The following is a 57,671-nucleotide window of genomic DNA, read 5'->3' as shown; positions in this document are numbered from 1 at the left end:
TCTGCCACGACAACGGGCTGCTGAGCATTATCGAGCCGGTGGTGCGTCCGCCGCGTCGCGGAGCCGAATTTAACCGCGAACAGGCGATTATCGATGCGGCCAAAGAGCTGGGCGACAGCGGTGCCGACCTTTACAAGGTGGAGATGCCGCTGTTCGGCAAGGGCACGCAGCAGGCGCTGCTGGCGGCCTCGCAAAAGCTGAACGAGAACATTGCCATGCCGTGGGTGATCCTCTCCTCCGGCGTGGACGATAAGCTCTTCCCGCGCGCCGTAAGCGTCGCCATGCAGGCGGGGGCATCGGGCTTTTTAGCCGGTCGCGCCGTCTGGTCCTCTGTGATTGGCCTGCCGGACACCGAGCTGATGCTGCGTGATATCTCCGTCCCCAAACTTCAGCGTCTGGGTGAGATCGTCGACGAAATGATGGCTCGCCGTTAAGAAAGGATCCGAACATGAAATGGTTTAACACCCTGAGCCATAACCGCTGGCTCGAACAAGAGACCGACCGCATTCTCGATTTCGGCAAAAACGCCGCCGTACCGACCGGCTTTGGCTGGCTGGGCAATAACGGCCAAGTGCGCAGCGATATGGGCACCCATCTGTGGATCACCGCCCGCATGCTGCACGTGTACGCGGTGGCGGCAAACATGGGCCGTCCCGGCGCGTATGCCCTGGTTGAGCACGGCATTAACGCCCTCAACGGTCCGCTGCGCGACAAGCAGCACGGCGGCTGGTACGCCTGCGTAAACGATGAAGGCGTGATTGATGCGTCCAAGCAGGGCTATCAGCACTTCTTCGTCCTGCTGGGCGCGGCGAGCGCCGTGACCACGGGTCACCCGCAGGCACGCAAGTTGCTGGACGACGCCATCGAGGTGATTGAGCGCTATTTCTGGAGCGAACAGGAGCAGATGTGCCTGGAGTCCTGGGACGAAGCCTTCAGCAAAACGGAAGACTATCGCGGCGGTAATGCCAACATGCACGCCGTGGAAGCTTTCCTCATCGTTTATGACGTGACCCACGACCGCAAATGGCTCGACCGCGCCCTGCGCATCGCCTCGGTGATTATTCACGACGTGGCGCGCAAAGGGGAGTACCGCGTTAACGAGCATTTTGACACCAACTGGAACCCGATCCGCGACTATAACATCGATAACCCCGCCCACCGCTTCCGCGCCTATGGCGGCACGCCTGGGCACTGGATTGAGTGGGGCCGCCTGATGCTGCACCTGCGCGCCGCCCTGGAAGCGCGCTTTGAAACCCCGCCGGAGTGGCTGCTGGAAGATGCGAAAGGACTGTTCCACGCCACCATCCGCGACGCCTGGGCACCCGACGGGGCGGACGGCTTTGTCTACTCCGTGGGCTGGGACGGCAAGCCAATCGTGCGCGAACGCGTGCGCTGGCCAATCGTCGAGGCGATGGGCACGGCCTATGCCCTCTATACCGTGACCGGCGAGGCGCAGTACGAAGCCTGGTATCAGAAATGGTGGGATTACTGCATCAAGTATCTGATGGATTACGAAAACGGATCCTGGTGGCAGGAGCTGGACACCAATAACGAAGTGACCACCAAAGTCTGGGACGGCAAGCAGGATATTTACCATCTGCTGCACTGCCTGGTGATCCCCCGCCTGCCGCTGGCGCCGGGCTTAGCGCCTGCCGTCGCCGCCGGATTACTGGATAGCCAGGCCAAATAATTAAGACGGAGTTTTTATGCGTACCCTACACAATATTGACCTGAAAAATAACGAAAGTGGCTTCACCCTGCGCTGGCAGGACCGTCTGATTTTATCCCACACCGCGGATGCCCCTTGCCTGTGGATTGGCGCAGGTGAGGCGGATATCGAGATGTTTCGCGGCAACTTCAGCATCAAAGACAAGCTCAACGAAAAGATTGCCCTGACGAACGCGACCGTTACGCAGCAAAGCGCGGGCTGGGCAATCCGCTTTACCCGCGGCGATGCGGTAAGCGCCACGCTGCTGGTGGGCGTGGATGCGGAAGGCCGTCTGGAGCTGAAGCTGAAAAATGATGCTCCCGGCCATAACCGCATCTGGCTGCGGCTGGCGGCGCAGCCAGAAGATCATATTTACGGCTGCGGCGAGCAGTTCTCGTACTTCGATCTGCGCGGCAAGCCGTTCCCGCTGTGGACCAGCGAGCAGGGCGTGGGCCGCAACAAGCAGACCTATGTCACCTGGCAGGCCGACTGCAAAGAGAACGCGGGCGGTGACTACTACTGGACCTTCTTCCCGCAGCCCACCTTCGTGAGCACCCAGAAGTACTACTGCCACGTGGATAACAGCTGCTACATGAACTTTGACTTCAGCGCCCCTGACTTCCACGAGCTGGCGTTCTGGGAAGATAACGCCACGCTGCGCTTCGAATGTGCGGAAACGTACGTCGATCTGCTGGAAAAACTGACCGGCCTGCTGGGACGCCAGCCGGAGCTGCCGGACTGGGTGTACGACGGCGTGACGCTGGGCATCCAGGGCGGCACCGAGGTGTGCCAGCAGAAGCTCGACACCATGCGTAACGGCGGCGTAAAGGTGAACGGCATCTGGGCGCAGGACTGGTCCGGCATCCGCATGACCTCCTTTGGCAAACGCGTAATGTGGAACTGGAAGTGGAACAGCGCGCTCTATCCGCAGCTTGATGCGCGTATTGCGCAGTGGAAAGAGGAAGGCGTGCAGTTCCTCTCCTATATCAACCCGTACGTCGCCAGCGATAAAGATCTCTGCGAAGAGGCCGCGAAACGCGGCTATCTGACCAAAAACGCCGACGGCAAGGACTACCACGTCGAGTTCGGCGAGTTCTACGCGGGCGTTATCGACCTGACCAACCCGGCAGCCTACGACTGGTACAAAGAGGTCATTAAAAAGAACCTGATCGAACTGGGCTGCGGCGGCTGGATGGCCGATTTCGGGGAGTACCTGCCGACCGATACCTTCCTGCACAACGGCGTGAGCGCGGAGATCATGCATAACGCCTGGCCTGCCCTGTGGGCGAAATGTAACTACGAAGCGCTGGAGGAGACCGGCAAGCTCGGGGAGATCCTGTTCTTCATGCGCGCAGGCTACACCGGTAGCCAGAAGCACTCGGTGATGATGTGGGCGGGGGATCAGAACGTCGACTGGAGCCTGGACGACGGTCTGGCTTCCGTCGTACCGGCGGCGCTGTCGCTGGCGATGACCGGGCACGGCCTGCACCACAGCGACATTGGCGGCTATACGACGCTCTTCGAGATGAAGCGCAGCAAAGAGCTGCTGCTGCGCTGGTGTGATTTCAGCGCCTTTACGCCGATGATGCGTACCCACGAGGGCAACCGCCCTGGCGATAACTGGCAGTTCGACGGCGACGCGGAAACCATTGCGCACTTCGCGCGCATGACCACCGTCTTCACCACCCTGAAGCCGTATATCAAAGCTGCGGTTGCGCAGAACGCGAAAAGCGGCCTGCCGGTGATGCGTCCGCTTTTCCTGCACTACGAGGACGACGCGCGCGCCTACACGCTGAAATACCAGTATCTGTTTGGCCGCGATCTGCTGGTGGCGCCGGTCCATGAAGAGGGACGCCGCGACTGGTCGCTCTATCTGCCGCAGGACACCTGGGTCAATGCGTGGACCGGAGAAACCTGCCAGGGCGGTGACATCACCGTTGATGCCCCGCTCGGCAAACCGCCGGTCTTCTATCGCCAGCAAAGCGAATGGGCTGATCTGTTTAGCACCTTACGTCATATCTGATAAGGCTCGCCCGCGGGAAAACCTGCGGGCAGACGGAGAACAATAATGAGTCAACATACTTCTGATCCGGCAACCCTGCGCCTGCCGTTTAAAGAAAAACTCGCCTACGGGATGGGCGATCTCGGCTCTAACATCCTGCTTGATATCGGCACGCTGTATCTGCTGAAGTTCTACACCGACGTGCTGGGGCTGCCGGGCACCTACGGCGGGATTATCTTCCTGATTGCGAAGTTTTTTACCGCCTTCACCGATATGGGCACCGGGATCATGCTCGATTCCCGGCGCAAGATCGGCCCGAAAGGGAAATTCCGCCCGTTTGTGCTGTATGCAGCCTTCCCGGTAACGTTGCTGGCGATTGCCAACTTCGTCGGCACACCGTTTGAAATCACCGGTAAAACGGTGATGGCGACGGTGCTGTTCATGCTGTACGGCCTGTTCTTCAGCATGATGAACTGCTCTTACGGCGCGATGGTGCCCGCCATCACCAAAAACCCGGACGAGCGCGCCTCGCTGGCCGCCTGGCGTCAGGGCGGCGCCACACTCGGCCTGCTGCTCTGTACGGTGGGCTTTGTCCCGGTGATGAACCTGATTGAGGGCAACGACCAGCTTGGCTACATCTTTGCCGCCACCCTCTTCTCGCTGTTCGGGCTGTTCTTTATGTGGTGGTGCTATAAGGGCGTAACCGAGCGTTACGTCGAGACGCAGCCTGCTAACCCGGCGCAGAAACCGGGGCTGTTGCAGTCGTTTCGCGCCATCGCCGGGAACCGTCCGCTGTTTATCCTGTGCATCGCTAACCTGTGCACGCTGGGCGCCTTTAACGTTAAGCTCGCCATTCAGGTCTACTACACGCAGTACGTGCTGAACGACCCGATCCTGCTGTCGTATATGGGCTTCTTCAGCATGGGCTGTATTTTTATCGGCGTCTTTATGATGCCCGGCGCGGTGCGGCGCTTCGGCAAGAAAAAGGTCTACATCAGCGGGCTGGTGATTTGGGTGGCGGGCGATCTGCTTAACTACTTCTTCGGCGGCGGCTCGGTGAGCTTTGTGGCGTTCTCCTGCCTGGCGTTCTTCGGCTCCGCGTTTGTGAACAGCCTGAACTGGGCGCTGGTATCCGATACCGTGGAGTACGGCGAGTGGCGCACCGGCGTGCGCTCCGAAGGGACGGTCTACACCGGCTTTACTTTCTTCCGTAAGGTCTCGCAGGCGCTGGCGGGCTTCTTCCCGGGGATCATGCTCACCCAGATCGGCTATGTGCCCAACGTGGTGCAGTCCGCCGGGACGGTTGAAGGGCTGCGGCAGCTGATATTTATCTACCCGAGCCTGCTGGCGGTCATCACCATCGTGGCGATGGGCTGCTTCTACAACCTCAACGAGAAGATGTATGTGCGCATCGTCGAAGAGATCGAACTGCGCAAACGTACGGCATAAATGACGTGATTGAGCGCCCTGCGGGGCGCTTTGAGGATCGACCATGACACATAATACTGATCCGTTAACCCTGAAATTGAGCCTGCGAGAGAAGTGCGCCTACGGGATGGGTGATTTTGGCTCGAACCTGATGCTGTGTATTGGCACGCTGTATCTGCTGAAGTTTTACACGGACGAGCTGGGCATGCCCGCGTTCTACGGCGGCATCATTTTTTTGGTCGCCAAGTTCTTTACCGCGTTCACCGACATGCTGACCGGGGTGCTGCTGGATTCCCGGCGTAACATTGGCCCGAGGGGGAAGTTCAGGCCATTCATACTTTACGCCTCCGTTCCGGTGGCGCTGGTCGCGACGGCGCAGTTTATGGCCAACGACTTTAGCCTGACGGTGAAAACGGCCCTCGCCACCGTGCTCTTCATGATGTTTGGCCTCTGCTACAGCCTGATGAACTGCGCCTACGGTGCGATGGTCCCAGCCATCACCAAAAACCCGAACGAGCGCGCGCAGCTTGCCGCGTGGCGTCAGGGCGGCGCAACGGTAGGACTGTTGCTCTGCACCGTCGGCTTTATGCCGATTCAGGCGCTGTTCATCAGCCAGCCCTCACTCGGCTATCTGGTGGCCGCGCTGGTGTTCGTCACCGGGGGGCTGTTCTGCATGTGGTGGTGCTACAGCGGGGTGAAAGAACGCTACGTCGAGCTTACGCCCGATCACCATAAGCCCGGCATTCTGAAATCATTCTGCGCGATTTTCCGCAATCCGCCGCTGCTGGTGCTGTGCATCGCCAACCTCTGTACCCTCGCCGCGTTTAACATCAAGCTGGCGATTCAGGTCTATTACACCCAGTACGTGCTGAACGATCTGCATCTCCTGTCGTGGATGGGCTTTTTCAGCATGGGCTGCATTCTGATTGGCGTGTTTCTGGTGCCCGGCGCGGTGAAGCGCTTTGGCAAGAAGCCGGTCTATCTGGGCGGGCTGGCGCTGTGGGCGGTGGGCGACGTGCTGAATTTCTTCTGGGGGACCAGCTCCCTGCTGTTCGTGCTGTTTTCCTGCATGGCCTTCTTCGGCACGGCGTTTGTTAATAGCCTGAACTGGGCGCTGGTGCCGGATACCGTTGATTACGGCGAGTGGAAAACCGGCATTCGCGCCGAAGGGTCGGTGTATACCGGCTATACCTTCTCGCGCAAAATCTCCGCCGCGCTCGCCGGTTTCCTGCCCGGCATTATGCTGACCCAGATTGGCTACGTACCCCATGCCGTGCAGAGCGCGGGCACGCTGCTGGGTTTTCGTCAGCTTATTTTCCTCTGGCCGTGCGGCCTGGCGATTGTTGCCGCCGTGACCATGGGGCTATTTTATAAACTCAACGAAGCGCGCTTCGCCTTTATTATCGAGGAGATTGGAAAACGGAAGAAACAGACAGCAAATACCCCTGAGATAACCACCAACAATAAAGCGTCAGCAGTCACTTTATAACTATAAATCCGGCCACTATGTCCTTCCTGTTTATCAGGAGGGAGGCCTTTCTGTACCTGATACATGGACAAATTATGAAAAGAATCATTACTGTACTGATCGTATCGTCTGTGTCCTGCCCGGTATTTGCCGGGGCCTATGTCGAAACGCGTGAAGCCTACAATACGGCCTCTGAGCTGCACGAAGTGATCCTGCGTGCGGGCTATAACTTCGATATGGGCGCGGGGCTGATGTTCACCAACGCTTATAACGTGGGGAAATGGGACGAACTGAAACACAGCTATAACGAAATCGAGGGGTGGTATCCGCTCTTCAAACCGACCGACAAACTGACCTTCCAGCCCGGCGGCTTAATTAATGACAGCAGCGCAGGATCAGGTGGCGCGGTTTATTTAGATACCAATTACAAATTTACGGACTGGTTTAATCTGACGTTCCGCTATCGCTATAACCATAACAATTACGATACGCCGGACTATAACGGGCAGATGGATAAGAACGACACGCATGAATTCGCCAACTACTGGAATTTCAAAGTGACGGATGCGTTTTTCTACACCTTTGAGCCGCACTTTTTCCAGCGGGTGAATGATTACCACAGCAAAAATGGCAAAGATCATCACTGGGAAATTACCAATAAATTCAGCTATAAGATCGACAGAAACTGGCTGCCGTATCTTGAGCTACAGTGGCTGGACCGATGGAATGATTACAACCGCGAGCAGTACCGGATCCGTTTAGGGTTGCGGTATTCGTTCTAATAAAAAAAGCCGCTGATCGCTCAGCGGCTTTTTCGTTGCCGGGTGGCGCATGCGCTTACCCGGCCTACGGCATAACCGAATTACTCTTCTTTCGCACCGCGCATTGCACGTTTACGATCGTTCTCAGTCAGGTGACGTTTACGGATACGAATTGACTGAGGCGTCACTTCGACCAGTTCGTCATCATCGATGAATTCCAGAGCCTGCTCCAGCGTCATCTTGATCGGTGGAACCAGAACCGTTGCTTCGTCAGTACCGGACGCACGCATGTTGGTCAGTTTCTTACCGGTCAGGCAGTTTACCGTCAGGTCGTTAGAACGGCTGTGAATACCGATGATCTGGCCTTCGTAAACTTCAGCACCGTGACCCAGGAACAGCTTACCGCGATCCTGCAAACCGAACAGCGCAAACGCAACCGCTTTACCCTGACCGTTGGAGATCAGCACGCCGTTGTTACGCTGGCCCACTTCGCCCGGACGAACGTCGTCGTAGTGGCTGAAGGTGGAGTACAGCAGACCGGTACCGGAAGTCATGGTCATGAACTCAGAACGGAAGCCGATCAGGCCACGGCTTGGGATCACGTAGTCGAGACGTACGCGGCCTTTGCCATCTGGATTCATGTTTTTCAGGTCGCCTTTACGCTCACCCAGTGCCTGCATCACAGAACCCTGGTGCTGCTCTTCAACGTCCAGCGTTACGTTTTCGAACGGCTCTTGTTTACGGCCATCGATTTCGCGGAAGATAACTTTCGGACGGGAAACCGCCATCTCGAAACCTTCACGACGCATGTTCTCAATCAGAACAGACAGGTGCAGCTCACCACGACCCGAAACGCGGAATGCATCAGCGTCTTCGGTTTCTTCAACGCGCAGCGCAACGTTGTGCACCAGCTCTTTGTTCAGGCGGTCAAGGATCTGACGAGAGGTAACGAACTTACCTTCTTTACCACAGAACGGAGAGGTGTTGACGTTGAAGAACATGGATACGGTTGGTTCATCAACGGACAGGGCTGGCAGCGCTTCGACGTTCTGCGGATCGCAGATGGTGTCGGAGATGTTCAGTTCACCCAGACCGGTGATGGCGATGATGTCGCCTGCTTCAGCGATGTCGCTCTCGATACGCTCAAGACCCAGGTGAGTCAGCACTTTACCGACTTTACCGTTACGGGTTTTGCCTTCGCTATCGATGATAGTGACCTGCTGGTTAGGCTTCACTTTACCGCGCTTGATACGACCAATGCCGATTACGCCAACATAGTTGTTGTAGTCGAGCTGAGAGATCTGCATTTGCAGGGTGCCTTCCAGGTCAACGTTTGGCGCAGGAACGCGGTCAACAATCGTCTGGTACAGCGGAGTCATGTCTTCCGCCATGTCTTCGTGATCCAGACCGGCGATACCGTTCAGCGCAGACGCATAAACGATAGGGAAGTCCAGCTGTTCGTCGGTCGCGTCGAGGTTAACGAACAGGTCGAAGACCTGGTCAACAACCCAGTCAGGACGCGCGCCAGGACGGTCAACCTTGTTGATCACAACGATAGGTTTCAGGCCGTGGGCAAATGCTTTTTTGGTCACGAAGCGCGTTTGCGGCATAGGGCCATCAAATGCGTCAACCACCAGCAGCACGGAATCCACCATGGACATCACGCGCTCAACTTCACCACCGAAGTCGGCGTGCCCTGGGGTATCAACGATGTTGATACGGTAGTCATTCCATTTGATAGCGGTGTTTTTGGCGAGGATGGTAATCCCACGCTCTTTCTCCAAATCGTTGGAGTCCATCACACGCTCTTGAGTTTCGGCACGAGCATCAAACGTACCGGACTGCTGTAGCAGCTTATCAACCAGGGTAGTTTTACCATGGTCGACGTGCGCGATGATGGCGATATTACGCAATTTTTCGATCACAACTTTGCCTCAGGCATTTAGAAATAGCGCGTTATTGTACACGGATTAATCGCACTACAAAACAGGATCACAAACATCCCCCGCAAACAAGTATTGCAGAGATGCTTTGTGATCGCTTTCACGGAGCGGTAAAAGGGCACTTTAACGTAAATTGCACCAATATGGTGCTCGATGTTCACACAGAAGCACTATAATGGTGCAACAAATCCAATGTGGTGCAGCCCTTCTGCACTATGGTGCGCATGATAACGCCTTTTTGGGGTGTTTTAAAAGTTGGCACAGATTTCGCTTTACAGAAATACAGTAAAAATATGGCAGCCCAGCCGATTTGAAGACCTCGTTACCACGACGACAATGACCAATCTGGAGAGTTAAGTATGTCCGCTGAACACGTTTTGACGATGCTGAACGAACATGAAGTGAAGTTTGTTGATCTGCGCTTCACCGATACCAAAGGTAAAGAACAGCACGTCACGATCCCTGCTCATCAGGTGAACGCCGAATTCTTTGAAGAAGGCAAAATGTTTGACGGCTCCTCCATTGGCGGCTGGAAAGGCATTAACGAATCCGACATGGTTCTGATGCCAGATGCAACCACTGCGCTCATTGACCCGTTCTACGAAGAACCTACGCTGATCATCCGCTGCGATATTCTGGAACCTGGCACGCTGCAAGGCTATGACCGTGACCCACGCTCCATCGCAAAACGCGCTGAAGAGTACCTGCGCTCTACCGGCATCGCAGACACCGTTCTGTTCGGGCCAGAGCCAGAGTTCTTCCTGTTCGACGACATCCGTTTTGGCGCTTCCATTTCTGGCTCCCACGTCGCTATCGATGACATCGAAGGCGCATGGAACTCTTCCACCAAGTACGAAGGTGGTAACAAAGGTCACCGTCCGGGCGTGAAAGGCGGTTACTTCCCGGTTCCTCCGGTCGATTCTTCACAGGACATCCGTTCTACCATGTGTCTGATCATGGAAGAGATGGGCCTGGTTGTTGAAGCGCACCACCACGAAGTGGCAACGGCTGGCCAGAACGAGATCGCTACCCGCTTCAACACCATGACCAAAAAAGCGGATGAGATTCAGATCTACAAATACGTTGTACACAACGTTGCGCACCGTTTCGGTAAAACCGCGACCTTCATGCCAAAACCAATGTTTGGCGACAACGGTTCCGGCATGCACTGCCACATGTCCCTGTCCAAGAACGGCACCAACCTGTTCTCTGGTGACAAGTATGCGGGTCTGTCTGAGCAGGCGCTGCACTACATCGGCGGTGTTATCAAACACGCTAAAGCGATCAACGCCCTGGCGAACCCGACCACGAACTCCTACAAGCGTCTGGTTCCAGGCTACGAAGCACCCGTGATGCTGGCGTACTCTGCCCGTAACCGTTCTGCTTCTATCCGTATCCCGGTGGTTGCGTCTCCGAAAGCGCGTCGTATCGAAGTGCGCTTCCCGGACCCGGCGGCTAACCCATACCTGTGCTTCGCAGCACTGCTGATGGCCGGTCTGGACGGTATCAAGAACAAGATCCACCCGGGCGAAGCCATGGACAAAAACCTGTACGACCTGCCGCCAGAAGAAGCGAAAGAGATCCCACAGGTTGCCGGCTCTCTGGAAGAAGCCCTGCAAGCGCTGGACGCAGACCGCGAGTTCCTGACCGCTGGCGGCGTGTTCACCGATGAAGCTATCGACGCTTACATCGCGCTGCGTACCGAAGAAAACGACCGCGTTCGCATGACGCCGCACCCGGTTGAGTTTGAACTGTACTACAGCGTTTAATTGTTTTGTTTTACCCGGCGCATACGCGTCGGGAGTAGTTGCCGTGGAAACTTTAGCCCATCTTCGGATGGGCTTTTTTCTCCACCAACAACCTGATCTCACGCGCTTTTTACCTCTAAAACGCTATACTGCACTAAAATAGTGCAACGACTCCAGGAGACTGCTGAATGGCAACTGGCACGCTGCCCGATGCTGGGCAGATCCTCAATTCTTTGATTAACAGTATTTTGCTGGTCGACGACGAGCTGGCGGTGCATTACGCCAACCCGGCGGCGCAACAGCTGCTCGCCCAAAGCGCCAGAAAACTGTTTGGCACGCCGCTGCCGGAACTGCTGAGCTATTTCTCGCTGAATATTGGTCTGATGCAGGAGAGTTTGCAGGCGGGTCAGGGCTTCACCGATAACGAAGTGACGCTGGTGATTGACGGACGCTCGCATATTTTGTCCCTCACCGCACAGCGCCTGCCAGATGGCATGATTCTGCTGGAAATGGCGCCGATGGATAACCAACGTCGTCTCAGCCAGGAGCAGCTTCAGCATGCGCAGCAGATTGCGGCGCGCGACCTGGTGCGCGGGCTGGCCCATGAGATCAAAAACCCGCTGGGCGGCTTACGCGGTGCGGCACAGCTTTTGACCAAAGCGCTGCCTGACCCTGCCCTGGCGGAGTATACCAACGTCATTATTGAGCAGGCGGACCGTCTGCGTAATCTGGTCGATCGCCTGCTCGGGCCACAGCAGCCGGGGATGCATGTTTCAGAAAGCATTCACAAGGTCGCGGAGCGGGTGGTGAAACTCGTCTCTATGGAGCTGCCGGATAACGTCACGCTGGTGCGTGATTACGACCCAAGCCTGCCGGAGCTGGCGCACGATCCGGACCAGATTGAACAGGTGCTGTTGAACATTGTGCGTAACGCGTTGCAGGCGCTGGGCCCGGAGGGTGGCGAAATTATTCTGCGTACCCGCACCGCGTTCCAGCTGACGCTGCACGGCGTGCGTTATCGTCTGGCGGCACGTATTGATGTGGAAGATAACGGGCCGGGGATCCCGCCGCATCTCCAGGACACTCTGTTCTACCCGATGGTCAGCGGTCGCGAAGGCGGCACCGGGCTGGGGTTATCCATAGCCCGAAATTTGATTGACCAACACTCCGGCAAAATTGAATTTACCAGTTGGCCGGGACATACCGAGTTTTCGGTTTTCCTGCCGATTAAAAAATAAAGGTGACGTTTATGCAACGAGGGATAGTCTGGGTAGTCGATGACGATAGCTCCATCCGTTGGGTGCTTGAACGCGCACTCACGGGAGCGGGATTAAGCTGCACGACGTTTGAGAGCGGCAGCGAGGTGCTCGACGCACTCACCACCAAAACGCCGGACGTTCTGCTCTCGGATATTCGCATGCCGGGCATGGACGGACTGGCGCTCTTAAAGCAGATCAAACAGCGCCACCCCATGCTTCCGGTCATCATAATGACCGCCCACTCCGACCTGGATGCCGCCGTTAGCGCCTACCAGCAGGGGGCGTTTGATTATCTGCCAAAACCGTTTGATATCGACGAAGCCGTTGCCCTGGTCGAACGCGCCATCAGCCACTATCAGGAGCAACAGCAGCCCCGCCACGCGCCGGATTTCGGGCCTACGACGGACATCATCGGTGAAGCGCCGGCCATGCAGGACGTGTTTCGCATCATCGGGCGTCTGTCGCGCTCGTCTATCAGCGTCTTGATTAACGGTGAATCAGGGACCGGTAAAGAGCTGGTTGCGCACGCCCTGCATCGCCACAGCCCGCGGGCGAAAGCGCCTTTCATCGCCCTGAACATGGCGGCGATCCCCAAAGATTTGATTGAATCTGAGCTATTCGGCCACGAAAAAGGGGCGTTTACCGGGGCAAATACCATTCGTCAGGGACGCTTTGAACAGGCTGACGGCGGAACGCTATTCCTGGATGAAATCGGCGATATGCCGCTGGATGTTCAGACCCGATTGCTGCGCGTGCTGGCAGATGGCCAGTTTTACCGCGTGGGCGGGTATGCGCCGGTGAAGGTGGACGTGCGTATTATTGCCGCGACGCACCAGAACCTGGAGCTGCGCGTGCAGGAGGGGAAATTCCGTGAAGATTTATTCCATCGTCTGAACGTGATCCGTGTCCACCTGCCGCCGCTGCGCGAGCGTCGGGAAGATATCCCGCGTCTGGCGCGCCATTTCCTGCAAGTGGCGGCCCGCGAGCTGGGCGTGGAAGCCAAGCAGCTTCATCCGGAAACGGATGCCGCCCTCACCCGTCTGGCGTGGCCTGGCAACGTGCGTCAGCTGGAAAACACCTGTCGCTGGCTGACCGTGATGGCCGCCGGACAGGAAGTGTTGATTCAGGATCTCCCCGCCGAGCTGTTTGAAGCCACCGTGCCCGAAAGCACCGCCGGACATGCGCTGCCGGACAGCTGGGCGACGCTGCTGGCGCAGTGGGCAGATCGCGCGCTGCGTTCCGGTCATCAAAATCTGCTCTCCGAAGCGCAGCCTGAGATGGAGCGCACGCTGTTAACTACCGCGCTTCGTCATACCCAGGGCCACAAACAGGAAGCGGCTCGCCTGTTGGGATGGGGTCGAAACACCCTGACGCGCAAGCTGAAAGAGCTGGGAATGGAGTGATCTTACTCCGCTGTGTAAAGGTTACTAATTGAGCGCAAAGTGCCGTTATTTTGCGCTTTACTGTTCCGATGAGTTTTGTATGATCGTGCCCGGAAACAGGGGGAGCATCATGCTGGAATCATTAGTGACTTTGCTTTCGAGCGGAGCAGCAGAAAGCCACACGCCACAAACTGCCGTTGCGGCGGTGCTGTGTGCGGCGCTGGTTGGGCTGTTTAGCTAACGAGCTGTTGATGAAAAGCCGGGTGGCGCTTCGCTTACCCGGCTTTTCAACTTAAATCACCCGCGAGAACTGCTGTAAACGCGCCTTCTGACGTAGATAGGCATCGAAGCACATGCAGATATTACGAATCAACAGACGTCCTTTCGGCGTGACGACCACCGCGCTTTCCGACACATCCACCAGCCCGTCCTTCGCCAGCGGCGCAAGGAGTTTCAGGTCTTCGGCAAAGTAATCGCTGAATTGCAGATCCCATTGCGACTCCACCTCGCGGAATTCGAGACGGAAGTTGCAGATAAGCGCCTTAATCACATCACGACGGATGCAATCGTCACGCGTTAACGCAATGCCGCGCCACAATGCGTTACCCGTTTCATCAACCTGCTGGTAGTACAGCTTCAGCTCTTTCTGGTTCTGAGCGTAGCAGTCGCCAATCATGCTGATGGCGGAGACGCCCATTCCGAGCAGATCGGTATCGCCCTGGGTGGTGTAACCCTGGAAGTTACGGTGGAGAACACCTTCGCGCTGGGCAATTGCCAGTTCGTCGTCAGGGCGGGCAAAGTGATCCATCCCGATAAACTGATAGCCGGTTTCGGTCAGCGAGGCGATGGTCTCCTGCAAAATATCCAGCTTCTGCTGGGCGGAAGGCAGATCCGCATCTTTGATTTTGCGCTGAGCGGCGAACAGCGTCGGCAGGTGCGCGTAATTAAAGACGCTCAGACGGTCCGGGTTAAGCTCAGCCACGCGTTTAAGCGTGTAGGCGAAGCTCTCCGGCGTCTGCTTCGGCAGGCCGTAAATCAGGTCTATATTCGTTGAGGTAAAGCCGATTTCACGCGCATGGTTGAGTAAGGCAAAGATAAACGCTTCGTCCTGCTCGCGGTTTACCAGGCGCTGTACTTCTTTATTGAAGTCCTGTACGCCCATACTCAGGCGGTTGAAGCCTTCAGCGCGTAAATGATCCAGCACATCCAGCTCGATTTCACGTGGATCGACCTCGATCGAAATTTCGGCGTCGTCGTTAAAACTGAAATTGTCGCGCAGCAGCGCCATCAGGCGGCTGATCTGCGCTTTATTCAGATAGGTTGGCGTACCACCGCCCCAGTGAAGCTGGCTAACGTGACGCCCTTTAAACAGCGGTGCGCGGTGCAGAATTTCCTGTTCGAGCGCATCGAGGTATTGATCGGCTTTGTGCTGCTGGCGGGTAACGATTTTATTGCAGCCGCAGAAGTAGCAGAGCTTATGGCAGAATGGAATATGGACGTAGAGCGACAGCGGGCGCTCGGGATAGCGCGCCACAGCATGCTGAAAATCCGCCTCGCCGAAAGCGTCAGAAAACTCCAGCGCGGTGGGGTATGAGGTATAACGCGGCCCGGAATAGTTATATTTCTGGATCAGGGCCAAATCCCAGTCGATAGATGGTACAGACATGCTCACTCCTTCCGTTGGTGTCGCGTTCTTATACGGCGGCCCGTTCTGGTCCCGTTGCGGGCCATCATTCGGGTGCGCAGCCACTTCTGTCGCCGCGACAACCGCCGTAGTTTAACGAATAACCACACCAGATAACATATAACCGGAAGGGTTATAAGCAGGACGAGTGTACCTGCCGGGTGCAAATGTTAGTTTCCACCCTTCAGAAGACGCATCATATCTTCCTGCTTTTCGTCTTCCTCTTCGTCGTCTTCGTCATCGTAAGACAGACCCAGCTTCTGCATCAGCTCGTCGATGCGATCCAGTTTGGCATCCACCCATGACTGCTCTTCGGCGGTCAAGGTTTCACCCTCTTCAAGACGTTCCAGCAGCGCGTCCAGGCGCTCATCGTTCTCCAGCAAATCCAGCTCAGCCTGCGGTGAAAGCATAGGTTTCTCGCTCTTTGGTTTGTGCTGCTTAGTGACCGGGGTGTCTGTCACGCCCAGTGGAATGGGAGTTTTACTGCCGATACGAGGATCTTTCTGCTGTTTGCCTTTTGCAGAAGCGCCTGCGGCACCGCCACCGTTAGCACGGCTACCCGCAGCATGGCCACGATGTTTTTTATCGCGTTTGCGATCGCGCGCTTCCTGATTCAGTTCTTCGCGCGTTTTGCGGCGTGCTTTTGCAGGGCGTTTCGCGCCCGCAGCGGAGGTCGGTTTTTTCATGATGTTTTATCTTTAAGTCGTTTTCTTCAGTATAGAATTGCGGCGAAATCTAGCAGAAAGCAAGCAAAGAAAAAAGGCGACAGAGCAATCTGTCGCCTTTTTTCCTGACTCACAACCCTTAACGGGTCAGACATTCCCTGTTTGCCTGCAACAAACCCTGTTTATCCCTTGGCTACTACCGTCCGTGATACGGTTCCGTTTCCTGTTAAAAACGCCTCCAGGCGCCGGTCGTCCTGACAATCCTGAGTCTTCGCCTCCTGGCGCTCCTGACCCTTATCCTTAAGTCGTTATCCTGTTGGCATCCTCGCCGTAGCACACACTTTACCTTGTTCCTTTAAACTAACAAGCAACGAAAAGGTACAAAACCGGATTTTCAGATAATTACTCATTAATAACTCTTTGAATTTTAATATCTTGAGTTTTTTAGCCCCTGCGATTTCTCTTAAATTTCTCATACGCTTAAGGGCAAATCTCTTACATTTCGCAGGGCTTTCACTTACATGTCAATGACGAAGGGAAAAGCCTTTTGCCCGCATTCAGGTATAATCCCCGCAGATTACGATTTTTGGAGACGACCACGTGACTACCTGGAACTACCAACAGACGCATTTTGTCACCAGTGCGCCCGATATTCGCCACCTGCCCTCAGACACAGGGATTGAAGTGGCATTTGCTGGCCGCTCCAATGCGGGAAAATCCAGTGCCCTGAATACGCTGACCAATCAGAAAAACCTGGCGCGTACCTCAAAAACACCTGGCCGTACACAACTGATTAACCTGTTTGAAGTGGCTGAAGGCAGACGCCTGGTCGATTTACCGGGCTACGGTTACGCGCAGGTACCGGAAGAGATGAAGATCAAATGGCAGCGTGCGCTGGGTGAATACCTGGAAAAACGCATGTGTCTGAAAGGCCTGGTGGTGCTGATGGATATTCGTCATCCGCTGAAAGATCTCGACCAGCAGATGATTGACTGGGCGGTGGCAAGCGATATTGCGGTGCTGGTACTGCTGACAAAAGCGGATAAGCTGGCGAGCGGCGCGCGCAAGGCACAGGTGAATAAGGTTCGTGAAGCGGTGCTGGCATTCAACGGTGATGTACAGGTTGAACCGTTCTCCTCGCTGAAAAAGCAGGGCGTGGATAAACTGCGTCAGAAGCTCGACAGCTGGTTTAACGATCTGGAACCGGCGACAGAAGCGGAAGCAGAGTAATAACAGGCGCGGCGATGACCGCGCTTTTTTTCGCCTGAAACTTTCTTTGCCGCAATAAAAAACGCCCCAGTCATTACTGACTGGGGCGGCTAAAATATTCAGCCAAATCCGATTACGTGAAGTAAAAGGTCTGAAAGATAGAACATCTTACCTCTGTACCCTACGTCGTTAACTCTACTCTTTTTTTATCGCTGGACAAAGCACTTTTTGTAGTTTTTTTTCATTCTTTACATAGGGAATTCTAATGATCGTCACAAAACGCGCGTACTTATGTTGCTTACTTACATAAAACGCGCGTTATTCCGTTAACCCTTAGTGAGCCTGATCCCAGTTTTCGCCGCTACCCACTTCCACCAGCAACGGAACGTCCAGCTTCATGCTGTTTTCCATCAGTTCATGGATCTTCTGAGAGACCGTCTCCAGATCGTCTTTATGAACTTCAAAGACCAGTTCATCGTGTACCTGCATGATCATTTTCACGCGCGGCTTCTCTTTTTCCAACCAGGCATCGACGGCGATCATTGCGCGTTTAATGATGTCCGCCGCAGTGCCCTGCATAGGGGCGTTAATCGCAGCACGTTCAGCACCCGCGCGGCGCGCGGCGTTGCTGGATTTGATGTCCGGAAGGTAGAGACGACGGCCATCCAGCGTTTCAACGTAGCCTTTCTCTTTCGCCTGCGCGCGGGTACGTTCCATATATTCCAGCACGCCCGGATACCGCTCGAAGTAGAGATCCATATACTTCTGCGACTCTTTACGCGGAATATTGAGCTGGCGTGAAAGACCAAAGGCACTCATGCCGTAAATCAGACCGAAGTTGATCGCTTTTGCGCTACGACGCTGCTCATTTGTCACGCTCTCCAGCGGCATCCCAAACACTTCGGCAGCGGTTGCCCGGTGGATATCCTTCCCTTCGGCAAAGGCCGTCAGCAGGCCTTTGTCGCGTGACAGGTGCGCCATAATACGCAGTTCGATTTGCGAGTAGTCCGCGGAGACAATCAGATAATCCTCTGGCGCAATGAAAGCCTGGCGAATACGGCGGCCCTCTTCATTACGCACCGGAATGTTCTGAAGGTTAGGATCGGTTGACGAAAGTCGCCCGGTCGCCGCCACAGCCTGGTGATAGGAGGTGTGCACGCGGCCCGTTTTCGGGTTGATCATCAACGGCAGTTTGTCGGTATAGGTCGATTTCAGCTTAGCCAGACCGCGGTATTGCAGAATAACTTTTGGCAGCGGATAGTCCAGAGCCAGCTCTTCCAGCACCTCTTCAGACGTTGAAGGAGCGCCGCCCGGGGTTTTCTTCAGCGGCTTGATACCCTGTTTTTCAAACAGGATGGTTTGCAGCTGTTTCGGTGACGACAGGTTAAATGCCTCGCCAGCAAGCTCATGCGCCTTCTGTTCAAGCTCGGTCAGGCGCTGCGCCAGCTCACCAGAGTGGTTATGCAGCACCGTTGGGTCGATTTTAACGCCATTGCGCTCAATGCGGGACAGCACAGGCACCAGCGGCATCTCAATGTTCCGGAACACATTCAGCGGCCCTTCGTGCTTCTGCAATTTCGGCCACATTTTGAGATGCAGCTGTAGCGTGACGTCAGCGTCTTCCGCGGCGTAGCGGCCTGCCTCTTCCAGCGAGATCTGGTTAAAGGTCAGCTGATTTTTACCCTTACCGGCAATTTCTTCAAAGGTGATGGTTTTGTGTTTCAGCCAACGATCGGATAAGGAATCCATATCATGGCGGCCCGCCACGCTGTCCAGAATGTAAGATTCAAGCATGGTGTCAAAAGCGATACCACGCAGATCAATGCCGTAGTTTTGCAGAATACCGCGGTCATACTTCAGGTTTTGCCCGACCTTCAGCGCTTTCTCGTCTTCCAGAATCGGCTTCAGTAGTTCTAAGGCGCGCTCGCGGGAGATTTGCTCCGGCGCATCCAGATAGTCGTGAGCAACCGGAACATAGGCGGCAACACCCGGCTCCGTCGCGAATGACAGACCCACCATATTAGCCGTAATGTTATCAAGGCTGTCCGTTTCGGTATCGAAAGCAAATACTGGCGCTTTTTTCAGCTTTTCAATCCAGGCGACGAGCCGTGACTCTTCCAGGATGGTTTCATAGTTGTCGAAGGAGAGCGCTACCGCCTCTTCTTCTGACTGCTCTTCGGCATCGACAACGATGGTCTCTTTCGGCTTCGCCGCAGGTTTAGCCCCTTTCGCCTGAAGCCATTTCCCGGCTTCAACATCCGCGGTCCAGCGTTTAAATTCGTATTTTCTGAACAGGCCAAGCAGTTCGTCGGCGGCGGGTTCCTGCACTTCCAGCTGCTCGCAGGTAAGCTCCAGCTCCACGTCAGTTTTGATGGTGGCCAACTGATAGGAGAGATAAGCCACCTCTTTGTTATCGGCGAGCTTTCCGGCCATGGTTTTTGCGCCACGGAAGGTAAGACCGGCAATTTTGTCGGATTCTGCGTACAGCGTATCCAGCCCGCCCAGCCCTTGCAGCAGCGCCTGAGCGGTTTTTTCACCCACGCCCGGCACGCCAGGAATGTTATCCGAGGAATCGCCCATCAGGGCGAGGAAATCAATAATGAGCTCTGGCGGCACACCATATTTGGCGACCACTTCTTCCGGGCCAAGAATGGTGTTTGTCATGGTGTTGATCAGCGTAATCCCTGGCGTTACCAGCTGCGCCATGTCTTTATCACCGGTACTGATCAGAACCGGGCGGCCTGCTTTTTCCGCTTCGCGCGCCAGGGTACCAATTACGTCGTCAGCTTCAACACCAGAGACCGCCAGCAGTGGCAGCCCCATCGCTTTCACCATAGCGTGCAGCGGTTCAATCTGCGCACGCAGATCGTCAGGCATAGGGGGACGGTGTGATTTGTAATGCTCAAATAATTCATCGCGGAAGGTTTTACCCTTCGCATCAAACACCACGGCCGCATGGGTTGGGTGGTATTGCAGAATCAGGCTGCGCAGCATATTCAGCACGCCGTACATTGCGCCGGTAGGTTCCCCTGCGCTGTTGGTCAGAGGAGGAAACGCATGATACGCCCGATACAGGTAAGAAGAGCCATCGACGAGTATAAGTGGGTTTTCTGGGATCTGAACCATAATGTCCGTGCCTGTTATGAATTTATGGGTAAAGGATGCCACAGAAGGATGAAAACATCAGGTTTTAGCGCTTTATACAGAAAAAGATTTTGCGATCGGGAAGATCGCTCGCAAAACAAAACTGTGGATAAGTTTGTGCATATTTTTAATACAGGTGAATAACAGCTTGATAAAAGTGATATTGAAAACTTATTTATCTATTTAAATCAAACAATTAATACAAGATCAATTAAGATCACACCTCACTGATGGTTATTTAGTCTATGTGGATATAAGGCTTAAGCACCTTGTCTATAGGGAAAAATTCGAGGCCTGCCCGGAAAAGCCGCGGCCTCCTGGTGTGAAAGCACCCTGGTCTGAGCGAATTTCTGATAAGATCGGCGCCCAGCACCGGATAGCCGGCTGCTCAATTACAGCTAACTATCTGAAAAAATTCATCATGTCGAGAATACTCGCTGCGATAACATTATTGTTAAGCGTCATTTTAACTATTCTGGTTACTATCGCCTGTTCTGTGCCAATCATCGTTGCCGGAATAATTAAGCTCCTGTTGCCTGTCCCTCCGGTATGGCGCGCGGTGTCTGCTTTTTGTAATTTTATGATGTACTGCTGGTGTGAAGGCCTGGCGATCCTGCTGCATCTGAACCCCTGGCTGAAGTGGGACGTTCAGGGTCTGGAGAAGCTGAACAAAAAGAACTGGTATCTGCTGATCTGCAATCACCACAGCTGGGCCGACATTGTTGTATTGTGCGTACTGTTTCGCAAACACATTCCGATGAATAAATACTTTCTGAAACAGCAGCTGGCCTGGGTGCCTTTCATTGGTCTGGCCTGCTGGGCGCTGGATATGCCGTTTATGAAACGCTATTCACGCAGCTATTTGATTCGTCATCCGGAACGCCGCGGTAAGGACGTGGAAACCACGCGCCGTTCTTGCGAGAAGTTTCGCGCGCATCCCACCACCATTGTTAACTTCGTCGAAGGATCGCGCTTTACCGAAGAGAAGCGCCAGCAAACTCGCTCTCCTTATCAGAACCTGTTGCCGCCAAAGGCTGCGGGCATCGCAATGGCGCTCAACGTGCTGGGTGAGCAGTTCGATAAATTGTTGAACGTAACGCTCTGCTATCCGGAAAACGACAGGACGCCATTCTACGACATGCTCAGCGGCAGGCTGACGCGTATCGTTGTCCGCGTTGATCTGGTGCCCGTCAATACTGAACTGCACGGGGATTACGTCAACGATAAAAACTTCAAACGTCGTTTCCAGCTTTGGCTTAATACACTCTGGAAAGAGAAAGACGAGCAGATAGCGAAGATTAAATCTTCATACAAAAACGCCGGTCAGTGACCGGCGTTTTTCTTTATGGTTGTTACTTTTTCTCAACCAGGTATTTCACGGTATCAGCGTACTGTTGTACGAAGATATCCATGCTGGTCGTGTCCATACCACGCATATTCACCTGGTATTTGCCGTTAACATACATCGCCGGCACGCCCTGCAACTGGAAGTCAGCGGCAGCTTTTTCCTGCTGTGCCACGAGAGATTTCACCACAAAACTGTTCCAGGCAGCGTCGTAGTCTTCACCTTTCACACCGGCATCTACGAACACTTTACGGATATCTGCCGTAGTTTGTACGGTCTGGGTTTTCTGTACGGCTTCAAACATAGGCGCGGTGATCTTATCTTCCACACCCAGCGCAATCGCGACCGCCCATGCCTGAGTCAGATCTTTGCCCAGTGGGCCAAGGAACTCAACGTGGTATTTCGTCATTTTGGTGCCTTCCGGCAGCTTTTTCTTCACGTTGTCAGAAACATGAAGTACCTGCTCAAACTCGTAGCAGTGCGGGCAGTAGAAGGAGAAGAACTCCAGCACCTGAGGCTCGCCAGCAACAGGCTTGTCTAGCGTAATGTACTGCTTGCCGTCGGTAAACTGCGCAGCAGTTGCGCTAAATGCCAGAATCATACCAGCCAGCGCCAGCCAAATTTTTTTCATGATCAACTCTCTCCTGGGTGTGTCCAATTAATACATCGGCGTTAATTGCAAAGGGGGTTCCTGTAGAACCTTAACCTGCTCGGTAAATGTGGATATCTGGTTGCGCCAGTAATCCTCCCCGGTAAGCCAGGGGAAATTTCGGGGAAAAGCCGGGTCTTCCCAACGCCTGATTAACCACGCGAGATAATAAACAAATCGCATCGCACGTAAAGGCTCTATCAAGGCAATTTCGTCTGAATTAAAGGGGATAAATTCTTCATAAGCTTCAATTATGGTCTCAAGCTGCATGCGCTGCTCGGCTTTATCACCGTTGAGTAGCATCCATAGATCCTGCACCGCGGGTCCCATACGTGCGTCATCAAGATCGACAAATAGCGGCCCATCGCGCCAGAGAATATTCCCGGCGTGGCAGTCACCGTGCAGGCGCAGAGTAGTAATATCATCCCGCCAGCAGGCTTTTACAGCATCAATAAGCTTATCGGTCGCCGTGAGGAAATTATCCTTTAGTGCATTCGGGATCAGCGCCGATGTTTCGAATACCTGTCGCGGCTCAATAAGATATTCCTGAACACCAATCGTCGGACGGGCAACAAACGGTTTTTTACGTCCCGTCTGATGAATGCGCCCCAGATAGCGGGCAACCCATTCCATCTGATCGATATTATCTGCCTCAAACTGTCTTCCGCCCAGGCTCGGAAATACCGCGTAGTAAAAGCCCTGATGGGTCAGCAGCGTTTGGTTATTGAATTTAATCGGTGCCGCAACGGGAACATCATCATCCAGTAGATCGTGGGCAAACTGATGTTCTTCCTGAATTTGTTCTGCGGACCAGCGCTGTGGACGGTAAAACTTTACGACAAAGCGCTGGCGCTCTTCGTCCTGAAATTGGTAGACACGGTTTTCGTAGCTGTTTAAAGCGGTTAACCCGGAATCCACCCGAATACCCTGCTCGAACAGCGCATCCATAATGGTATCCGGGTGTAGTGTCTGGAAAGTAAAAGCCTGGTCGTTCATCCGATCATCCGGAAATTATACGAATGATTCAGGATATCATCTTGTGGCGATTTCGGTGGCTCCGCTTACAAGCTTTTACTCTTTAATTACGCCTCGGGCGCGCAGTAATGCGGTTTTAAAATCCTCTTCATAATCTTTCTGAATGCCAGGAATAACAGCATCTTTAGCCGAGTCACGCATTTTCAGGTGGTAGATCAGGATGTCGTCAGAAAGGTCCGCCAGTTCGCCATCAAAACCTGACTCTTTCGCCAGTTTCTGTAAAAATTGCATCAGATTCAGCTCTGGCTCTTTTTGCCAGGCCGGCTGGAGAAGCTCAATGACTTCATTAAGACGTTTACATTTCATGGTAGTGCTCCTTTCATTTAGAGAGACACGTTAGCAGGGTCAATCCCACAATAAAAGAGGCGATATTCGTGAATCAATGCCAGGAAATCATCGGGGTTGTTCTGGCCGGGGGCAGGGCAACGCGAATGGGTGGAAAGGATAAGGGACTTCAGCTCCTGAACAACACACCATTATGGCAGCATGTTGCTGATACGCTTGCAGATCAGGTGTCATCGCTGGCGATCAGCGCTAACCGACATGTTGATATTTATCAGCGCAGCGGGTATCCGGTTTATCAGGATAACCTGATGGACTACCCCGGTCCGCTGGCGGGAATGCTTTCTGTTATGCAGCAGTCGTACGGAGAGTGGTTTCTCTTTTGTTCATGTGATACGCCCTTCATCCCGTCCTGTCTGGTTGAACGTCTGGTGCAGCGGCGCGGTGGTGCTCCCGTCGTCTGGGTACACGACGGTGAACGCGACCATCCAACGATCGCATTGATTAATCGCTCGTTAATATCCGCGCTGGAAGATTACCTGGCCGCAGGAGAGCGACGCGTCATGGTATTTATGCGCCAGTCCGGAGGGCATTCCGTTGATTTCAGCGACATGAAATCGGCGTTTGTGAATGTAAACACGACGGAAGATTTGCAGATGATGCAGGAGAGAAAATGATACCCGTATTAGCGATCTCAGCCTGGAGTGGCACCGGGAAAACTTCGCTGCTAAAAAAACTGATACCTGCACTTTGCGCCAAAGGCATTCGTCCCGGATTGATTAAGCATACGCACCATAACATGGATGTCGATAAACCGGGGAAAGATAGCTATGAGCTGCGTAAGGCTGGCGCTGCACAAACGATGGTGGCGAGTAACCAGCGCTGGGCGTTAATGACAGAAACACCGGATGAAGCACCGCTGGATCTCGCTTATCTTGTCAGCCGGATGGATCACTCCACGCTGGATCTGGTGCTGGTTGAGGGGTTTAAGCATGAGGCTGTTGCGAAGATCCTGCTATTCAGAAGCGATGCCGGACATGACGTAAGTGAGTTAACGCTGGATGAACATGTGATTGCCGTGGCCAGTGACGTTGCGTTGACGCTGAAAGTACCGGTTCTGGATTTGAATAATGTGGAGGGGATTGCAGCGTTTATTTCGGCGTGGTGTGCAGTCTGAAATCTGCCGGGTGACGGCTTCTTAAGGCCTGCCGTTTTTCAGCAAACAAACGCAAAAAGGCCATCCTTGCGGATGGCCTCTTCACTTGTTTGATGCCTGGCAGTTCCCTACTCTCACATGGGGAGACCCCACACTACCATCGGCGCTACGGCGTTTCACTTCTGAGTTCGGCATGGGGTCAGGTGGGACCACCGCGCTAAAGCCGCCAGGCAAATTCTGTTAATCTGTATCAGGCTGAAAATCGTGTCTGTCTCTTCGCCAAAACACCTTCGGCGTTGTAAGGTTAAGCCTCACGGTTCATTAGTATCGGTTAGCTCAACGCATCGCTGCGCTTACACACCCGACCTATCAACGTCGTCGTCTTCAACGTTCCTTCAGGAGACTTAAAGTCTCAGGGAGAACTCATCTCGGGGCAAGTTTCGTGCTTAGATGCTTTCAGCACTTATCTCTTCCGCATTTAGCTACCGGGCAGTGCCATTGGCATGACAACCCGAACACCAGTGATGCGTCCACTCCGGTCCTCTCGTACTAGGAGCAGCCCCCCTCAATTCTCCAGCGCCCACGGCAGATAGGGACCGAACTGTCTCACGACGTTCTAAACCCAGCTCGCGTACCACTTTAAATGGCGAACAGCCATACCCTTGGGACCTACTTCAGCCCCAGGATGTGATGAGCCGACATCGAGGTGCCAAACACCGCCGTCGATATGAACTCTTGGGCGGTATCAGCCTGTTATCCCCGGAGTACCTTTTATCCGTTGAGCGATGGCCCTTCCATTCAGAACCACCGGATCACTATGACCTGCTTTCGCACCTGCTCGCGCCGTCACGCTCGCAGTCAAGCTGGCTTATGCCATTGCACTAACCTCCTGATGTCCGACCAGGATTAGCCAACCTTCGTGCTCCTCCGTTACTCTTTGGGAGGAGACCGCCCCAGTCAAACTACCCACCAGACACTGTCCGCAACCCGGATTACGGGTCTACGTTAGAACACCAGCCATTAAAGGGTGGTATTTCAAGGATGGCTCCACGCAGACTGGCGTCCACGCTTCAAAGCCTCCCACCTATCCTACACATCAAGGACCAGTGTTCAGTGTCAAGCTATAGTAAAGGTTCACGGGGTCTTTCCGTCTTGCCGCGGGTACACTGCATCTTCACAGCGAGTTCAATTTCACTGAGTCTCGGGTGGAGACAGCCTGGCCATCATTACGCCATTCGTGCAGGTCGGAACTTACCCGACAAGGAATTTCGCTACCTTAGGACCGTTATAGTTACGGCCGCCGTTTACCGGGGCTTCGATCAAGAGCTTCGCGTTGCCGCTAACCCCATCAATTAACCTTCCGGCACCGGGCAGGCGTCACACCGTATACGTCCACTTTCGTGTTTGCACAGTGCTGTGTTTTTAATAAACAGTTGCAGCCAGCTGGTATCTTCGACTGATTTCAGCTCCGTCCGCAGGGACTTCACCTACATATCAGCGTGCCTTCTCCCGAAGTTACGGCACCATTTTGCCTAGTTCCTTCACCCGAGTTCTCTCAAGCGCCTTGGTATTCTCTACCTGACCACCTGTGTCGGTTTGGGGTACGATTTCGTGTTACCTGATGCTTAGAGGCTTTTCCTGGAAGCAGGGCATTTATCACTTCAGCACCGTAGTGCCTCGTCATCACACCTCAGCGTTAATAAGGTACCGGATTTACCTGGAACCTCCGCCTACATGCTTAAACCGGGACAACCGTCGCCCGGCTGACATAGCCTTCTCCGTCCCCCCTTCGCAGTAACACCAAGTACAGGAATATTAACCTGTTTCCCATCGACTACGCCTTTCGGCCTCGCCTTAGGGGTCGACTCACCCTGCCCCGATTAACGTTGGACAGGAACCCTTGGTCTTCCGGCGAGCGGGCTTTTCACCCGCTTTATCGTTACTTATGTCAGCATTCGCACTTCTGATACCTCCAGCATGCCTCACAGCACACCTTCAACGGCTTACAGAACGCTCCCCTACCCAACAACACATAGTGTCGCTGCCGCAGCTTCGGTGCATGGTTTAGCCCCGTTACATCTTCCGCGCAGGCCGACTCGACCAGTGAGCTATTACGCTTTCTTTAAATGATGGCTGCTTCTAAGCCAACATCCTGGCTGTCTGTGCCTTCCCACATCGTTTCCCACTTAACCATGACTTTGGGACCTTAGCTGGCGGTCTGGGTTGTTTCCCTCTTCACGACGGACGTTAGCACCCGCCGTGTGTCTCCCGTGATAACATTCTTCGGTATTCGTAGTTTGCATCGGGTTGGTAAGCCGGGATGGCCCCCTAGCCGAAACAGTGCTCTACCCCCGAAGATGAGTTCACGAGGCGCTACCTAAATAGCTTTCGGGGAGAACCAGCTATCTCCCGGTTTGATTGGCCTTTCACCCCCAGCCACAGGTCATCCGCTAATTTTTCAACATTAGTCGGTTCGGTCCTCCAGTTAGTGTTACCCAACCTTCAACCTGCCCATGGCTAGATCACCGGGTTTCGGGTCTATACCCTGCAACTTAACGCCCAGTTAAGACTCGGTTTCCCTTCGGCTCCCCTATACGGTTAACCTTGCTACAGAATATAAGTCGCTGACCCATTATACAAAAGGTACGCAGTCACCCCATAAAGAGGCTCCCACTGCTTGTACGTACACGGTTTCAGGTTCTTTTTCACTCCCCTCGCCGGGGTTCTTTTCGCCTTTCCCTCACGGTACTGGTTCACTATCGGTCAGTCAGGAGTATTTAGCCTTGGAGGATGGTCCCCCCATATTCAGACAGGATACCACGTGTCCCGCCCTACTCTTCGAGTTCACAGCAAGTGCATTTTCGTGTACGGGACTATCACCCTGTACCGTCGGACTTTCCAGACCGTTCCACTAACACACAAGCTGATTCAGACTCCGGGCTGCTCCCCGTTCGCTCGCCGCTACTGGGGGAATCTCGGTTGATTTCTTTTCCTCGGGGTACTTAGATGTTTCAGTTCCCCCGGTTCGCCTCGTTAACCTATGTATTCAGTTAACGATAGTGTATCGAAACACACTGGGTTTCCCCATTCGGACATCGCCGGGTCAAAGGTTCATATCACCTCGCCGGCGCTTTTCGCAGATTAGCACGTCCTTCATCGCCTCTGACTGCCAGGGCATCCACCGTGTACGCTTAGTCGCTTAACCTCACAACCCGAAGATGTTTCACTTCTGATTGCGAAAATTTGAGAGACTCGAACACACATGAGCTGTGTGTCGTTTCAATTTTCAGCTTGATCCAGATTTTTAAAGAGCAAATATCTCAAACGTGACTCGCAAGTCAGTTTTGAGATATGACGGCAGGTGACTTTCACTCACGAACCAGCAAGTGGCGTCCCCTAGGGGATTCGAACCCCTGTTACCGCCGTGAAAGGGCGGTGTCCTGGGCCTCTAGACGAAGGGGACGTACAGTCTCAATCGCAAGACGCCTTGCTATTTACTTTTCATCAGACAATCTGTGTGAGCACTGCAAAGGCAGGTTCTTTAAGGTAAGGAGGTGATCCAACCGCAGGTTCCCCTACGGTTACCTTGTTACGACTTCACCCCAGTCATGAATCACAAAGTGGTAAGCGCCCTCCCGAAGGTTAAGCTACCTACTTCTTTTGCAACCCACTCCCATGGTGTGACGGGCGGTGTGTACAAGGCCCGGGAACGTATTCACCGTGGCATTCTGATCCACGATTACTAGCGATTCCGACTTCATGGAGTCGAGTTGCAGACTCCAATCCGGACTACGACGCACTTTATGAGGTCCGCTTGCTCTCGCGAGGTCGCTTCTCTTTGTATGCGCCATTGTAGCACGTGTGTAGCCCTACTCGTAAGGGCCATGATGACTTGACGTCATCCCCACCTTCCTCCAGTTTATCACTGGCAGTCTCCTTTGAGTTCCCGGCCTAACCGCTGGCAACAAAGGATAAGGGTTGCGCTCGTTGCGGGACTTAACCCAACATTTCACAACACGAGCTGACGACAGCCATGCAGCACCTGTCTCAGAGTTCCCGAAGGCACCAAAGCATCTCTGCTAAGTTCTCTGGATGTCAAGAGTAGGTAAGGTTCTTCGCGTTGCATCGAATTAAACCACATGCTCCACCGCTTGTGCGGGCCCCCGTCAATTCATTTGAGTTTTAACCTTGCGGCCGTACTCCCCAGGCGGTCGACTTAACGCGTTAGCTCCGGAAGCCACGCCTCAAGGGCACAACCTCCAAGTCGACATCGTTTACGGCGTGGACTACCAGGGTATCTAATCCTGTTTGCTCCCCACGCTTTCGCACCTGAGCGTCAGTCTTTGTCCAGGGGGCCGCCTTCGCCACCGGTATTCCTCCAGATCTCTACGCATTTCACCGCTACACCTGGAATTCTACCCCCCTCTACAAGACTCTAGCCTGCCAGTTTCGAATGCAGTTCCCAGGTTGAGCCCGGGGATTTCACATCCGACTTGACAGACCGCCTGCGTGCGCTTTACGCCCAGTAATTCCGATTAACGCTTGCACCCTCCGTATTACCGCGGCTGCTGGCACGGAGTTAGCCGGTGCTTCTTCTGCGGGTAACGTCAATTGCTGAGGTTATTAACCTCAACACCTTCCTCCCCGCTGAAAGTACTTTACAACCCGAAGGCCTTCTTCATACACGCGGCATGGCTGCATCAGGCTTGCGCCCATTGTGCAATATTCCCCACTGCTGCCTCCCGTAGGAGTCTGGACCGTGTCTCAGTTCCAGTGTGGCTGGTCATCCTCTCAGACCAGCTAGGGATCGTCGCCTAGGTGAGCCGTTACCCCACCTACTAGCTAATCCCATCTGGGCACATCCGATGGCAAGAGGCCCGAAGGTCCCCCTCTTTGGTCTTGCGACGTTATGCGGTATTAGCTACCGTTTCCAGTAGTTATCCCCCTCCATCAGGCAGTTTCCCAGACATTACTCACCCGTCCGCCACTCGTCAGCGAAGCAGCAAGCTGCTTCCTGTTACCGTTCGACTTGCATGTGTTAGGCCTGCCGCCAGCGTTCAATCTGAGCCATGATCAAACTCTTCAATTTAAAAGTTTGATGCTCAATGAATTAAACTTCGTAATGAATTACGTGTTCACTCGTTGAGACTTGGTATTTATTTATCGTCCGAGGACATTAAGAATCCATGTCACTTTGAGTGCCCACACAGATTGTCTGATAAATTGTTAAAGAGCAGTGCCGCTTCGTTTTCGCTGCGGCGCGGGGTGTGCATATTACGCTTTCCCGCTTCAGAGTCAAGCGTTTGTTTTGCTTTTCTCTGCTGACCCGGCGGCGTGTGTGCCGTTGTTCCGTGTCAGTGGAGGCGCATTATAGGGAGTTCTTCTGAAGTGACAAGAGGAAATTTAAAAAAAATTTCTGACCGTATTTTTTTTCACCAAAAGCGATGAGATCCAGCTACAAATTGTTCTATTTGATGTATCTGCAACCACAATCACACCTGAGATGGCATAATTAGCCGCATCAATATCTAAGGAATAAAAGCGATGCCATTAAGCGCACAACAGCTGGCAGCTCAAAAAAACCTGTCCTATGTGCTGGCAGAGAAACTGGCGCAGCTGATCTTAGCGGGTAAATATGCTCCAGGTAGCATCCTGCCCAGCGAGATGGAGCTGGGAGATCAGTTTGGCGTTAGCCGTACAGCCGTTCGCGAAGCGGTAAAAACATTAACGGCGAAAGGGATGGTGCTTCCACGCCCGCGCATTGGCACCCGCGTTATGCCTCAGGGAAACTGGAACTTTCTCGATCAGGAGTTGCTCACCTGGTGGATGACCGAAGATAACTTTAATCAGGTCGTCGATCACTTTCTGGTCATGCGCAGCAGTCTTGAACCTCAGGCCTGTCTGCTTGCCGCCACGCTCGGCACAGCAGAGCAAAAAGCGCAGCTCAATACTTTGATGGAAGAGATGGTGGATCTGAAAAAGCACTTTAACCGCGAGCGCTGGATAGCGGTCGATATGGCCTGGCATGAACATATCTATAATATGAGCGGAAATCCTTTCCTGACCTCCTTTGCTTCTTTATTCCATTCTGTGTACCACACTTACTTTACCTCTATCACACAGGATGAGGTGGTGAAGCTGGATCTGCATCAGGCGATAGTCGATGCCATTCAGGAGAGCGACGGGCAGCGAGCCCTGAGTGCGTGCCAGGCGTTGCTGGCCGCGCCAACCCACCAGCAGGTAAATAAATGACAGAGAAAAAAGCACGCAGTATGGCCGGATTGCCGTGGATTGCAGCCATGGCGTTCTTTATGCAGGCACTTGATGCCACTATCCTCAATACCGCCCTTCCCGCCATAGCACAAAGCCTTAACCGCTCCCCGCTGGCGATGCAATCCGCCATCATCAGCTACACCCTGACGGTGGCGATGCTTATTCCGGTCAGCGGCTGGCTGGCCGATCGTTTCGGCACGCGTAAAGTATTCATGCTGGCGGTGACGTTGTTCACCCTCGGTTCTCTGGCTTGCGCCCTCTCCACCTCTCTGATGGAACTGGTTATCTTCCGCGTTCTACAGGGGATAGGCGGCGCGATGATGATGCCCGTCGCGCGTCTGGCGTTATTGCGCGCCTATCCGCGCAGCGAACTGCTCCCGGTGCTCAACTTTGTGACTATGCCGGGGCTGGTCGGCCCGATACTTGGCCCGGTTCTCGGCGGCGTCCTGGTGACCTGGGCAAGCTGGCACTGGATCTTCCTGATTAATATTCCGATTGGTGTGGCAGGGCTGATTTATGCTCGCAAATATATGCCGAACTTCACCACGCCAAGACGCAGCTTCGATATGGGCGGCTTCTTTCTATTTGGCCTGAGCCTGGTCCTGTTCTCCAGCGGGATGGAGCTGTTTGGCGAGAAAATCGTAGCGACGTGGCTGGCGCTGGCCGTCATCCTCAGCGGTATTCTGCTGTTCCTTCTATATATACGTCATGCGCGTCGCCATCCGACACCGCTTATCTCTTTATCTCTGTTTAACACCCGAACGTTCTCCGTCGGGATTGCGGGCAACATTGCCTCACGTCTGGGCACGGGCTGCGTACCGTTCCTGATGCCGCTGATGCTCCAGGTCGGTTTCGGCTATCCGGCCCTGATTGCTGGCTGCATGATGGCGCCCACGGCGATGGGCTCGATTCTGGCAAAATCGACGGTCACGCAGGTGCTGCGCTGGTTTGGCTATCGTAAGACGCTGGTTGGCGTGACGATCTTTATCGGATTGATGATTGCGCAGTTCTCTCTGCAATCTGCGGCGTTACCAATCTGGATGCTGATCCTGCCGCTGTTTGTGCTGGGTATGGCCATGTCGACGCAGTTTACGTCGATGAACACCATCACCCTTGCGGACCTCACCGACGAGAATGCCAGCAGCGGCAACAGCGTACTGGCGGTCACTCAACAGCTGTCGATCAGCCTCGGGGTTGCCGTGAGCGCGGCGGTACTGCGGTTTTATGAAGGGTTTGACGGTACAAATACCGTTGAGCAGTTCCACTATACCTTTATCACCATGGGCGCGCTTACCGTGGTATCGGCGGTGGTCTTTATGTTGTTAAAACCAAAAGACGGCCGGAACCTGATTAAAGAGCGTCACAAAGAGAAGGCTAAACCGAACCGCGTTCCATCAGAACAGGAGTAAGCTGCAAACGTTGCTGTTGCAGCGTGGGCTGGGCCATGCGGTGGATCAACACATCGATGGCCAGCTCGCCCAGTTCATCTTTCGGCTGATGGATGGTGGTCAGCGGCGGCGTCATGTAGCGCGCCAGTTCGATATCATCGTAACCGACGATCGCCATGTCGTCCGGGACACGTAATCCCGCCTGATAAAGCGCCTGATAAGCTCCGAATGCCATCGCATCATTACCGATAAACACCGCCTGCGGGCGCGGCTCTTGCGCCAGCAATTTCTGCATTGCTTCAAATCCACCGTTAAATTCGAAATCGCCGGTGATGCAATAGCCATCAGGAATGGCAAGCCCCGCACGTTCCATGGCCGAAAGATAGCCTTCCAGACGCAAGCGCGCCGGGGTTTTATCCAGCGGGCCGGTAATACAGGCAATGCGGGTATGACCTTTATCGATCAGATGCTGAGTCGCCATATCGCCGCCCAGCAGCGAGTTATCCTGGATCAGATCGCTGGTGCCGTCGAACGGCGCCCAGTCCATCATCACCGTGGGAATAGAAGGGTAGCGCTGGATGATCTCTTTCGAAGGTTGATGCGTTTCGGTACAGAGCAGCAGCAGCCCGTCGACGCGTTTTTGCATCAGCGTTTCCAGGTTACGGTTCATGCGCTGCTCATCGCCTTCGGTATTACACAGCACCAGGCTGTAGCCGCGCTCGAAGCAGCTGCGCTCCACGCCGCGCACCAGTTCAGAATAAAAAGGGTTGGTACTGGCCGTGATCAGCATGCCGATGGTGCGCGTCTGGTTGAGCTTCAGGCTGCGGGCCAGCGCAGACGGCGCATAGTTGAGTTCTTTAATTGCAGCGTCAACTTTCTCCCGAATCGCCTCGCTGACGAAGCGATCGTTATTGATAACGTGGGAAACAGTCGAGGTAGAAACGCCCGCCATACGGGCGACATCTTTCATTGTGGCCAAGCGTTACCCCTGCTGACTTAAGAATTCATCAATCTCTTTACGCCATGGAACAGAAGGCTGAGCGCCTTTACGCGTCACCGCGATCGCAGCGGCGGCATGCGCGAAGCGGATCGCTTCATCCATTGCTTTTCCTTCCAGCAGCGCCGTTACCAGCGCACCGTTGAAGGTGTCTCCTGCGGCGATGGTATCAATGGCTTTGACCTTAAAGCCCGGCACGCGACGACCTTCGCCATTGACGCTAGCCCACACCCCACGGCTGCCGAGGGTGATGATCACGGTGCCGATGCCTTTATCATGCAGCGCAAGCGCGGCACGCGCTGCATCGTCATCATTTTCGACACGGATACCCGTCAGCTTTTCCGCTTCGGTTTCGTTCGGGGTGATAATATCCACCAGCGCCAGCAGCTCGTCTGATAATACACGGGCAGGTGCCGGGTTAAGTACGACAGAGGTATGATTTTCATGCGCAATTTTCGCAGCGGCCAGCACGCTTTCAACCGGTGACTCCAGCTGCATCAGCAGGGCTTCCGCTCCGGCGATGATTCCACGCTGCGCTTCGACGCGTTCAGTCGTTAACGCGGCATTAGCCCCTGCATGAATACCGATGACATTCTCACCTTCCGCATTGACGAAAATCAGCGCCACGCCGGTAGATTCCCCTGCAACCACGCTGACGGGTGCGATGTCGATGTTGTCGCTTGCGAGCTGTTTGCGTACGCGCTCGCCGGTATCGTCATCACCCGTACAGGCGATAAACGCGATATTCGCCCCGCTGCGTCCGGCGGCAACCGCCTGGTTTGCGCCCTTACCGCCGAACGCCACCTGATACTGATTGCCGGTGACGGTTTCGCCCGGAGTGGGGAACGTTTCAAGGTTAAGAATGTGATCGGCATTGATACTGCCAAGGACGACGAGGTTGCCTGCGGTTTTCATGTATTGAGGTGTCCATCTGAGAGCGCCACCGGTATTACCCGGTGGCGTATGCCACACTTTTCTTTTATTTGGTGTCCCTCAGGCAGCCAGCGACTGCCTGAATCGCCTTTACTGCTTAATGACCAGTTTCAGGTCAACAGGATATTTGGCCTGAACTTTTTCGCCCTTCAGCACTTTATCGGCAGTTTGCACGCCAGTCGCGCCAATCTGCTCAGGCAGCTGAGCGATGGTCGCAGCCAGTTTGCCATCATTTACTGCTTTTTCACCATCCGGCGTGCCGTCAAATCCGACAACCATCACATCTGATTTACCCGCAGTCTGGAGCGCACGCAGCGCACCGAGCGCCATTTCGTCGTTCTGTGCGAATACCGCCTGCACATCAGGATGCGCGGTCAGCAGGTTCTGCATGACGTTCAGACCCTTTGTACGGTCGAAGTCTGCCGGCTGGCTCGCCAGCACGTTGAATTTGTGCGCCGCTACAGCCTGCTGGAAACCCTCACCACGTTCACGGGCCGCGGAAGTCCCGGCGATACCCTGCAACTCAATCACTTTCGCGCCTTCACCGGCTTTCTTCGCGATGTAGTCGCCGGCGATTTTACCGCCCAGTACGTTATCAGACGCAATGTGGCTGACCACATCCCCTTTCGTTGCCTGACGGTCAAGGGTGATTACCGGGATCTTCGCCTGGTTTGCCATCTTCACGGCATTACCGACCGCGTCGGAATCGGTTGGGTTGATCAGCAGGATTTTGGTGCCACGAACGGTTAAGTCCTGAACGTTAGCCAGCTCTTTCGCCGGGTTGTTCTGAGAATCCAGCACCACCAGGTTGTAGCCCAGTTTATCTGCTTCTTTCTGCGCGCCATCCTTCAGGGAGACGAAGAACGGGTTGTTCAGGGTAGAGACAACCAGCGCGATGGTGTCCTTCGCCATGGCGTTAGCACTTACGGTTGCGCTCAGCGCGACAGCAGAAACCAGGGTAGCCAGTTTTTTCATGTTCATATCTAAGATGTCCTGTAGTGTCGTCAGTTACTGTTTTTTGTTGTCTACCAGTACCGCCAGCAAAATCACCACTGCCTTAACGATCATCTGGTAATAGGAGGAAACACCTAACAAATTCAAACCATTATTCAGGAAACCGAGGATCAGTGCGCCGATCAATGTCCCAACAATGCGACCTTTACCGCCCGCAAGACTCGTACCGCCCAGAACCACTGCCGCGATGGCATCCAGCTCATAGCCCGTACCCGCCGTTGGCTGTGCGGAAGAGAGGCGCGCCACTTCGATGATGCCCGCCAGAGACGCCAGCAGGCCGCACAGGGAGTAAACGATAATTTTGACTTTATTAACGCTGATACCGGACAGGCGCGTTGCCGCTTCGTTACCGCCCAGCGCATAGATATAACGACCCAGACGGGTATGGTGCAGCATGTACCACGCCGCCAGGAAAACGATAGCCATGATCCAGACCGGGGTCGGGACACCCAGCGGGCGACCGATACCGAACCAGCCAAACAGATCGGCGTTATCGGTAAAGCCGGTATTAATCGGGCTGCCGTTGGTGTACACCATGGTCACACCGCGCAGCAGCAGCATCATCACCAGCGTGGCGATGAACGCCTGAACGCGACCTTTCGCCACAATTACGCCGGTTACGGCGCCAATTGCCGCACCTGCCGCCAGCGCAGCGGCAACGGCCACCAGCGCGTTGACCTCAATACCGACAATCGACGCGGCGATCGCGCCGGTGAGGGCCAGCAGGGAACCGACGGACAGATCGATACCCGAGGTCAAAATCACCAGCGTCATCCCCACCGCCATAATGGCGTTGACAGAGGTCTGCTGAAGAATGTTGAACAGGTTATTGACGGTAAAAAAGTTCGGGCTCATGGTCGAGACAATCGCGATCAGCACCAGCAGGGCAATCAGCGATTTTTGTTCCATCAGCCATGCCTTTGTGAAATAGCGGCGACCAGAAACAGCCTGGGTAGTCATCTTCTTACTCCTGATTCACGCGATTAAGCTTGCCCACAGCGGCAGCCATCAGAACTTCCTGGGTGGCCTGCTCGCGAGTGAATTCACCGCCGAGATGCCCTTCATGCATGACGATAATGCGATCGCTCATGCCTAATACTTCTGGCATCTCGGAAGAGACCAGAATGATGCTCAGACCGTCGGCCTTGAACTGGTTAATCAGCTGATAGATCTCTTTTTTCGCGCCCACGTCCACGCCGCGGGTGGGCTCATCGAGGATCAGTACTTTCGGGCGCGTCATCAACCCGCGGGCAATCGCCACTTTCTGCTGATTACCGCCGGACAACAGGCCAATCGCCTGCTCCATCGATGGGGTTTTAACGTTAAAGAGACGGATAAAATCGCTGACCGCCTGCTGCTCATCTTTGTGTTTCAGGCTGCCGCCGCTGCGGCTGAAATAGCCTAGCGCAGTCAGAGACATGTTCTCTTTTACCGACATGCCCAGCACTAAGCCGTCGCGCTTACGGTCTTCAGAGATATAGACGATGCCATTCGCCAGCCCGTCCTGCGGCGAGCGGGTGACCACTTCATGGCCGTCAAGGGTAACGTAGCCGCTGGTGCGCGGCAGTGCGCCATAGAGCACTTTCATCAGTTCAGTACGCCCCGCCCCCATCAGGCCCGCGACGCCAAGGATCTCGCCCTTGCGCAGGGTAAAGGAGACGTCATTCACGCCCGGTCCGCAGAGGTTATCCACCTTCAGGCGGATCTCACCCGGCGCTTTTTCCAGATGTGGATACTGATCTTCGAGCTTACGTCCCACCATCATTTCGATCAGCGAATCTTCGGTCAGGGTTGCTACTTCGCGCTCGGCAATAAACTGCCCGTCGCGAAAGACGGTGACGTCGTCGCAGATTTCGAAGATCTCTTTCATGCGGTGTGAGATATAGACAATGCCGCGGCCCTGGGATTTCAGCTCACGGATCACGCGGAACAAGGATTCGGTTTCGGTATCGGTCAGGGCGTCGGTCGGTTCATCCATAATGATGACCTTCGACTCGAAGCTCAGCACCTTCGCGATTTCCACCATCTGCTGATCGCCGATGGAAAGGTCGCCCACCAGTCGGTCGCTCTTAAAGCGCAGATTCAGCTTCGCCAGCAGTTTGTCCGCTTCGGCATACATGGTTTTCCAGTCGATTTTGCCAAACCGGTTCACGAACTCACGGCCGAGGAAGATGTTCTCCGCAATGGTGAGCTGCGGGATCAGGTTCAGCTCCTGGTGGATGATGCCGATGCCCGCTTCCTGAGAGGATTTCGGGCCGTTGAAGGTGGTCTCTTTACCCAGCCACAGCAGCGAACCGGCATCGCGTTGGTAGATACCGGTCAGCACTTTCATCATGGTGGATTTGCCGGCGCCGTTTTCGCCCACCAGCGCCATGACGCGCCCGGAATAGACGTTCAGCGCCGCGCCGGAGAGGGCTTTTACGCCCGGGAACGATTTATCGATCCCTTTGAGTTGCAGTAATGCGTCCATGATGGCCTCAGAAGGTGACGCCAGCACAGAGAATGATATTCGCATACGGGGAACACTCCCCGCTGCGAATCACCGCCTGACTGTCTGCGGTTTGTTGTTTGAACTGCTCGTGCGTTGTGTAACGAATTTCTATGGTGTTTCCCTGGTGCTGTTGCAGTTGCTCAATGTGGCTGAGCAACGTTTCGTGGAGTTGCGGATTATGCTGTTTGATTTCCGCCGCGAGAATGGCCGCCTCAACCTGCATCTCCGCGGTGACCACTTCCAGTACCTGCATGAACGAGGGCACGCCCTGCGTTAACGCCATATCGATACGGGTTGTGCTGCGCGGAACCGGTAAGCCTGCATCGCAAACCACCAGCGTATCGGTATGCCCAAGACGGGAAATCACCGATGAGATTTCTGAGTTGAGTACTGTGCTTTTCTTCATTTTTTGCTCCACTAGCGAAACGTTTCGCTAAAAACAGTGTAGCCGCAGAAGTGTTCAGAAAACCATCATGACGTAACGGATTTGTGATCAACGTCGAAACGTTTCGCTAAGTGAAATGCAGAGGAGGTAAATGCAAAACGGTAACCGTCAGGTTACCGTTTTTTATGGTTGCGCCCTCTCCCTGTGGGAGAGGGTCGGGGTGAGGGCATCAAGCCCACACGGAGTCTTAAATCTCGACCTGCGTGCCCAGCTCAATCACGCGATTAGGCGGGATCTCAAACTGGTCAGGCGCACGCAGGGCGTTACGTTGCAGAATGAGATACAGCTTGCCGCGCAGGCGCAAATACCATGGGCGCTTGCCGATGATCAGCGACTCGTGGGACATAAAGAACGACGTCTCCATCATGCGGCAACTCAGGCCTTCCAGACCGCAGCGGTGGAACACCTCTTCCACGTTCGGCGTTTCGCGCCAGCCGTAGCTTGCCACCACGCGCCAGAAGGTTGGCGACAGCTGTTCAATCTGTACGCGACGCACGTTGTGAACGTACGGCGCATCTTCAGTACGCAGCGTCAGCAGGATCACGCGCTCGTGCAGCACTTTGTTGTGCTTGAGGTTATGCATCAGCGCAAACGGGATTACGTTCAGCGCGCGAGACATATACACCGCCGTGCCCGGCACGCGCACCGGTGGGGATTTCTCCAGCGAGGCGATCATGGCCTCCAGAGAGTTACCGTGCTCATGCATACGACGCAGCAGGCGGAAACGTTCGCTCTTCCACGTCGTCATCACAATAAACATCACCAGACCCAGCGTCAGCGGCAGCCAGCCACCGGAGACAATCTTGTCGAGATTCGCAGAGAACAGCGGCACGTCGATACAGAGGAAGCCAACCAGGATCAGCCCCACGAGGAACTTATTCCAGTGCCAGTTACGGTACGCCACGGTGGTGGAGAGAATAGAGGTCAACACCATCGTTCCGGTTACCGCGATACCGTACGCCGCCGCCAGATTACTGGAGTGCTCAAAGCTGACGATGACAATCACCACCGCGAAGTAGAGCAGCCAGTTGACGAACGGAATGTAGATCTGGCCAGACTCCATCTCTGAGGTATGGATAATGCGCATTGGGGAGAGATAACCCAACCGCACGGCCTGACGCGTCAGGGAGAATACGCCGGAAATGACAGCCTGAGAGGCAATGACCGTCGCCAGCGTCGCCAGGATCAGCATCGGAACCAGCGCCCAGTCCGGCGCCAGCAGGAAGAACGGGTTTTTAATCGCTTCAGGGTGTGCAAGCAGCAGCGCGCCCTGACCGAAGTAATTCAGCACCAGTGAAGGCAAGACCACGCTAAACCATGCGACGCGAATAGGGAGTTTCCCGAAGTGGCCCATATCCGCATACAGCGCTTCAACACCGGTAATGGAAAGTACCACCGCGCCCAGCGCCACAAACGACACCACTTTATATTCCAGGAAGAAATGCACCGCCCACAATGGGTTCAGCGCGTGCAGGACATCCGGGTTGGCGATAATACTGCGTAAGCCCAGCGCCGCCAGGATCAAGAACCAGGCCAGCATAATAGGCGCGAACAGCTTACCCACCAGCCCGGTACCGTGTTTTTGTATAGCAAACAGTAACGTCAGCACGATAATAGCGAGTGGCACCACCCACGTATCAAGCTGTGGCGCGACAATCTCCAGCCCCTCTATGGCCGACATTACCGAAATCGCCGGCGTAATCACGACTTCTCCATAGAAGAAGCTGCCGCCAATCAGGCCAATGATGACCAGCACGGAGGTCATTCTTGCAGACGTATTGCGCCCGGCAAGGGACATCAGGGTCAGAATACCGCCCTCGCCCGCGTTATCAGCCCGCATAACGAAAGAGAGATATTTAAGGGAGACCACCAGGATCAGCAGCCAGAAGATGAGCGAGAGGAAACCAAATACGGCGTCACGCTCTACACCAAAACCAAACTGACCGGACAGACATTCACGAAGCGTATAAAGCGGGCTGGTGCCGATATCACCGTAGACAACCCCGATCGCCGCAAGCGTTACTGCGGGTAATGATTGCTTATTATCAGTGCTCATAGACTAGTCTTTTCGTTTGAATAACAAATGTGTGCTTAGTCCCTTGGCCCACAAAAAGCGCACAGTATGCACGATTCAATGCAAAATCGTACCCCTAAATGCAGCCACATTAATGTAGCGCAAAGAAAATAGCGCCGCACTTCAGCCTATTACCAGGCCAGACCGAAACGTCTATACTCGCTTCAATTAGCCGCCACGACGGCGAAAGGATGCAAAACTATTATGGCTCACTCACATTTATTAGCAGAAAGAATTTCCCGCCTCAGCAGTGCGCTGGAAAAAGGCCTTTACGAGCGTAGCCACGCCATTCGCCTCTGTTTACTGGCGGCGCTGAGCGGGGAAAGCGTGTTTCTGCTGGGGCCGCCGGGCATTGCCAAAAGTCTGATCGCACGCCGCCTCAAATTCGCTTTCCAGAACGCGCGCGCATTCGAGTATTTGATGACGCGCTTCTCCACGCCGGAAGAAGTTTTCGGCCCACTCTCCATTCAGGCGCTAAAAGATGAGGGACGCTATGAACGTCTGACGGCGGGCTATCTCCCGGAAGCGGAAATCGTCTTTCTTGATGAGATCTGGAAAGCCGGCCCGGCCATTCTGAATACCCTGCTGACGGCAATTAACGAACGCCGATTCCGCAACGGCGCCAGCGAAGAGAAGATCCCCATGCGCCTGCTGGTGGCCGCGTCAAACGAACTGCCCGAAGCCGACAGCAGCCTGGAAGCGCTGTATGACCGTATGTTGATCCGCCTGTGGCTGGATAAAGTCCAGGATAAATCAAACTTCCGTTCTATGCTGGTAAGCCAGCAGGATGAAAACGAAAATCCGGTGGCAGCGTCATTGCAGGTCACGGACGAGGAATACCACCAGTGGCAGGAGGAGATCGGCAAGATAAAACTGCCCGATCCCGTTTTTGAGCTGATCTTCATGCTGCGCCAGCAGCTTGATTTACTGCCCTCCGCGCCGTACGTCTCCGATCGTCGCTGGAAAAAAGCCATTCGTCTGCTCCAGGCAAGCGCGCTGTTTAGCGGCCGCGATGCTGTCGCTCCCATCGATCTGATCCTGCTGAAAGACTGCCTGTGGCACGACGCAGAAGGGATGAATCTGATGCAGCAGCAGCTGGACGTTTTGATGACCGGACACGCGTGGGGTCAGCAATCCATGCTTAATCAACTGGGGGCGATTGCTCAACGTCGCCTTCAGCTCCAGCAGCAGCAAAGTGACAAAACCGCGCTGAAGGTGAACCGTCTTGGCGGGATGTTTGCCCGTAAACCGCACTACGAACTGCCAGCCGGGCTGACTGACGCCTCGCTAACGCTTCTTCTTCAGCAGCCGCTGAAGCTTCATGATATGCAGGTTGTGCATGTGACTATCGAACGCGTTGCGCTGGTTCAGTGGCTGGATAAGGGCGGTGAGATCCGCGGTAAACTCAACGGTATCGGCTTTGCACAGCCGTTGTCGATGGAAGTCGACAGCAGCCAGCACCTTGTGATCCGCGACGTCAGCCTTCAGGGATCGCGCCTGGCTCTGCCGGGCACGGCCTCCGACACTGTGCCGGAGGAGATCAAACAGCAGCTCGACGCGCTGGATAACGAATGGCATCAGCAGCACACCCGCTTCAGCGAGCAGCAGAAATGCCTCTTTATCCATAGCGACTGGTTAGGTCGCATTGAAGCCAGCTTGCAGGATGTCAGCGCGCAGATCAAACAGGCTCGTCAATGCTAACGCTGGACACGCTTAACGTCATGCTGGCGGTTAGCGAGGAAGGGTTGATCGAAGAGGTCGTCATTACCCTGCTCGCTTCACCGCAGCTGGCGGCCTTCTTTGAAAAATTCCCGAAGCTCCGAAAAGCAATGACGGACGATCTTCCCCGCTGGCGCGATAACCTGCGCCAGCGGTTTAAGGAGACGGAAGTCCCGCCGGAACTGACAGAGGAAGTGGCTGGTTACCAGCAGTGCCAGCGGCTTTCAACGCCGCAGTGTATTGCCCAGCTACAGCAAACTCTGACGCTGCTTGATAACGTTCACTCCCCGTTTGCCAGCCAGGCCAGAGCGCTGGTCACGGACAACCCCAGCTTCACTCCCGCCCTGCATACGCTGTTTTTACAGCGCTGGCGACTGAGCCTTGTGGTCCAGGCCACGGCCCTCAATCAGCAGTTGCTGGACGAAGAGCGCGAACAGTTGCTCAGTGAGGTCCAGGAGCGAATGACCCTGAGCGGCCAGTTAGAACAGGTGCTGGTGGAGAATGAAAACGCCGCTGGTCGACTCTGGGATATGAGTGCCGGCCAGTTAAAGCGGGGCGATTATCAGCTGATCGTGAAGTACGGCGACTTTCTGGCGCAACAGCCGGAGCTGATAAAGCTCGCAGAACAGCTCGGCCGCTCCCGGGAGGCCCGGTCGGTCCCAAAGAAAGATGCGCCGATGGAGACCTTCCGAACGCTGGTACGCGAGCCCTCCACCGTACCGGAGCAGGTGGACGGGTTACAGCAAAGCGATGACATCCTGCGTCTGCTGCCTACGGAACTCAGCACGCTGGGAATGACCGAACTGGAGTATGAGTTTTATCGTCGGCTGGTGGAAAAACAGCTCATTACCTATCGACTGCATGGCGAAGCCTGGCGCGAGAAGATCAGCCAGCGTCCGGTGGTGCACCAGGATTTTGATGAGCAACCGCGCGGCCCATTCATTGTTTGCGTCGATACGTCCGGATCGATGGGGGGCTTTAATGAACAGTGCGCAAAAGCGTTCTGCCTGGCCCTGATGCGCGTGGCGCTCGCCGATCGTCGTCGCTGCTACATCATGCTCTTTTCCAGCGAAGTGGTGGGGTATGAACTGACCAGCCCGCAGGGGCTGGAGCAGGCGATCCGCTTTTTAAGCCAGCGCTTTCGCGGCGGCACCGATCTGGCCAGCTGTTTTCGCAGTATCATTGAGCGCATGCAGGGCGGTGACTGGTACGACGCGGATGCGGTGGTGATTTCCGATTTTATTGCCCAGCGGCTGCCGGACGACGTCGTGAATAAAGTGAAGGAGATGCAGCGCGTGCACCAGCACCGTTTCCATGCCGTGGCGATGTCTGCACATGGAAAACCCGGCATCATGCGCATCTTCGATCATATCTGGCGCTTTGATACCGGGTTGCGTAGCCGCCTGCTCAGACGCTGGCGACGTTAATTAAAGAAGAGAACCGACGCTCTCACGTACCTGCTGCGGCCAGACCCCACACTGCACCTGACCGATATGGGACAGTTGCAACAGCAGCATGGTCAGACGAGACTGGCCAATACCACCGCCGATGGTCTGCGGCATTTCACCGCGCAGCAGCGCCTGGTGCCATTCCAGTTGCAGACGATCCTCATCACCGGTCACGGCCAGCTGACGCTTCAGTGCTTCAGCATCCACGCGGATCCCCATTGAAGAGAGTTCAAACGCATCTTCCAGAACCGGGTTCCAGACCAGAATATCGCCGTTCAGACCAGCATATTCGCTTTCGCCCACTGTGCTCCAGTCATCGTAATCCGGCGCACGGACGTCGTGACGTTTACCATCAGACAATTTTCCGCCAATGCCGATCAGGAATACCGCGCCAAGCTCTTTGGCAATCGCGCGTTCACGGCCTTTGGCATCCAGATCCGGGAAACGGCTCAGCAACTCCTGACTGTGAACAAAGTGGATCGTTTCCGGCAGGAACGGTGCCAGACCAAACTCTTTGCTTACGGCCGCTTCGGTCGCTTTGATCCCGGCGTAAATCGCCTCAACGGTAGACTTCAGCGTGCCAACGTGGCGCTCGCCGTCACCCATTACGCGCTCCCAGTCCCACTGGTCAACGTAGACAGAGTGAATGGGGGAGAGGCGGTCTTCATCGGGGCGAAGGGCTTTCATATGCGTGTAAAGCCCTTCGCCCGCGCTGAAGTCGTGTTGTCCCAGGGTTTGACGCTTCCACTTCGCCAGGGAATGAACCACTTCGAACTGAGCGTCTGGCAGTGTTTTCACTTTTACCTGTACCGCTTTTTCGCAACCAGACAAGTTATCCTGCGTCCCGTCACCCACGCGGCTCAGAATCGGCGCCTGAACTTCAATAAGGCCAAGCTTCTCTTCCAGCTGGCGAGAAAAATGGGATTTAACGAAACTGATCTGGCGTTGTTTTGCGATGTAAGCGGTTTTCATTATTTATACTCCTGCGTCCTGTTGATACTGATTAAGCAACAGAACAGGCGCTTAATTCAATAACCCATCAACAAAAAGCCTCCTTCACTTTTGATTCGTTAAAATAAGACGCTAGAATAGAAGGAATCATTAATCTTCATAAGAAAAACCTATGGAAAATTATCAGATCGACAATCTGGACCGCGGCATTCTGGAAGCGCTCATGGCCAACGCACGCACCGCGTATGCCGAACTGGCTAAACAATTTGGCGTCAGCCCGGGGACCATTCACGTTCGCGTAGAGAAAATGAAGCAGGCCGGGATCATCACCGGCGCACGCATTGATGTCAGCCCGAAGCAACTCGGCTACGACGTCTGCTGCTTCATTGGCATTATTCTGAAAAGCGCCAAAGATTACCCCTCCGCGCTGGAGAAACTGAACGCGCTGGATGAAGTCACTGAGGCGTACTACACCACCGGGCACTACAGCATCTTTATAAAGGTCATGTGCCGATCCATTGACGCCCTCCAGCAGGTACTTATCAACAAGATCCAAACAATCGATGAAATTCAGTCCACTGAAACCCTGATCTCCCTGCAAAACCCGATCATGCGTACTATCCGCCCGTGATCGGGAAATTTCATTCCCACATTTTCCACAGGTAGATCCCAGCTCGTTCACAGCGTACAATGGCCGCCTCTTTATCTGAGCGAGCGATCAATGGCGGACATTACTCTTATCAGCGGCAGCACCCTGGGCGGTGCGGAATATGTAGCGGAACATCTGGCTGAGAAGCTGGAAGACGCGGGCTTTTCTACACAAACGCTGCACGGACCGCTGCTGGAAGATCTCCCGACTGACGGGGTCTGGCTGCTGATCACCTCCACGCACGGCGCGGGCGATCTGCCAGATAACCTGCAACCTTTATATGACGAACTGCTGGAACAACAGCCCGATCTGTCAAACGTCCGGTTTGGCGCTGTGGGGATCGGCAGCCGTGAATATGACACTTTCTGTGGCGCCATAGAGAAAGTAGAAGCTGCGGTGACCGCCTGCGGAGCAAAACAGCTGGGTGAAACGCTGAAGATCAACATCCTCGATCATGATATTCCCGAAGATCCAGCCGAGATCTGGCTCGCGGAATGGAAAAATTTACTCAAAAACGATTAAAGATCGTGCGAACAGATGTGGATAACTCTGGTTAAAAGCTCGTATTAAGCCGTAGTTATCCAAATAACAACGTTGGTTTAGTTTTTGACCTGTGTATAAAGTGGCGATCTGATCCCAGCTTATACGGTCCAGGATCACCGATCATTCACAGCAAACGATCCTTCCTAACTGCATGATCTTATTTATGGGATCGGACTTATCCACAAAGGTCTGCGATCCTAATAAGAGATCACAATAGAACAGATCTCTAAATAAAAAGATCTTCTTTTTAATAGCCCAGGATCCCAATGCTTTCTCGAAAGACTAAAGTTGAGTAGAATCCACGGCCCGGGCTTCAATCCATTTTCATACCGCTTTACGCGAGGCAGACCACCATGTTTTATCAGGATCCTTTTGACGTCATCATCATTGGCGGGGGTCACGCAGGCACTGAGGCCGCAATGGCCGCAGCGCGAATGGGTCAGCAGACCCTGCTTTTGACACACAATATCGACACGCTGGGACAAATGTCCTGTAATCCGGCGATTGGCGGCATTGGGAAAGGACACCTGGTAAAAGAAGTGGATGCACTTGGCGGCCTGATGGCGAAAGCGATCGATCATGCGGGTATTCAGTTTAGGATACTAAACGCGAGTAAAGGTCCGGCTGTTCGCGCCACCCGTGCACAGGCAGACCGTGTGCTTTACCGTCAGGCTGTGCGCACCGCGCTGGAAAACCAACCGAACCTGATGATCTTCCAGCAGGCGGTAGAAGATCTTATCGTGGAGAACGATCGTGTTGTTGGCGCCGTGACCCAAATGGGTCTCAAATTCCGCGCAAAAGCGGTGGTGCTGACGGTCGGGACATTCCTGGACGGTAAAATCCATATTGGTCTGGACAATTACAGCGGTGGTCGTGCTGGCGATCCGCCGTCAATTCCGTTATCTCGTCGTCTGCGTGAGCTGCCGCTGCGCGTAAGCCGCCTGAAAACCGGCACGCCGCCGCGTATTGATGCGCGCACCATTGATTTCAGCGTGCTGGCACAGCAGCACGGCGATAACCCGATGCCGGTGTTCTCGTTCATGGGCAATGCGGCGCAACATCCGCAGCAGGTGCCGTGCTACATCACGCACACCAATGAAAAAACCCATGACGTGATCCGCAATAATCTCGATCGCAGCCCAATGTATGCTGGTGTGATCGAAGGGATCGGCCCGCGTTATTGCCCGTCTATCGAAGACAAAGTGATGCGCTTTGCCGATCGTAATCAGCACCAGATCTTCCTCGAACCGGAAGGGCTGACATCTAACGAAATTTACCCGAACGGCATCTCCACCAGCCTGCCGTTCGACGTGCAGATGCAGATTGTGCGTTCAATGCAGGGCATGGAAAACGCGAAGATCGTTCGTCCTGGCTACGCTATTGAGTACGATTTCTTCGATCCGCGTGACCTGAAGCCGACGCTGGAAAGCAAATTCATCCAGGGTCTGTTCTTCGCAGGCCAGATTAACGGCACCACCGGGTACGAAGAAGCTGCCGCGCAAGGGCTGCTGGCCGGTCTGAACGCCGCTCGCTTCTCTGCCGAGAAAGAGGGCTGGGCACCGGCGCGTTCTCAGGCTTACCTGGGCGTTCTGGTCGACGATCTCTGCACGCTGGGGACCAAAGAACCGTACCGCATGTTTACTTCTCGTGCGGAATATCGCCTGATGCTGCGCGAAGACAATGCCGATCTGCGTCTGACCGAGGTGGGCCGCGAGCTGGGTCTGGTGGATGACGAGCGCTGGGCGCGCTTCAACGAGAAGCTGGAACACATTGAACAGGAACGTCAGCGCCTGAAAACCACCTGGGTGAATCCGCAGGCGGAAACTGCTGCTGAAGTGAATGCTCACTTAACAGCACCGCTGTCGCGCGAAGCCAGTGGGGAAGATCTGCTGCGCCGTCCTGAAGTCACCTACGAGAATCTGGTCAAACTGACGGCGTTCGCACCGGGCCTTGAAGACGCTGAAGCGGCCGAGCAGGTCGAAATTCAGGTGAAGTACGAAGGCTACATCGCGCGTCAGCAGGATGAGATCGAAAAACAGCAGCGCAACGAAAACACGCTGCTGCCGGAAATGCTGGACTACCGTCAGGTGACGGGCCTTTCCAACGAAGTGATCGCTAAGCTGAACGATCACAAACCTGTATCGATTGGCCAGGCCTCACGTATCTCTGGCGTCACACCTGCCGCGATTTCGATTCTGCTGGTGTGGCTGAAAAAGCAGGGCATGCTGCGCCGTAGCGCGTAATGCTCTGTAAATAGCCCGGTGGCGCTGCGCTTACCGGGCCTACTGAACCCGTAGGGCGGGTTAGCGAAGCGCCACCCGCCACTTAAGTTTCTCAACAGGTATCCACCGTGCTCAATAAACTCTCTCGTCTGCTGGAACAGGCAGGTATTTCGCTCACCGATCACCAGAAAAATCAGCTGGTGGCCTATGTCGATATGCTGAACAAATGGAATAAAGCGTACAACCTCACCTCCGTACGCGATCCCAACGAGATGCTGATTCGCCATATTCTCGATAGCATCGTCGTGGCGCCGTATCTGAACGGTGAACGTTTTATCGATGTGGGCACCGGTCCGGGCTTGCCGGGCGTTCCGTTGTCTATTGTTCGACCGGAGAGTCATTTCACGCTGCTGGACAGCCTGGGCAAGCGCGTACGCTTTTTACGCCAGGTTCAGCATGAGCTGAAGCTGGAAAACATTACGCCCGTACAGAGCAGGGTAGAGGAGTTCCCGGCAGAGCCACCGTTTGACGGTGTTATCAGCCGCGCGTTTGCCTCACTCAATGACATGGTGAGCTGGTGCAAACACCTGCCAGCGGAGAAGGGGCGTTTTTATGCGCTGAAAGGGCAACTTCCGGGGGACGAAATCGAGCAGCTTCCGGACGGTTTTGTTGTCGAATCCATTGAGAAACTCCAGATCCCTCAGCTCGAAGGTGAGCGTCATCTGGTGATAATTAAGCCAAACACTTTTTAAAAAATTAATAAAAAATGTGGAATTTGTGCTGTTCTGATCGTGTTAAAAAGCAGCACATTCAGTCTGATTTGGTCGTCGTTAATTTAACCTTGTTGTTACCATGGATTTTCTTATGGTTAACCTGACGTGATTCGTTCACTCAGAGGATAGTCAACCATGAAATTATAAGTCTGCTAAAAGTGGGTAAAAGCAACAAGAATGGAATGTTAAATATTTATTAAGAATGTCAATAAAAGGTTTTTGTTGTATACGGCTCTGTTTTAAAAATAGTTGCGGTTTTTTTGCTTTAATTTCATGCAGATGAAATTAATCGTTTTACGTCTTTGATAAATACCATTTTATCGCAAATGTGTATTTTGTGATCTCGTGCACGCTTTATCACCAACGTTTCCGCGCTGTTTGCAGTTTTGCCTGAAGGTCAACGCTTGGGTCAAAAGTTGAAAAATAGGACTGGGGAAAAATATTTAAACATTTATTCACCTTTTCGCTACTTAATGTTTGAAATCACGGGTACGCACCGTATAATTTGACCGCTTTTTGATGCTTGACTCTGAGCCTTAAAGGACGTTTTATACGACACGCGGCATACCTCGAAGGGAGCAGGAGTAAAAACGTGATGTCTGTGTCGCTCTTGAGTAGAAACGTTGCTCGTAAGCTTCTGTTCATTCAGTTTCTGGCTGTGATAGCAAGTGGACTGCTGTTTAGCCTCAAAGACCCCTTCTGGGGCATCTCCGCCGCGTGCGGAGGTTTGGCGGTGGTTCTGCCAAACGTGTTGTTTATGATTTTTGCCTGGCGTCATCAGGCGCATACACCTGCCAAAGGCCGCGTGGCCTGGTCCTTCGCTCTCGGCGAAGTGTGTAAGGTGTTGCTGACCTTTGCTCTACTGGTGATGGCGCTGGCGGTTTTGAAAGTGGTATTCATGCCGCTGATAGCAACGTGGGTTTTGGTGCTGGTGGTACAAGTTCTGGCTCCAGCTGTAATCAATAACAAAGGGTAAAAGGCATCATGGCTTCAGAAAATATGACGCCGCAGGATTACATAGGTCACCATCTGAATAACCTTCAGCTGGACCTGCGTACATTCTCGCTGGTGGATCCACATAACCCCCCGGCCACCTTCTGGACGATCAACATCGACTCCATGTTCTTCTCGGTGGTTTTGGGTCTTCTGTTCCTGGCCATGTTCCGTAGCGTTGCTAAAAAGGCGACCAGCGGTGTTCCAGGGAAATTCCAGACGTTCATCGAGATGATCATCGGCTTCGTCCATGGCAGCGTGAAAGACATGTACCATGGTAAGAGCAAACTGATTGCTCCGCTGGCCCTGACCGTGTTCGTTTGGGTCTTCCTGATGAACCTGATGGACCTCCTGCCTATCGATTTCTTACCTTGGATCGGTGAGCACGTACTCGGCCTGCCTGCACTGCGCGTGGTTCCGTCTGCCGACGTGAACATCACCCTGTCGATGGCGCTGGGCGTATTTATCCTCATTCTGTTCTACAGCATCAAAATGAAAGGCGTAAGCGGCTTTGTGAAAGAGCTTACCTTGCAGCCGTTCAACCACTGGGCGTTTATTCCGGTCAACCTGATTCTGGAAGGCGTTAGCCTGCTGTCCAAACCTGTTTCACTGGGTCTGCGACTGTTCGGCAACATGTATGCGGGTGAGCTGATTTTCATTCTGATCGCGGGTCTTCTGCCGTGGTGGTCACAGTGGATTCTGAATGTGCCATGGGCCATTTTCCACATCCTGATCATTACGCTGCAAGCCTTTATCTTCATGGTTCTGACGATCGTCTATCTGTCGATGGCGTCTGAAGAGCACTGATTTTTTACCAACACTACTACGTTTTAATTGAAACAAACTGGAGACTGTCATGGAAAACCTGAATATGGATCTGCTGTACATGGCTGCCGCTGTGATGATGGGTCTGGCGGCTATCGGTGCTGCGATCGGTATCGGCATCCTCGGGGGCAAATTCCTGGAAGGCGCAGCGCGTCAACCTGATCTGATTCCTCTGCTGCGTACTCAGTTCTTTATCGTTATGGGTCTGGTGGATGCAATCCCAATGATCGCTGTAGGTCTGGGTCTGTACGTGATGTTTGCTGTCGCGTAGTAGTTGTTTTAAAACCCCAAGCCACAGAAATTTAAGAGGTATTGTGCTGTGAACATGAACGCAACAATCCTCGGCCAGGCCATCGCGTTTATTCTCTTTGTCTGGTTCTGCATGAAGTATGTATGGCCGCCTTTAATGGCTGCCATCGAAAAACGTCAGAAAGAAATTGCTGACGGTCTGGCTTCCGCAGAACGCGCTAAGAAAGATTTGGACCTTGCACAGGCCAACGCGACAGACCAGCTGAAAAAAGCGAAAGCTGAAGCTCAGGTAATCATTGAACAGGCTAACAAACGCCGTTCTCAGATCCTGGACGAAGCCAAAGCTGAAGCAGAACAGGAACGTACTAAGATCGTGACACAGGCTCAGGCTGAAATTGAAGCTGAGCGTAAACGTGCTCGTGAAGAACTGCGTAAGCAGGTTGCGATTCTGGCTGTTGCTGGCGCCGAGAAGATCATCGAACGTTCCGTGGATGAAGCTGCTAACAGCGACATCGTGGACAAACTTGTCGCTGAACTGTAAGGAGGGAGGGGCTGATGTCTGAATTTGTTACGGTAGCTCGCCCCTACGCCAAAGCAGCTTTTGACTTTGCTGTCGAACACCAAAATGTCGATCGCTGGCAGAATATGCTGGCGTTTGCCGCTGAGGTGACGAAAAACGAACAAATGGCCGAGTTGCTTTCTGGTGCGTTAGCGCCTGAAACCCTCGCCGCGTCGTTTATCGCCGTGTGCGGAGAGCAACTGGATGCCAACGGCCAGAACCTGATTAAGGTGATGGCGGAAAATGGTCGTCTCCGTGTGCTCCCGGATGTTCTCGAGCAGTTTGAGCACTTACGTGCCCTTAGTGAAGCTACCGCTGAAGTTGAAGTAACTTCCGCGACTGAACTGAGTGACGAACAGCTTGCGAAAATCACCGCCGCGATGGAAAAACGTCTGTCACGCAAAGTTAAGCTGAATTGCAAAATCGATAAGTCTGTAATGGCAGGCGTAATCATCCGCTCGGGTGATATGGTCATTGATGGCAGCGTACGCGGCCGTCTTGAGCGCCTTGCAGACGTCTTGCAGTCTTAAGGGGACTGGAGCATGCAACTGAATTCCACCGAAATCAGCGAACTGATCAAGCAGCGCATTGCTCAGTTCAATGTTGTGAGTGAAGCTCACAACGAAGGTACTATTGTTTCTGTAAGTGACGGTGTTATCCGCATCCACGGCCTGGCCGATTGTATGCAGGGTGAGATGATTTCCCTGCCGGGTAACCGTTACGCTATCGCACTGAACCTGGAGCGCGACTCCGTAGGTGCCGTTGTGATGGGTCCATACGCTGACCTCGCCGAAGGCATGAAGGTTAAGTGTACTGGCCGTATTCTGGAAGTGCCGGTTGGCCGTGGCCTGCTGGGTCGCGTTGTTAACACCCTGGGTGCGCCAATCGACGGTAAAGGTCCGGTTGAGCACGATGGCTTCTCCCCAATCGAAGTTATCGCACCAGGCGTTATCGACCGTCAGTCAGTTGATCAGCCAGTACAGACGGGTTATAAGTCCGTTGATGCCATGATCCCAATCGGTCGTGGTCAGCGTGAACTGATCATCGGTGACCGTCAGACCGGTAAAACCGCGATGGCAATCGACGCCATCATCAACCAGCGTGACTCCGGCATCAAATGTGTGTACGTGGCTATCGGCCAGAAAGCGTCCACCATTTCCAACGTGGTTCGTAAACTGGAAGAGCACGGCGCACTGTCTAACACCATCGTTGTGGTAGCAACCGCGTCTGAATCTGCTGCACTGCAATACCTGGCACCATACGCCGGTTGCGCAATGGGCGAATACTTCCGTGACCGCGGTGAAGATGCGCTGATCGTATACGATGACCTGTCTAAACAGGCTGTTGCTTATCGTCAGGTTTCCCTGCTGCTCCGTCGTCCACCAGGACGTGAAGCATTCCCAGGCGACGTATTCTACCTCCACTCTCGTCTGCTGGAGCGTGCTTCCCGCGTTAACGCGGAATACGTCGAGAACTTCACCAAAGGTGAAGTGAAGGGTAAAACAGGTTCTCTGACCGCTCTGCCGATCATTGAAACCCAGGCGGGTGACGTTTCTGCGTTCGTTCCGACCAACGTAATCTCCATTACCGATGGTCAGATCTTCCTGGAAACCAACCTGTTTAACTCCGGTATTCGTCCGGCGGTTAACCCGGGTATCTCCGTATCCCGTGTGGGTGGTGCTGCTCAGACCAAGATCATCAAGAAACTGTCCGGTGGTATCCGTACCGCGCTGGCACAGTATCGTGAACTGGCTGCGTTCTCTCAGTTCGCATCCGATCTGGACGAAGCAACCCGTAAACAGCTGAGCCACGGTCAGAAAGTGACCGAGCTGCTGAAGCAGAAACAGTACGCGCCAATGTCTGTTGCTCAGCAGGGCCTGGTACTGTTCGCGGCTGAACGCGGTTACCTCGAAGATGTGGAACTGGCGAAAATCGGTAGCTTCGAAGCCGCTCTGCTGGCTTACGTCGACCGTGATCACGCTCCGCTGATGCAAGAGATCAACCAGACCGGTGGCTATAACGACGAAATCGAAGGCAAGCTGAAAGCTATCCTCGATTCCTTCAAAGCAACCCAATCCTGGTAATCGTCCGGCGGCTTGTCTCAGGACAAGCCGTCTGGCATTGAGGAGAAGCTCATGGCCGGCGCAAAAGAGATACGTAGTAAGATCGCAAGCGTCCAGAACACGCAAAAGATCACTAAAGCGATGGAGATGGTCGCCGCTTCCAAAATGCGTAAATCGCAGGATCGCATGGCGGCCAGCCGTCCTTATGCAGAGACCATGCGCAAAGTGATTGGTCACCTTGCAAACGGTAATCTGGAATATAAGCACCCTTACCTGGAAGAACGCGACGTTAAGCGCGTGGGCTACCTGGTGGTGTCGACTGACCGTGGTCTGTGTGGCGGCTTGAACATTAACCTGTTCAAAAAACTGCTGGCGGATATGAAAGGCTGGTCCGATAAAGGCGTTCAGTGCGATCTGGCACTGATTGGCTCTAAAGGCGTCTCTTTCTTTAACTCCGTTGGTGGCAACATTGTCGCTCAGGTGACCGGTATGGGTGATAACCCGTCCCTGTCCGAACTGATCGGCCCGGTTAAAGTGATGTTGCAGGCCTACGATGAAGGCCGTCTGGACAGACTGTACGTTGTCAGCAACAAATTTATTAACACCATGTCTCAGGTGCCTACGCTCACTCAGATGCTGCCGTTACCGGCATCAGAAGATGACGAGCTGAAACAGAAAGCCTGGGATTACCTGTATGAACCCGATCCGAAACCGCTGCTGGATACCCTGCTGCGTCGTTACGTTGAATCTCAGGTTTATCAGGGCGTTGTAGAAAACCTGGCCAGCGAGCAGGCCGCACGAATGGTGGCGATGAAAGCCGCGACCGATAATGGCGGCAGCCTGATTAAAGAGCTGCAGTTGGTTTACAACAAAGCTCGTCAGGCCAGCATTACTCAGGAACTCACCGAGATCGTCTCGGGGGCCGCCGCGGTTTAACCAGGTTTACGAATTACGTAGAGGATTCAAGATGGCTACTGGAAAGATTGTCCAGGTAATCGGCGCCGTGGTGGACGTCGAGTTCCCTCAGGACGCCGTACCACGCGTGTACGACGCGCTTGAGGTACAGAATGGTAACGAGAGCCTGGTGCTGGAAGTTCAGCAGCAGCTCGGCGGCGGTATCGTGCGTACCATCGCCATGGGTTCTTCCGACGGTCTGCGTCGTGGTCTGGAAGTAAAAGACCTTGAGCACCCGATCGAAGTCCCGGTAGGTAAAGCAACACTGGGTCGTATCATGAACGTATTGGGTCAACCAATCGACATGAAAGGCGACATCGGTGAAGAAGAGCGTTGGGCTATCCACCGCGCGGCACCTTCCTACGAAGAGCTGTCCAGCTCTCAGGAACTGCTGGAAACCGGCATCAAAGTTATCGACCTGATGTGCCCGTTCGCGAAGGGCGGTAAAGTTGGTCTGTTCGGTGGTGCGGGTGTAGGTAAAACCGTAAACATGATGGAGCTGATCCGTAACATCGCGATCGAGCACTCCGGTTACTCCGTGTTTGCGGGTGTTGGTGAACGTACTCGTGAGGGTAACGACTTCTACCATGAAATGACCGACTCCAACGTTCTGGACAAAGTTTCCCTGGTTTACGGCCAGATGAACGAGCCACCAGGAAACCGTCTGCGCGTTGCGCTGACTGGCCTGACGATGGCTGAGAAGTTCCGTGACGAAGGCCGTGACGTTCTGCTGTTCGTTGATAACATCTACCGTTACACCCTGGCCGGTACTGAAGTATCTGCACTGCTGGGTCGTATGCCTTCAGCGGTAGGTTATCAGCCTACGCTTGCGGAAGAGATGGGTGTTCTTCAGGAACGTATCACCTCTACCAAAACTGGTTCTATCACCTCCGTTCAGGCGGTATACGTACCTGCGGATGACTTGACTGACCCATCTCCAGCCACCACCTTTGCTCACTTAGATGCAACCGTGGTACTGAGCCGTCAGATCGCGTCTCTGGGTATCTACCCGGCCGTTGACCCGCTGGACTCCACCAGCCGTCAGCTGGATCCACTGGTTGTTGGCCAGGAGCACTACGACACCGCGCGTGGCGTACAGTCCCTGCTGCAACGTTATCAGGAACTGAAAGACATCATCGCCATCCTGGGTATGGATGAACTGTCTGAAGAAGACAAACTGGTGGTAGCACGTGCGCGTAAGATCCAGCGCTTCCTGTCTCAGCCGTTCTTCGTTGCGGAAGTATTCACCGGTTCTCCAGGTAAATACGTTTCCCTGAAAGACACCATCCGTGGCTTTAAAGGCATCATGGAAGGCGAATACGATCACCTGCCAGAGCAGGCGTTCTACATGGTTGGTTCCATCGAAGAAGCCGTGGAAAAAGCCAAAAAACTTTAACGCCTTAATCGGAGGGTGATATGGCAATGACTTACCACCTGGACGTCGTCAGCGCAGAGCAACAAATGTTCTCTGGTCTGGTCGAGAAAATCCAGGTAACGGGTAGTGAAGGTGAACTGGGTATTTTCCCGGGTCACGCACCGCTGCTCACCGCCATTAAGCCTGGTATGATCCGCATCGTTAAACAGTTCGGTCATGAAGAGTTTATCTATCTGTCCGGCGGCATTCTTGAAGTGCAGCCAGGCAGTGTGACCGTTCTGGCCGATACCGCTATTCGTGGCCAGGATCTCGACGAAGCGCGAGCCCTGGAATCGAAGCGTAAGGCTGAAGAGCACATTAACAGCTCTCATGGTGACGTGGATTACGCTCAGGCGTCTGCGGAGCTGGCCAAAGCGATCGCGAAACTGCGCGTTATCGAGTTGACCAAAAAAGCGATGTAACACCGGCTTGAAAAGCACAAAAGCCAGTCTGGATCCCAGGCTGGCTTTTTTTTTCGGCCTTAATTCATGATGAAAAAGATGTAGAATTTTAAGCATCAAACGTTTTTACTTCTCACACAAACTACCGTCAGGATGCGTATGTTAAACAGTGCGATGAGCGTGGTGATCCTTGCCGCAGGCAAAGGTACCCGCATGTATTCCGATCTGCCTAAGGTGCTCCACACGCTGGCAGGAAAGCCAATGGTTCAGCATGTTATTGATGCAGCGAATGAATTAGGCGCCAGCCAGGTGCATCTGGTTTATGGACATGGCGGCAATCTGCTGAAAAAAACGCTGCGTGACGACAATCTCAACTGGGTGCTTCAGGCAGAACAGCTGGGTACGGGTCATGCAATGCAGCAGGCTGCACCCTTCTTCGCTGATGATGAAGATATCCTGATGCTCTACGGCGACGTCCCGCTGATCTCCGTTGAAACCCTCACCCGCCTGCGTGAAGCCAAACCGCAGGGTGGCATCGGTTTGTTGACCGTCGTGCTGGACGATCCAACCGGCTATGGCCGCATTACGCGTGAAAACGGCAACGTGACGGGGATTGTTGAGCATAAAGATGCCACTGACGAACAGCGCCAGATTCAGGAGATCAACACCGGCATCCTGATTGCGAACGGTGCGGATATGAAGCGCTGGCTGTCCAGACTCAACAATAACAACGCGCAGGGTGAATACTACATCACCGACATCATTGCGATGGCTTACCAGGAAGGGCGTGAGATTGCTGCCGTTCATCCGGCGCGTATCAGCGAAACGGACGGGGTAAACAACCGTCTCCAGCTTTCCCGTCTTGAGCGTATTTACCAGTCCGAGCAGGCAGAAAAGCTGTTGCTCGCGGGCGTTATGCTGCGCGATCCGGCGCGTTTCGATCTGCGTGGCACGCTGACCCACGGGCGCGACGTTGAAATAGATACTAACGTTATCCTGGAAGGTAACGTCACGCTGGGCAACCGCGTCAAAATCGGCACCGGCTGTGTGATTAAAAACAGCGCGATCGGTGACGACTGCGAAATCAGCCCGTACAGCGTGGTGGAAGATGCCCATCTTGAGGCGGCCTGTACGATTGGCCCATTTGCGCGTCTGCGCCCGGGCGCTGAGCTGCTGGAAGGTGCTCACGTAGGTAACTTCGTGGAAATGAAAAAAGCGCGTCTGGGTAAGGGCTCTAAAGCGGGTCATCTGACCTATCTGGGCGATGCGGAAATTGGCGACAACGTAAACATTGGTGCAGGGACGATTACCTGTAACTATGACGGCGCCAATAAGTTTAAAACCATCATTGGTGATGACGTGTTTGTAGGCTCCGATACCCAGCTGGTGGCGCCTGTTACCGTGGGCAAAGGCGTGACCATTGCC

At 54.2% G+C, this 57,671-nt stretch carries 48 protein-coding genes, 1 tRNA gene and 3 rRNA genes (2 of these 52 running past the window's edge); 32 read left to right on the top strand and 20 right to left on the bottom strand.

Translation table 11 applies throughout. The annotated features are described in order from the left end of the window. The 6 genes from yihT to ompL form a co-directional block, all read left to right on the top strand. Positions 1-434 carry the 3' portion of a sulfofructosephosphate aldolase gene (gene yihT / locus CU081_RS04260; RefSeq protein ID WP_022652082.1) on the top strand. The gene continues 442 nt to the left of window position 1, outside the view, so the window shows 434 of its 876 coding nt (coding positions 443-876); its start codon lies off the left edge, out of view; the stop codon is at positions 432-434. Positions 435-448: 14 nt separating this feature from the next. Further along, a complete protein-coding gene (gene yihS, locus CU081_RS04255; RefSeq protein ID WP_003861936.1) occupies positions 449-1,690 on the top strand; it encodes a sulfoquinovose isomerase in 1,242 nt (413 codons plus the stop codon). A gap of 16 nt (positions 1,691-1,706) precedes the next feature. Then, the gene (locus CU081_RS04250) at positions 1,707-3,731 is read left to right on the top strand and encodes an alpha-glucosidase (RefSeq protein ID WP_022652083.1); all 2,025 of its coding nucleotides are present in this window, start codon (positions 1,707-1,709) and stop codon (positions 3,729-3,731) included. Positions 3,732-3,776: 45 nt separating this feature from the next. Then, entirely contained in the window at positions 3,777-5,159 is a 1,383-nt protein-coding gene (locus CU081_RS04245; protein WP_022652084.1) for an MFS transporter, read from the top strand. A gap of 43 nt (positions 5,160-5,202) precedes the next feature. After that, positions 5,203-6,627 (top strand): MFS transporter, encoded by a 1,425-nt coding sequence (locus CU081_RS04240; RefSeq protein WP_022652085.1) that lies wholly within the window; start codon positions 5,203-5,205, stop codon positions 6,625-6,627. Positions 6,628-6,701: 74 nt separating this feature from the next. Next, a complete protein-coding gene (gene ompL, locus CU081_RS04235; protein ID WP_003861929.1) occupies positions 6,702-7,388 on the top strand; it encodes a porin OmpL in 687 nt (228 codons plus the stop codon). A gap of 80 nt (positions 7,389-7,468) precedes the next feature. On the opposite strand, the gene typA is transcribed toward ompL, so the two are convergent. Beyond that, positions 7,469-9,292, bottom strand: a complete 1,824-nt coding sequence (gene typA / locus CU081_RS04230; RefSeq protein ID WP_006808726.1) for a ribosome-dependent GTPase TypA — start codon at positions 9,290-9,292, stop codon at positions 7,469-7,471. 377 nt (positions 9,293-9,669) lie between these two features. Between typA and glnA the strand changes: the two genes are divergently transcribed. From glnA to CU081_RS04205, 4 genes are all read left to right on the top strand, one after another. Further along, positions 9,670-11,079, top strand: a complete 1,410-nt coding sequence (gene glnA, locus CU081_RS04220) for a glutamate--ammonia ligase (RefSeq protein ID WP_003861925.1) — start codon at positions 9,670-9,672, stop codon at positions 11,077-11,079. A 167-nt stretch (positions 11,080-11,246) separates the two neighbouring features. Next, positions 11,247-12,296, top strand: coding sequence for a nitrogen regulation protein NR(II) (gene glnL, locus CU081_RS04215; RefSeq protein WP_003861923.1), 1,050 nt, complete (start codon positions 11,247-11,249; stop codon positions 12,294-12,296). Between the two features lie 11 nt (positions 12,297-12,307). After that, entirely contained in the window at positions 12,308-13,720 is a 1,413-nt protein-coding gene (gene glnG / locus CU081_RS04210) for a nitrogen regulation protein NR(I) (RefSeq protein WP_003861919.1), read from the top strand. Positions 13,721-13,829: 109 nt separating this feature from the next. Then, positions 13,830-13,940, top strand: a complete 111-nt coding sequence (locus CU081_RS04205) for a YshB family small membrane protein (RefSeq protein WP_017382667.1) — start codon at positions 13,830-13,832, stop codon at positions 13,938-13,940. Between the two features lie 51 nt (positions 13,941-13,991). Here CU081_RS04205 and hemN read toward each other — a convergent pair whose 3' ends face one another. After that, a complete protein-coding gene (gene hemN, locus CU081_RS04200; protein WP_022652087.1) occupies positions 13,992-15,365 on the bottom strand; it encodes an oxygen-independent coproporphyrinogen III oxidase in 1,374 nt (457 codons plus the stop codon). 188 nt (positions 15,366-15,553) lie between these two features. Next, on the bottom strand, positions 15,554-16,069 hold the full coding sequence (yihI, locus tag CU081_RS04195; RefSeq protein WP_014885763.1) for a Der GTPase-activating protein YihI: 516 nt from the start codon (positions 16,067-16,069) through the stop codon (positions 15,554-15,556). A 579-nt stretch (positions 16,070-16,648) separates the two neighbouring features. Between yihI and yihA the strand changes: the two genes are divergently transcribed. Further along, the gene (yihA, locus tag CU081_RS04185) at positions 16,649-17,278 is read left to right on the top strand and encodes a ribosome biogenesis GTP-binding protein YihA/YsxC (protein ID WP_022652088.1); all 630 of its coding nucleotides are present in this window, start codon (positions 16,649-16,651) and stop codon (positions 17,276-17,278) included. Between the two features lie 98 nt (positions 17,279-17,376). On the opposite strand, the gene CU081_RS26820 is transcribed toward yihA, so the two are convergent. Together CU081_RS26820 and polA are read right to left on the bottom strand one after the other, a co-directional pair. Further along, positions 17,377-17,424 carry a spot 42 RNA, inhibition of DNA synthesis gene (locus tag CU081_RS26820; RefSeq protein ID WP_071892919.1) on the bottom strand — a complete coding sequence of 16 codons (48 nt, stop codon included), beginning with the start codon at positions 17,422-17,424 and terminating at the stop codon, positions 17,377-17,379. A gap of 166 nt (positions 17,425-17,590) precedes the next feature. Continuing rightward, entirely contained in the window at positions 17,591-20,383 is a 2,793-nt protein-coding gene (gene polA, locus CU081_RS04180) for a DNA polymerase I (RefSeq protein WP_022652089.1), read from the bottom strand. A gap of 439 nt (positions 20,384-20,822) precedes the next feature. On the opposite strand from polA, the gene CU081_RS04175 reads away from it, so the two are divergent. Continuing rightward, entirely contained in the window at positions 20,823-21,731 is a 909-nt protein-coding gene (locus tag CU081_RS04175; RefSeq protein ID WP_003861910.1) for an acyltransferase, read from the top strand. A 22-nt stretch (positions 21,732-21,753) separates the two neighbouring features. Here the strand turns inward: CU081_RS04175 and dsbA are convergent, their stop codons facing one another. The 3 genes from dsbA to CU081_RS04160 all read right to left on the bottom strand — a co-directional run bounded on the left by dsbA (position 21,754) and on the right by CU081_RS04160 (position 23,736). Then, positions 21,754-22,377, bottom strand: coding sequence for a thiol:disulfide interchange protein DsbA (gene dsbA, locus CU081_RS04170; RefSeq protein ID WP_003861908.1), 624 nt, complete (start codon positions 22,375-22,377; stop codon positions 21,754-21,756). Positions 22,378-22,404: 27 nt separating this feature from the next. Continuing rightward, positions 22,405-23,391: a serine/threonine protein kinase gene (locus CU081_RS04165; RefSeq protein WP_003861905.1), complete on the bottom strand. Its 987-nt coding sequence runs from the start codon at positions 23,389-23,391 to the stop codon at positions 22,405-22,407. A gap of 75 nt (positions 23,392-23,466) precedes the next feature. Further along, positions 23,467-23,736 (bottom strand): YihD family protein, encoded by a 270-nt coding sequence (locus CU081_RS04160; protein ID WP_003861904.1) that lies wholly within the window; start codon positions 23,734-23,736, stop codon positions 23,467-23,469. 68 nt (positions 23,737-23,804) lie between these two features. Here CU081_RS04160 and mobA point away from each other — a divergent pair, with 68 nt between their 5' ends. Next, positions 23,805-24,389, top strand: coding sequence for a molybdenum cofactor guanylyltransferase MobA (mobA, locus tag CU081_RS04155; protein WP_022652091.1), 585 nt, complete (start codon positions 23,805-23,807; stop codon positions 24,387-24,389). Beyond that, positions 24,386-24,889, top strand: a complete 504-nt coding sequence (mobB, locus tag CU081_RS04150) for a molybdopterin-guanine dinucleotide biosynthesis protein MobB (protein WP_003861899.1) — start codon at positions 24,386-24,388, stop codon at positions 24,887-24,889. The genes mobA and mobB overlap by 4 nt, the downstream gene beginning before the upstream one ends. A 94-nt stretch (positions 24,890-24,983) precedes the next feature. On the opposite strand, the gene rrf is transcribed toward mobB, so the two are convergent. The 4 genes from rrf to CU081_RS04130 all read right to left on the bottom strand — a co-directional run bounded on the left by rrf (position 24,984) and on the right by CU081_RS04130 (position 29,957). Beyond that, positions 24,984-25,099, bottom strand: a 5S ribosomal RNA gene (gene rrf, locus CU081_RS04145). A 69-nt stretch (positions 25,100-25,168) separates the two neighbouring features. Further along, positions 25,169-28,073 (bottom strand): 23S ribosomal RNA (locus CU081_RS04140). Positions 28,074-28,255: 182 nt separating this feature from the next. After that, positions 28,256-28,331 (bottom strand) — tRNA-Glu (locus tag CU081_RS04135). A gap of 84 nt (positions 28,332-28,415) precedes the next feature. Beyond that, positions 28,416-29,957 (bottom strand): 16S ribosomal RNA (locus CU081_RS04130). Together the 16S, 23S and 5S rRNA genes with 1 tRNA gene alongside form the textbook arrangement of a ribosomal RNA operon. A gap of 455 nt (positions 29,958-30,412) precedes the next feature. Here CU081_RS04130 and CU081_RS04125 point away from each other — a divergent pair. Continuing rightward, positions 30,413-31,120 carry a FadR/GntR family transcriptional regulator gene (locus tag CU081_RS04125; protein WP_003862405.1) on the top strand — a complete coding sequence of 236 codons (708 nt, stop codon included), beginning with the start codon at positions 30,413-30,415 and terminating at the stop codon, positions 31,118-31,120. Further along, a complete protein-coding gene (gene mdtD / locus CU081_RS04120) occupies positions 31,117-32,550 on the top strand; it encodes a multidrug transporter subunit MdtD (protein ID WP_022652092.1) in 1,434 nt (477 codons plus the stop codon). The genes CU081_RS04125 and mdtD overlap by 4 nt, the downstream gene beginning before the upstream one ends. Here the strand turns inward: mdtD and rbsR are convergent. From rbsR to kup, 7 genes are all read right to left on the bottom strand, one after another. Next, positions 32,516-33,508, bottom strand: a complete 993-nt coding sequence (rbsR, locus tag CU081_RS04115) for a ribose operon transcriptional repressor RbsR (protein ID WP_072200116.1) — start codon at positions 33,506-33,508, stop codon at positions 32,516-32,518. The two genes, mdtD and rbsR, sit on opposite strands and share 35 nt — an antisense overlap. Positions 33,509-33,511: 3 nt before the next feature. Beyond that, positions 33,512-34,441, bottom strand: coding sequence for a ribokinase (gene rbsK, locus CU081_RS04110; protein ID WP_022652094.1), 930 nt, complete (start codon positions 34,439-34,441; stop codon positions 33,512-33,514). 108 nt (positions 34,442-34,549) lie between these two features. Then, positions 34,550-35,440, bottom strand: a complete 891-nt coding sequence (gene rbsB / locus CU081_RS04105) for a ribose ABC transporter substrate-binding protein RbsB (protein WP_003862397.1) — start codon at positions 35,438-35,440, stop codon at positions 34,550-34,552. Between the two features lie 27 nt (positions 35,441-35,467). Continuing rightward, positions 35,468-36,433, bottom strand: coding sequence for a ribose ABC transporter permease (rbsC, locus tag CU081_RS04100; protein WP_003862395.1), 966 nt, complete (start codon positions 36,431-36,433; stop codon positions 35,468-35,470). Between the two features lie 4 nt (positions 36,434-36,437). After that, positions 36,438-37,943 (bottom strand): ribose ABC transporter ATP-binding protein RbsA, encoded by a 1,506-nt coding sequence (rbsA, locus tag CU081_RS04095; protein ID WP_003862393.1) that lies wholly within the window; start codon positions 37,941-37,943, stop codon positions 36,438-36,440. A gap of 7 nt (positions 37,944-37,950) precedes the next feature. Next, positions 37,951-38,370, bottom strand: coding sequence for a D-ribose pyranase (rbsD, locus tag CU081_RS04090; protein ID WP_022652095.1), 420 nt, complete (start codon positions 38,368-38,370; stop codon positions 37,951-37,953). A gap of 226 nt (positions 38,371-38,596) precedes the next feature. Next, on the bottom strand, positions 38,597-40,465 hold the full coding sequence (gene kup, locus CU081_RS04085) for a low affinity potassium transporter Kup (protein ID WP_003862390.1): 1,869 nt from the start codon (positions 40,463-40,465) through the stop codon (positions 38,597-38,599). A gap of 222 nt (positions 40,466-40,687) precedes the next feature. On the opposite strand from kup, the gene ravA reads away from it, so the two are divergent. Both ravA and viaA read left to right on the top strand, forming a co-directional pair. Further along, positions 40,688-42,184, top strand: coding sequence for an ATPase RavA (gene ravA / locus CU081_RS04080; protein ID WP_003862389.1), 1,497 nt, complete (start codon positions 40,688-40,690; stop codon positions 42,182-42,184). Next, positions 42,178-43,629, top strand: coding sequence for an ATPase RavA stimulator ViaA (viaA, locus tag CU081_RS04075; protein WP_058647312.1), 1,452 nt, complete (start codon positions 42,178-42,180; stop codon positions 43,627-43,629). Before ravA ends, viaA begins: the two co-directional genes overlap by 7 nt. Here viaA and asnA read toward each other — a convergent pair whose 3' ends face one another. After that, positions 43,630-44,622, bottom strand: a complete 993-nt coding sequence (gene asnA, locus CU081_RS04070; protein ID WP_003862385.1) for an aspartate--ammonia ligase — start codon at positions 44,620-44,622, stop codon at positions 43,630-43,632. Positions 44,623-44,773: 151 nt separating this feature from the next. Here asnA and asnC point away from each other — a divergent pair, with 151 nt between their 5' ends. The 14 genes from asnC to glmU form a co-directional block, all read left to right on the top strand. Continuing rightward, positions 44,774-45,232: a transcriptional regulator AsnC gene (gene asnC / locus CU081_RS04065; RefSeq protein ID WP_003862383.1), complete on the top strand. Its 459-nt coding sequence runs from the start codon at positions 44,774-44,776 to the stop codon at positions 45,230-45,232. A gap of 90 nt (positions 45,233-45,322) precedes the next feature. Next, complete coding sequence (gene mioC, locus CU081_RS04060; protein WP_003862381.1) at positions 45,323-45,772, top strand: FMN-binding protein MioC; 450 nt, start codon at positions 45,323-45,325, stop codon at positions 45,770-45,772. A gap of 374 nt (positions 45,773-46,146) precedes the next feature. Next, a complete protein-coding gene (gene mnmG / locus CU081_RS04050) occupies positions 46,147-48,036 on the top strand; it encodes a tRNA uridine-5-carboxymethylaminomethyl(34) synthesis enzyme MnmG (protein WP_022652098.1) in 1,890 nt (629 codons plus the stop codon). A gap of 107 nt (positions 48,037-48,143) precedes the next feature. Then, positions 48,144-48,767, top strand: coding sequence for a 16S rRNA (guanine(527)-N(7))-methyltransferase RsmG (gene rsmG / locus CU081_RS04045; RefSeq protein ID WP_003862377.1), 624 nt, complete (start codon positions 48,144-48,146; stop codon positions 48,765-48,767). A gap of 616 nt (positions 48,768-49,383) precedes the next feature. Further along, positions 49,384-49,764, top strand: a complete 381-nt coding sequence (gene atpI, locus CU081_RS04040) for a F0F1 ATP synthase subunit I (protein WP_003862375.1) — start codon at positions 49,384-49,386, stop codon at positions 49,762-49,764. Positions 49,765-49,772: 8 nt separating this feature from the next. Continuing rightward, entirely contained in the window at positions 49,773-50,588 is an 816-nt protein-coding gene (atpB, locus tag CU081_RS04035; RefSeq protein ID WP_003862373.1) for a F0F1 ATP synthase subunit A, read from the top strand. A gap of 49 nt (positions 50,589-50,637) precedes the next feature. Then, positions 50,638-50,877, top strand: coding sequence for a F0F1 ATP synthase subunit C (gene atpE / locus CU081_RS04030; protein WP_000429386.1), 240 nt, complete (start codon positions 50,638-50,640; stop codon positions 50,875-50,877). Between the two features lie 48 nt (positions 50,878-50,925). Continuing rightward, positions 50,926-51,396, top strand: a complete 471-nt coding sequence (gene atpF / locus CU081_RS04025; RefSeq protein ID WP_003862370.1) for a F0F1 ATP synthase subunit B — start codon at positions 50,926-50,928, stop codon at positions 51,394-51,396. 14 nt (positions 51,397-51,410) lie between these two features. Beyond that, positions 51,411-51,944: a F0F1 ATP synthase subunit delta gene (atpH, locus tag CU081_RS04020; RefSeq protein WP_003862369.1), complete on the top strand. Its 534-nt coding sequence runs from the start codon at positions 51,411-51,413 to the stop codon at positions 51,942-51,944. 12 nt (positions 51,945-51,956) lie between these two features. Then, the gene (atpA, locus tag CU081_RS04015; protein WP_003862367.1) at positions 51,957-53,498 is read left to right on the top strand and encodes a F0F1 ATP synthase subunit alpha; all 1,542 of its coding nucleotides are present in this window, start codon (positions 51,957-51,959) and stop codon (positions 53,496-53,498) included. 51 nt (positions 53,499-53,549) lie between these two features. Continuing rightward, on the top strand, positions 53,550-54,413 hold the full coding sequence (gene atpG, locus CU081_RS04010; RefSeq protein ID WP_003862364.1) for a F0F1 ATP synthase subunit gamma: 864 nt from the start codon (positions 53,550-53,552) through the stop codon (positions 54,411-54,413). A gap of 31 nt (positions 54,414-54,444) precedes the next feature. Next, positions 54,445-55,827, top strand: coding sequence for a F0F1 ATP synthase subunit beta (atpD, locus tag CU081_RS04005; RefSeq protein ID WP_003862362.1), 1,383 nt, complete (start codon positions 54,445-54,447; stop codon positions 55,825-55,827). Between the two features lie 20 nt (positions 55,828-55,847). Continuing rightward, entirely contained in the window at positions 55,848-56,267 is a 420-nt protein-coding gene (locus CU081_RS04000) for a F0F1 ATP synthase subunit epsilon (protein ID WP_003862360.1), read from the top strand. Between the two features lie 138 nt (positions 56,268-56,405). Continuing rightward, positions 56,406-57,671, top strand: the 5' portion of a protein-coding gene (gene glmU, locus CU081_RS03995; RefSeq protein ID WP_022652099.1) for a bifunctional UDP-N-acetylglucosamine diphosphorylase/glucosamine-1-phosphate N-acetyltransferase GlmU. It continues 105 nt past the right edge of the window; the window shows 1,266 of its 1,371 coding nt (coding positions 1-1,266); it begins with the start codon at positions 56,406-56,408; its stop codon lies off the right edge, out of view.

This window comes from Enterobacter sp. CRENT-193, assembly GCF_002787395.1.
Taxonomy (GTDB): domain Bacteria; phylum Pseudomonadota; class Gammaproteobacteria; order Enterobacterales; family Enterobacteriaceae; genus Enterobacter; species Enterobacter hormaechei_C.
This window is presented reverse-complemented; position numbering and strand designations above follow the sequence as displayed.

Bases quoted from the DNA above. Each gene is read 5' to 3' on its own strand.
- yihS (WP_003861936.1), top strand. From the start codon at position 449: ATGAAATGGTTTAACACCCTGAGCCATAACCGCTGGCTCGAACAAGAG.
- CU081_RS04250 (WP_022652083.1), top strand. From the start codon at position 1,707: ATGCGTACCCTACACAATATTGACCTGAAAAATAACGAAAGTGGCTTC.
- CU081_RS04245 (WP_022652084.1), top strand. From the start codon at position 3,777: ATGAGTCAACATACTTCTGATCCGGCAACCCTGCGCCTGCCGTTTAAA.
- CU081_RS04240 (WP_022652085.1), top strand. From the start codon at position 5,203: ATGACACATAATACTGATCCGTTAACCCTGAAATTGAGCCTGCGAGAG.
- ompL (WP_003861929.1), top strand. From the start codon at position 6,702: ATGAAAAGAATCATTACTGTACTGATCGTATCGTCTGTGTCCTGCCCG.
- glnA (WP_003861925.1), top strand. From the start codon at position 9,670: ATGTCCGCTGAACACGTTTTGACGATGCTGAACGAACATGAAGTGAAG.
- glnL (WP_003861923.1), top strand. From the start codon at position 11,247: ATGGCAACTGGCACGCTGCCCGATGCTGGGCAGATCCTCAATTCTTTG.
- glnG (WP_003861919.1), top strand. From the start codon at position 12,308: ATGCAACGAGGGATAGTCTGGGTAGTCGATGACGATAGCTCCATCCGT.
- CU081_RS04205 (WP_017382667.1), top strand. From the start codon at position 13,830: ATGCTGGAATCATTAGTGACTTTGCTTTCGAGCGGAGCAGCAGAAAGC.
- hemN (WP_022652087.1), bottom strand. From the start codon at position 15,365: ATGTCTGTACCATCTATCGACTGGGATTTGGCCCTGATCCAGAAATAT.
- yihI (WP_014885763.1), bottom strand. From the start codon at position 16,069: ATGAAAAAACCGACCTCCGCTGCGGGCGCGAAACGCCCTGCAAAAGCA.
- polA (WP_022652089.1), bottom strand. From the start codon at position 20,383: ATGGTTCAGATCCCAGAAAACCCACTTATACTCGTCGATGGCTCTTCT.
- CU081_RS04175 (WP_003861910.1), top strand. From the start codon at position 20,823: ATGTCGAGAATACTCGCTGCGATAACATTATTGTTAAGCGTCATTTTA.
- dsbA (WP_003861908.1), bottom strand. From the start codon at position 22,377: ATGAAAAAAATTTGGCTGGCGCTGGCTGGTATGATTCTGGCATTTAGC.
- CU081_RS04165 (WP_003861905.1), bottom strand. From the start codon at position 23,391: ATGAACGACCAGGCTTTTACTTTCCAGACACTACACCCGGATACCATT.
- CU081_RS04160 (WP_003861904.1), bottom strand. From the start codon at position 23,736: ATGAAATGTAAACGTCTTAATGAAGTCATTGAGCTTCTCCAGCCGGCC.
- mobB (WP_003861899.1), top strand. From the start codon at position 24,386: ATGATACCCGTATTAGCGATCTCAGCCTGGAGTGGCACCGGGAAAACT.
- CU081_RS04125 (WP_003862405.1), top strand. From the start codon at position 30,413: ATGCCATTAAGCGCACAACAGCTGGCAGCTCAAAAAAACCTGTCCTAT.
- mdtD (WP_022652092.1), top strand. From the start codon at position 31,117: ATGACAGAGAAAAAAGCACGCAGTATGGCCGGATTGCCGTGGATTGCA.
- rbsK (WP_022652094.1), bottom strand. From the start codon at position 34,441: ATGAAAACCGCAGGCAACCTCGTCGTCCTTGGCAGTATCAATGCCGAT.
- rbsB (WP_003862397.1), bottom strand. From the start codon at position 35,440: ATGAACATGAAAAAACTGGCTACCCTGGTTTCTGCTGTCGCGCTGAGC.
- rbsC (WP_003862395.1), bottom strand. From the start codon at position 36,433: ATGACTACCCAGGCTGTTTCTGGTCGCCGCTATTTCACAAAGGCATGG.
- rbsA (WP_003862393.1), bottom strand. From the start codon at position 37,943: ATGGACGCATTACTGCAACTCAAAGGGATCGATAAATCGTTCCCGGGC.
- rbsD (WP_022652095.1), bottom strand. From the start codon at position 38,370: ATGAAGAAAAGCACAGTACTCAACTCAGAAATCTCATCGGTGATTTCC.
- kup (WP_003862390.1), bottom strand. From the start codon at position 40,465: ATGAGCACTGATAATAAGCAATCATTACCCGCAGTAACGCTTGCGGCG.
- ravA (WP_003862389.1), top strand. From the start codon at position 40,688: ATGGCTCACTCACATTTATTAGCAGAAAGAATTTCCCGCCTCAGCAGT.
- viaA (WP_058647312.1), top strand. From the start codon at position 42,178: ATGCTAACGCTGGACACGCTTAACGTCATGCTGGCGGTTAGCGAGGAA.
- asnA (WP_003862385.1), bottom strand. From the start codon at position 44,622: ATGAAAACCGCTTACATCGCAAAACAACGCCAGATCAGTTTCGTTAAA.
- asnC (WP_003862383.1), top strand. From the start codon at position 44,774: ATGGAAAATTATCAGATCGACAATCTGGACCGCGGCATTCTGGAAGCG.
- mioC (WP_003862381.1), top strand. From the start codon at position 45,323: ATGGCGGACATTACTCTTATCAGCGGCAGCACCCTGGGCGGTGCGGAA.
- mnmG (WP_022652098.1), top strand. From the start codon at position 46,147: ATGTTTTATCAGGATCCTTTTGACGTCATCATCATTGGCGGGGGTCAC.
- atpI (WP_003862375.1), top strand. From the start codon at position 49,384: ATGTCTGTGTCGCTCTTGAGTAGAAACGTTGCTCGTAAGCTTCTGTTC.
- atpB (WP_003862373.1), top strand. From the start codon at position 49,773: ATGGCTTCAGAAAATATGACGCCGCAGGATTACATAGGTCACCATCTG.
- atpE (WP_000429386.1), top strand. From the start codon at position 50,638: ATGGAAAACCTGAATATGGATCTGCTGTACATGGCTGCCGCTGTGATG.
- atpH (WP_003862369.1), top strand. From the start codon at position 51,411: ATGTCTGAATTTGTTACGGTAGCTCGCCCCTACGCCAAAGCAGCTTTT.
- atpA (WP_003862367.1), top strand. From the start codon at position 51,957: ATGCAACTGAATTCCACCGAAATCAGCGAACTGATCAAGCAGCGCATT.
- atpG (WP_003862364.1), top strand. From the start codon at position 53,550: ATGGCCGGCGCAAAAGAGATACGTAGTAAGATCGCAAGCGTCCAGAAC.
- atpD (WP_003862362.1), top strand. From the start codon at position 54,445: ATGGCTACTGGAAAGATTGTCCAGGTAATCGGCGCCGTGGTGGACGTC.
- CU081_RS04000 (WP_003862360.1), top strand. From the start codon at position 55,848: ATGGCAATGACTTACCACCTGGACGTCGTCAGCGCAGAGCAACAAATG.